At 57.2% G+C, this 57,671-nt stretch carries 53 protein-coding genes and 1 tRNA gene (2 of these 54 only partly in view); 34 read left to right on the top strand and 20 right to left on the bottom strand.

Annotated features, from left to right (window positions below):
* Window positions 1-397 carry the 3' portion of a L,D-transpeptidase family protein gene (locus K7H22_RS02970; protein WP_230799237.1) on the top strand. The gene continues 104 nt to the left of window position 1, outside the view, so 397 of the gene's 501 nt are visible here — the last part of the coding sequence; its start codon lies beyond the left edge, outside the window; it ends in the stop codon at window positions 395-397.
* A gap of 80 nt (window positions 398-477) precedes the next feature.
* On the opposite strand, the gene K7H22_RS02965 is transcribed toward K7H22_RS02970, so the two are convergent.
* Window positions 478-990 (bottom strand): CAP domain-containing protein, encoded by a 513-nt coding sequence (locus K7H22_RS02965; protein ID WP_230799236.1) that lies wholly within the window; start codon window positions 988-990, stop codon window positions 478-480.
* Window positions 991-1,154: 164 nt separating this feature from the next.
* On the opposite strand from K7H22_RS02965, the gene K7H22_RS02960 reads away from it, so the two are divergent.
* Window positions 1,155-1,757, top strand: a complete 603-nt coding sequence (locus tag K7H22_RS02960; protein WP_230799235.1) for a L,D-transpeptidase — start codon at window positions 1,155-1,157, stop codon at window positions 1,755-1,757.
* Between the two features lie 142 nt (window positions 1,758-1,899).
* Window positions 1,900-2,082, top strand: a complete 183-nt coding sequence (locus K7H22_RS02955; protein WP_230799234.1) for a hypothetical protein — start codon at window positions 1,900-1,902, stop codon at window positions 2,080-2,082.
* A 116-nt stretch (window positions 2,083-2,198) separates the two neighbouring features.
* On the opposite strand, the gene hemH is transcribed toward K7H22_RS02955, so the two are convergent.
* Together hemH and K7H22_RS02945 are read right to left on the bottom strand one after the other, a co-directional pair.
* Entirely contained in the window at window positions 2,199-3,281 is a 1,083-nt protein-coding gene (hemH, locus tag K7H22_RS02950) for a ferrochelatase (protein WP_230799233.1), read from the bottom strand.
* Between the two features lie 66 nt (window positions 3,282-3,347).
* On the bottom strand, window positions 3,348-4,169 hold the full coding sequence (locus tag K7H22_RS02945) for an SAM-dependent methyltransferase (RefSeq protein WP_230799232.1): 822 nt from the start codon (window positions 4,167-4,169) through the stop codon (window positions 3,348-3,350).
* 17 nt (window positions 4,170-4,186) lie between these two features.
* Between K7H22_RS02945 and K7H22_RS02940 the strand changes: the two genes are divergently transcribed.
* Genes K7H22_RS02940 through K7H22_RS02925 form a run of 4 tightly spaced genes read left to right on the top strand, consistent with a single transcriptional unit; the run spans window position 4,187 to window position 6,493 of the window.
* On the top strand, window positions 4,187-4,918 hold the full coding sequence (locus K7H22_RS02940; RefSeq protein ID WP_230799231.1) for a ComF family protein: 732 nt from the start codon (window positions 4,187-4,189) through the stop codon (window positions 4,916-4,918).
* Window positions 4,919-4,959: 41 nt separating this feature from the next.
* A complete protein-coding gene (gene grxC / locus K7H22_RS02935) occupies window positions 4,960-5,217 on the top strand; it encodes a glutaredoxin 3 (RefSeq protein ID WP_230799230.1) in 258 nt (85 codons plus the stop codon).
* A 6-nt stretch (window positions 5,218-5,223) separates the two neighbouring features.
* Window positions 5,224-6,060: a carbon-nitrogen hydrolase family protein gene (locus K7H22_RS02930; RefSeq protein WP_230799229.1), complete on the top strand. Its 837-nt coding sequence runs from the start codon at window positions 5,224-5,226 to the stop codon at window positions 6,058-6,060.
* The gene (locus K7H22_RS02925) at window positions 6,053-6,493 is read left to right on the top strand and encodes a MarR family winged helix-turn-helix transcriptional regulator (RefSeq protein ID WP_230799228.1); all 441 of its coding nucleotides are present in this window, start codon (window positions 6,053-6,055) and stop codon (window positions 6,491-6,493) included. The genes K7H22_RS02930 and K7H22_RS02925 overlap by 8 nt, the downstream gene beginning before the upstream one ends.
* 77 nt (window positions 6,494-6,570) lie before the next feature.
* Here the strand turns inward: K7H22_RS02925 and ubiG are convergent, their stop codons facing one another.
* Window positions 6,571-7,317 carry a bifunctional 2-polyprenyl-6-hydroxyphenol methylase/3-demethylubiquinol 3-O-methyltransferase UbiG gene (ubiG, locus tag K7H22_RS02920; RefSeq protein WP_230799227.1) on the bottom strand — a complete coding sequence of 249 codons (747 nt, stop codon included), beginning with the start codon at window positions 7,315-7,317 and terminating at the stop codon, window positions 6,571-6,573.
* Between the two features lie 48 nt (window positions 7,318-7,365).
* Between ubiG and pip the strand changes: the two genes are divergently transcribed.
* From pip to infB, 5 genes are all read left to right on the top strand, one after another.
* A complete protein-coding gene (pip, locus tag K7H22_RS02915) occupies window positions 7,366-8,337 on the top strand; it encodes a prolyl aminopeptidase (RefSeq protein ID WP_230799226.1) in 972 nt (323 codons plus the stop codon).
* Window positions 8,338-8,493: 156 nt separating this feature from the next.
* Window positions 8,494-9,075, top strand: a complete 582-nt coding sequence (rimP, locus tag K7H22_RS02910) for a ribosome maturation factor RimP (protein ID WP_230799225.1) — start codon at window positions 8,494-8,496, stop codon at window positions 9,073-9,075.
* Window positions 9,076-9,079: 4 nt separating this feature from the next.
* Window positions 9,080-10,687, top strand: a complete 1,608-nt coding sequence (gene nusA, locus K7H22_RS02905; protein WP_230799224.1) for a transcription termination factor NusA — start codon at window positions 9,080-9,082, stop codon at window positions 10,685-10,687.
* A 22-nt stretch (window positions 10,688-10,709) separates the two neighbouring features.
* Window positions 10,710-11,342, top strand: a complete 633-nt coding sequence (locus K7H22_RS02900) for an RNA-binding protein (protein ID WP_230799223.1) — start codon at window positions 10,710-10,712, stop codon at window positions 11,340-11,342.
* On the top strand, window positions 11,339-13,843 hold the full coding sequence (gene infB / locus K7H22_RS02895) for a translation initiation factor IF-2 (RefSeq protein ID WP_230799222.1): 2,505 nt from the start codon (window positions 11,339-11,341) through the stop codon (window positions 13,841-13,843). Before K7H22_RS02900 ends, infB begins: the two co-directional genes overlap by 4 nt.
* A 377-nt stretch (window positions 13,844-14,220) precedes the next feature.
* Here the strand turns inward: infB and K7H22_RS02890 are convergent, their stop codons facing one another.
* The 3 genes from K7H22_RS02890 to K7H22_RS02880 are packed head-to-tail and all read right to left on the bottom strand — an operon-like array spanning window position 14,221 to window position 16,725.
* Entirely contained in the window at window positions 14,221-14,619 is a 399-nt protein-coding gene (locus K7H22_RS02890) for a (deoxy)nucleoside triphosphate pyrophosphohydrolase (RefSeq protein WP_330165825.1), read from the bottom strand.
* Window positions 14,620-14,631: 12 nt separating this feature from the next.
* Entirely contained in the window at window positions 14,632-15,861 is a 1,230-nt protein-coding gene (argJ, locus tag K7H22_RS02885; protein WP_230799221.1) for a bifunctional glutamate N-acetyltransferase/amino-acid acetyltransferase ArgJ, read from the bottom strand.
* 3 nt (window positions 15,862-15,864) lie between these two features.
* Window positions 15,865-16,725, bottom strand: coding sequence for a peptidylprolyl isomerase (locus K7H22_RS02880; protein WP_230799220.1), 861 nt, complete (start codon window positions 16,723-16,725; stop codon window positions 15,865-15,867).
* A gap of 178 nt (window positions 16,726-16,903) precedes the next feature.
* Between K7H22_RS02880 and secA the strand changes: the two genes are divergently transcribed.
* From secA to K7H22_RS02865, 3 genes are all read left to right on the top strand, one after another.
* Window positions 16,904-19,612: a preprotein translocase subunit SecA gene (secA, locus tag K7H22_RS02875; RefSeq protein ID WP_230799219.1), complete on the top strand. Its 2,709-nt coding sequence runs from the start codon at window positions 16,904-16,906 to the stop codon at window positions 19,610-19,612.
* Window positions 19,613-19,774: 162 nt separating this feature from the next.
* Window positions 19,775-20,833 carry a hypothetical protein gene (locus tag K7H22_RS02870; RefSeq protein WP_230799218.1) on the top strand — a complete coding sequence of 353 codons (1,059 nt, stop codon included), beginning with the start codon at window positions 19,775-19,777 and terminating at the stop codon, window positions 20,831-20,833.
* 90 nt (window positions 20,834-20,923) lie between these two features.
* Window positions 20,924-22,453 (top strand): substrate-binding domain-containing protein, encoded by a 1,530-nt coding sequence (locus K7H22_RS02865; RefSeq protein ID WP_230799217.1) that lies wholly within the window; start codon window positions 20,924-20,926, stop codon window positions 22,451-22,453.
* 15 nt (window positions 22,454-22,468) lie between these two features.
* Here K7H22_RS02865 and radC read toward each other — a convergent pair whose 3' ends face one another.
* The 3 genes from radC to dnaK all read right to left on the bottom strand — a co-directional run bounded on the left by radC (window position 22,469) and on the right by dnaK (window position 26,492).
* Window positions 22,469-23,233 carry a RadC family protein gene (gene radC / locus K7H22_RS02860; RefSeq protein WP_230799216.1) on the bottom strand — a complete coding sequence of 255 codons (765 nt, stop codon included), beginning with the start codon at window positions 23,231-23,233 and terminating at the stop codon, window positions 22,469-22,471.
* 126 nt (window positions 23,234-23,359) lie between these two features.
* A complete protein-coding gene (dnaJ, locus tag K7H22_RS02855; RefSeq protein WP_230799215.1) occupies window positions 23,360-24,502 on the bottom strand; it encodes a molecular chaperone DnaJ in 1,143 nt (380 codons plus the stop codon).
* Between the two features lie 73 nt (window positions 24,503-24,575).
* On the bottom strand, window positions 24,576-26,492 hold the full coding sequence (gene dnaK / locus K7H22_RS02850) for a molecular chaperone DnaK (protein WP_230799214.1): 1,917 nt from the start codon (window positions 26,490-26,492) through the stop codon (window positions 24,576-24,578).
* A 250-nt stretch (window positions 26,493-26,742) separates the two neighbouring features.
* On the opposite strand from dnaK, the gene K7H22_RS02845 reads away from it, so the two are divergent.
* Window positions 26,743-27,330, top strand: coding sequence for an alpha-ketoglutarate-dependent dioxygenase AlkB family protein (locus tag K7H22_RS02845; RefSeq protein WP_419248141.1), 588 nt, complete (start codon window positions 26,743-26,745; stop codon window positions 27,328-27,330).
* Here K7H22_RS02845 and K7H22_RS02840 read toward each other — a convergent pair whose 3' ends face one another.
* On the bottom strand, window positions 27,331-28,155 hold the full coding sequence (locus K7H22_RS02840; RefSeq protein WP_230799212.1) for an ABC transporter permease: 825 nt from the start codon (window positions 28,153-28,155) through the stop codon (window positions 27,331-27,333).
* A gap of 146 nt (window positions 28,156-28,301) precedes the next feature.
* Here K7H22_RS02840 and cysQ point away from each other — a divergent pair, with 146 nt between their 5' ends.
* The 9 genes from cysQ (at window position 28,302) to K7H22_RS02795 (ending at window position 38,587) form a co-directional block, all read left to right on the top strand.
* Window positions 28,302-29,099: a 3'(2'),5'-bisphosphate nucleotidase CysQ gene (cysQ, locus tag K7H22_RS02835; RefSeq protein WP_230799211.1), complete on the top strand. Its 798-nt coding sequence runs from the start codon at window positions 28,302-28,304 to the stop codon at window positions 29,097-29,099.
* The gene (locus K7H22_RS02830) at window positions 29,099-29,899 is read left to right on the top strand and encodes a 3-deoxy-manno-octulosonate cytidylyltransferase (RefSeq protein ID WP_230799210.1); all 801 of its coding nucleotides are present in this window, start codon (window positions 29,099-29,101) and stop codon (window positions 29,897-29,899) included. The genes cysQ and K7H22_RS02830 overlap by 1 nt, the downstream gene beginning before the upstream one ends.
* A complete protein-coding gene (locus K7H22_RS02825; protein ID WP_230799209.1) occupies window positions 29,896-31,122 on the top strand; it encodes a glycosyltransferase family 2 protein in 1,227 nt (408 codons plus the stop codon). Before K7H22_RS02830 ends, K7H22_RS02825 begins: the two co-directional genes overlap by 4 nt.
* Before the next feature lie 148 nt (window positions 31,123-31,270).
* Window positions 31,271-32,164: a UTP--glucose-1-phosphate uridylyltransferase GalU gene (gene galU, locus K7H22_RS02820; RefSeq protein WP_230799208.1), complete on the top strand. Its 894-nt coding sequence runs from the start codon at window positions 31,271-31,273 to the stop codon at window positions 32,162-32,164.
* 20 nt (window positions 32,165-32,184) lie between these two features.
* Window positions 32,185-33,168, top strand: coding sequence for a UDP-glucose 4-epimerase GalE (gene galE, locus K7H22_RS02815; RefSeq protein ID WP_230799207.1), 984 nt, complete (start codon window positions 32,185-32,187; stop codon window positions 33,166-33,168).
* Window positions 33,128-34,393, top strand: coding sequence for a glycosyltransferase (locus K7H22_RS02810; RefSeq protein WP_230799206.1), 1,266 nt, complete (start codon window positions 33,128-33,130; stop codon window positions 34,391-34,393). Before galE ends, K7H22_RS02810 begins: the two co-directional genes overlap by 41 nt.
* 50 nt (window positions 34,394-34,443) lie before the next feature.
* Window positions 34,444-35,454: a glycosyltransferase family 2 protein gene (locus K7H22_RS02805; RefSeq protein WP_230799205.1), complete on the top strand. Its 1,011-nt coding sequence runs from the start codon at window positions 34,444-34,446 to the stop codon at window positions 35,452-35,454.
* Window positions 35,451-37,148 carry a beta-1,6-N-acetylglucosaminyltransferase gene (locus tag K7H22_RS02800; protein WP_230799204.1) on the top strand — a complete coding sequence of 566 codons (1,698 nt, stop codon included), beginning with the start codon at window positions 35,451-35,453 and terminating at the stop codon, window positions 37,146-37,148. The genes K7H22_RS02805 and K7H22_RS02800 overlap by 4 nt, the downstream gene beginning before the upstream one ends.
* Before the next feature lie 2 nt (window positions 37,149-37,150).
* Window positions 37,151-38,587, top strand: coding sequence for a sulfotransferase domain-containing protein (locus tag K7H22_RS02795; RefSeq protein WP_230799203.1), 1,437 nt, complete (start codon window positions 37,151-37,153; stop codon window positions 38,585-38,587).
* 7 nt (window positions 38,588-38,594) lie between these two features.
* Here the strand turns inward: K7H22_RS02795 and K7H22_RS02790 are convergent, their stop codons facing one another.
* The 8 genes from K7H22_RS02790 to K7H22_RS02755 all read right to left on the bottom strand — a co-directional run bounded on the left by K7H22_RS02790 (window position 38,595) and on the right by K7H22_RS02755 (window position 43,507).
* Complete coding sequence (locus K7H22_RS02790) at window positions 38,595-39,059, bottom strand: PTS sugar transporter subunit IIA (protein WP_230799202.1); 465 nt, start codon at window positions 39,057-39,059, stop codon at window positions 38,595-38,597.
* Between the two features lie 39 nt (window positions 39,060-39,098).
* Entirely contained in the window at window positions 39,099-39,665 is a 567-nt protein-coding gene (hpf, locus tag K7H22_RS02785) for a ribosome hibernation-promoting factor, HPF/YfiA family (protein ID WP_230799360.1), read from the bottom strand.
* A 257-nt stretch (window positions 39,666-39,922) separates the two neighbouring features.
* Entirely contained in the window at window positions 39,923-40,681 is a 759-nt protein-coding gene (lptB, locus tag K7H22_RS02780; protein ID WP_230799201.1) for an LPS export ABC transporter ATP-binding protein, read from the bottom strand.
* 2 nt (window positions 40,682-40,683) lie between these two features.
* A complete protein-coding gene (locus tag K7H22_RS02775; RefSeq protein ID WP_419248137.1) occupies window positions 40,684-41,196 on the bottom strand; it encodes an LptA/OstA family protein in 513 nt (170 codons plus the stop codon).
* 13 nt (window positions 41,197-41,209) lie between these two features.
* Window positions 41,210-41,815: an LPS export ABC transporter periplasmic protein LptC gene (gene lptC / locus K7H22_RS02770; protein ID WP_230799199.1), complete on the bottom strand. Its 606-nt coding sequence runs from the start codon at window positions 41,813-41,815 to the stop codon at window positions 41,210-41,212.
* A 3-nt stretch (window positions 41,816-41,818) separates the two neighbouring features.
* Window positions 41,819-42,787 carry a KpsF/GutQ family sugar-phosphate isomerase gene (locus tag K7H22_RS02765; RefSeq protein ID WP_230799359.1) on the bottom strand — a complete coding sequence of 323 codons (969 nt, stop codon included), beginning with the start codon at window positions 42,785-42,787 and terminating at the stop codon, window positions 41,819-41,821.
* Window positions 42,787-43,398, bottom strand: coding sequence for a ribonuclease D (locus K7H22_RS02760; protein ID WP_230799198.1), 612 nt, complete (start codon window positions 43,396-43,398; stop codon window positions 42,787-42,789). The genes K7H22_RS02765 and K7H22_RS02760 overlap by 1 nt, the downstream gene beginning before the upstream one ends.
* Window positions 43,399-43,421: 23 nt before the next feature.
* A tRNA-Leu gene (locus K7H22_RS02755) sits at window positions 43,422-43,507 on the bottom strand.
* A 182-nt stretch (window positions 43,508-43,689) separates the two neighbouring features.
* On the opposite strand from K7H22_RS02755, the gene K7H22_RS02750 reads away from it, so the two are divergent.
* Complete coding sequence (locus K7H22_RS02750) at window positions 43,690-44,673, top strand: complex I NDUFA9 subunit family protein (RefSeq protein ID WP_230799197.1); 984 nt, start codon at window positions 43,690-43,692, stop codon at window positions 44,671-44,673.
* A gap of 6 nt (window positions 44,674-44,679) precedes the next feature.
* Here the strand turns inward: K7H22_RS02750 and K7H22_RS02745 are convergent, their stop codons facing one another.
* Window positions 44,680-45,483, bottom strand: a complete 804-nt coding sequence (locus K7H22_RS02745) for an undecaprenyl-diphosphate phosphatase (RefSeq protein ID WP_230799196.1) — start codon at window positions 45,481-45,483, stop codon at window positions 44,680-44,682.
* 216 nt (window positions 45,484-45,699) lie between these two features.
* On the opposite strand from K7H22_RS02745, the gene K7H22_RS02740 reads away from it, so the two are divergent.
* The 8 genes from K7H22_RS02740 to K7H22_RS02705 all read left to right on the top strand — a co-directional run.
* Window positions 45,700-47,136 carry an NAD(P)-dependent oxidoreductase gene (locus K7H22_RS02740; RefSeq protein ID WP_230799195.1) on the top strand — a complete coding sequence of 479 codons (1,437 nt, stop codon included), beginning with the start codon at window positions 45,700-45,702 and terminating at the stop codon, window positions 47,134-47,136.
* A 97-nt stretch (window positions 47,137-47,233) separates the two neighbouring features.
* A complete protein-coding gene (gene gltB, locus K7H22_RS02735; RefSeq protein ID WP_230799194.1) occupies window positions 47,234-51,772 on the top strand; it encodes a glutamate synthase large subunit in 4,539 nt (1,512 codons plus the stop codon).
* A 143-nt stretch (window positions 51,773-51,915) separates the two neighbouring features.
* Entirely contained in the window at window positions 51,916-52,824 is a 909-nt protein-coding gene (locus tag K7H22_RS02730) for a Hint domain-containing protein (RefSeq protein ID WP_230799193.1), read from the top strand.
* 42 nt (window positions 52,825-52,866) lie between these two features.
* Window positions 52,867-53,595 carry a monofunctional biosynthetic peptidoglycan transglycosylase gene (gene mtgA, locus K7H22_RS02725; protein ID WP_419248136.1) on the top strand — a complete coding sequence of 243 codons (729 nt, stop codon included), beginning with the start codon at window positions 52,867-52,869 and terminating at the stop codon, window positions 53,593-53,595.
* A 62-nt stretch (window positions 53,596-53,657) separates the two neighbouring features.
* Window positions 53,658-54,323 carry a glutathione S-transferase family protein gene (locus K7H22_RS02720; RefSeq protein WP_230799192.1) on the top strand — a complete coding sequence of 222 codons (666 nt, stop codon included), beginning with the start codon at window positions 53,658-53,660 and terminating at the stop codon, window positions 54,321-54,323.
* A gap of 87 nt (window positions 54,324-54,410) precedes the next feature.
* Entirely contained in the window at window positions 54,411-55,460 is a 1,050-nt protein-coding gene (gene queG, locus K7H22_RS02715; protein ID WP_230799191.1) for a tRNA epoxyqueuosine(34) reductase QueG, read from the top strand.
* Between the two features lie 49 nt (window positions 55,461-55,509).
* Window positions 55,510-57,519, top strand: a complete 2,010-nt coding sequence (locus tag K7H22_RS02710) for a hydantoinase/oxoprolinase family protein (RefSeq protein WP_230799190.1) — start codon at window positions 55,510-55,512, stop codon at window positions 57,517-57,519.
* A gap of 79 nt (window positions 57,520-57,598) precedes the next feature.
* Window positions 57,599-57,671: the start of a glycine C-acetyltransferase gene (locus K7H22_RS02705; RefSeq protein ID WP_230799189.1), read on the top strand. It continues 1,124 nt past the right edge of the window; the window shows 73 of its 1,197 coding nt (coding positions 1-73); its start codon is at window positions 57,599-57,601; its stop codon lies beyond the right edge, outside the window.

The following is a 57,671-nucleotide window of genomic DNA, read 5'->3' as shown; positions in this document are numbered from 1 at the left end:
TATTCTTGTATTCAAAGAGACACGGAAAATGCACCTGATGCATTTCGACCGTGTCTTGGCATCATTCGATATAGATCTGGGGTTCAACCCTCAGGGTCACAAGGGTCAGGAAGGCGATGGGCGGACACCCGAAGGCGAATATATGATAGACAGACGCAACCCCAATAGCCGGTTCCACCTGTCGCTGGGCATATCCTATCCGAACGAAGCCGATATCACGCGCGCCAAAGAAGCAGGCGTGAAACCCGGTGGTGATATCTTCATCCACGGTCGCCCCCGCCCTTTCCAGAACGGCGCGCGCGACTGGACGTGGGGCTGTATCGCAGTCACGGACGAGGAGATCGAGATCATCTATTTCATGGTGCAGGATGGTACGCCCATCTCTATCTTTCCATGACAGGCTTCTTCCGGAAATGAAAAACCCCAGTCAAGGAATGACCGGGGTTTCTGGTGTCTCGGAAGATTTGTAGCGTTGGTTCAGTTGCCCATCACCAAGGTCCACCACAGCTTTCCGTTCGCTTCCTGATGCCATGCAAAACCCATGTTTCGCGCGGCAGGCTCAAGAATGACGCGGCGTGTATCGGGCTGATCCATCCAGGCGGCCAATGTCTCAAGCTCTGTCTCGTATGTCTCCGAGATCGTCTCGCCCAGCATCTGGCCAGTGTAGCCTGTGCGCTGTACGCGCTCGATCGGAGAGGACCCGTCTGATCCGAAATGCCACGGGCGGTTCTGCACCGACATGTCACGCGCATGCGTGGCTGCCGCAGCGGTCAACTGCGCGTTCAGTTCTACTGCTCCCGAACCTGCCGCCTGACGCAGAGCATTGACAGAATCAAGCATGCGGAACTGGACGTCATCCGCGTCATTCGCCGAAATTCTGTATACTCTAGGCAGCGGACGCCCGTCAGGACCAAGAGTCGGAGTCGGCGGCGCAGCACAGGCGGCCAGAAAGATAGCAATTGCTGCGAATGCGGCAGAAAGTCGTAACATCTTGAGACATCCTCGAAAATCAAACCCTGCTTTATCCCGACGAGGCCTTATATTAAACCCACATTGGTGTGTCTGCGCAAAATGACGCCGGTTTGATTTGCGACTGCGTCTTTCCCGCAATAAATTGGGGCTAATTGGCAGAATATCCGTCTTGGAGTGATAGAATGACTAAAAAATATGACAACGCCTTCAATCGGCGTGCCTTTCTGGCCGGAACCGCTGCAACACTTGCCACGCCAGCTTTCGCGCAAGACTTGAACGGCGCTGATACCGTCGAGGTAGAGCGTGACCTGTCGCAGGTCGTGCGCCGCAACGCGTCAAGCTTCCGTACTCTGGATTGGAGACCCTACTTCTCGGACCTGCGCAACGGGGCCGTTCTTGTGGATATCGATTCGCGGGCGCTGCATTACTGGTCCGACGATCAGGTGACCTATAAACTTTACCCTTCCAGCGTGCCATTGTCCGAAGATCTGACGCGGCGCGGGCGGACGTCCGTGATTCGCAAAGTGGAAGGCCCAAGCTGGGCGCCGACCCCTTCCATGAAGAAGCGCAACCCCGAATGGCCTGATTTCGTGCCGCCGGGTCCGGACAATCCGCTTGGTACACATGCGCTCTATCTCAGCTGGACCTACTACCGCATCCACGGAACACACGATACGCGCAAAATTGGCCGCAGATCGTCAAACGGATGTATTGGTCTTTATAACGAGCATATTGCCGAGCTGTTCGCGCTGACTAATGTTGGCACGCAAGTGTTGCTAATTTGACGACATTCTCCGGGAGGTGGAGAGAATGAATGTGTGTGGATTTGCAATTGCTTCGGTTTGCTGCTTTAGACAATAATACGAGGTACGTCTTGGGTGCTTGACGTGCTTACAACACACGTCGGCCGAATATCTGGAGGTTAACATGAAGAAAATTGTACTCGCAGCCGCTCTGACAGCTGCCGCTTCGACCGCTTATGCTGGCAACATGGCTGAGCCGGTTATGGAAGCTCCTGTGATCGTTGAAGAGACCGCTGGTTCGTCCGGTGGCGGTGTCCTGGTTCCCCTGCTGATCCTGGCAGTGGTTGCAGCAGCCGTCGCAAGCTGATTACCACGGTATTTTAATAGAAAAGGCGGTGATTTATCACCGCCTTTTTTATTGTCCGCTCTTCCTGTTTGCCGTTCATCGGCGCAGCCTGTGACTGCGCCGGTTTCGACCGGTCCTTAGTCTAGCCAACCTTTCAGATTGTCCTCGATCAGCGCAGAAAGCGCCGCGATATGGGCGTCGTCATCGTTAAGGCAGGGAATATAGGTGAAGTGATCACCACCGGCCTCCTCGAAGCTTTCCTTGATCTCTTCGTTGATCTCTTCCAGCGTTTCGATGCAATCCGCCGAAAAAGCAGGAGCAATCACTGCGATCCGTTTCTTTCCGTCCTCTTTGGCAAGCCGCGCCACTTCTTCGACGGTGTAGGGCTTCAGCCACTCTTCGGGGCCAAAGCGCGACTGGAAGGTCGTGACGATCTGCGTCTTGTCCCAACCCAACCGCTCCATCAGCAGGCGGGTCGTTTTCTGACACTGGCAATGGTAGGGATCACCTTCCAGCAGATAGCGTTTCGGAACGCCATGATACGAGCAGACAAGAACCTCCGGTTTGTGCTCTTCCGCTGCATAGGCGCGTTCTACCGACTGGGCTAAGGCTTCGATGTAGAGAGGATGCTCGTAATAGGGATCAACGACACGCGCCGTAGGTTGCCACTTTTCTTCCATCAGAACGCGAAAGAACTGGTCGTTTGCTGTGGCTGATGTCGCCCCCGCGTAATGCGGATAAAGGGGAAAAAACAGAATTTTGCGACAGCCTGCATCGACCATGGCGCGCACTTTCGACTTGGTCGAGGGATTACCGTAGCGCATGCAGAAATCCACCATCACCTGATCGCCGTAGCGGACTTTCATCGCGTCGGTGATCTTGGCGGTCTGATCCTTGGTGATGGTCATCAAGGGGCTTTCACCCTTGTCGTGATTCCAGATCGATTCATAGTTTTTTCCGCTGCTAAACGGGCGTTTGGTTAGAATGATCAGTTGCAATAACGGCTGCCAGAGCCACGGGCTGTAGTCGATGACACGACGATCCGACAGAAACTCGTTCAAGTAGCGGCGCATCGACCAATAATCGTAATTATCCGGTGTCCCCAAATTGGCCAGCAGAATGCCAACCTTTCCCATTGTCACCTTGGGATGGTCGGCATCCGACATGGGCGGCCTTACGGCATTCACATGGGTTGTATCTGTCGCGGTGGCATCCAGCATGCGGGCCCTCGTTCATAGGGTTTTTTGAATAGGTCACGTGGGGACATAAAGGTTCTGACCAGATCGTCAATCTTGCAGCTTCGATTCGACGCTCCCCAACACATCTGCAAGCCGCGTTTTGGCTGAACCCGGGCGAAGTGCTTGCGGTTGCGAGGCATCCGGCGCCCAACCGCTGAGAAATATCATCTCGAACGTTGCAGCTACGCGCCCGTTTGAATCTGCATATCTGTCCGAATAAAGCCGTGCTGCCTCGTCCAGAACGGCGCGGCGCGTGGGTTTGCGTAGCCGTGCTGCCAGTGCATTGCCTTCGCCCATTGCCCGCAGATCGCGCATCAGGGCAAACGGATCGGCATAGCTGACTTTCAGGCTGATATTGTCCGCGACAGGAAGGGCAAGCCCCGCACGCTGAAGAAGACCACCCAGATCGCGTATCTCGGCCATCGGCAGAATGCGTGGCGACAACCCGCCTGTCACGCGCACTTCGGCCTCGGCCAATGCGCTGCGAAGTTCGTGTAAAGTCTGACCCCCGAACATGGAAACAAGACATAGCCCGTCAGGTTTCAGCGCCCTTCGCATCTGAATTAGCTGTCCGACAGGATCGGTGGACCAGTGCAGGCCAAGGGCATGGATAGCTAGATCATGGGCCTGTTTTTCCAGCGGTAGAACGTCGTCATCGGGCACCAGTTTCGCGTTCGGCATAAGTGATTGCCAGAGCGAGGGAAAACCTGTCACCACCGCGGCATGTGTAAAGGTCCTGTTAACCAGTTCCAGACGATCCTTGATTTCGCTTGCGGCTTCCCGCTGCAAGAACATCGCTGGCGCACGGGCCGCGCGCATGCGGTTGCGGAGCAAGGCCTTGCGGTCGGTTAAACTGGGCGTCTGGGTCATGGGCGGGATATAGTCAGATGATAGGCAGGTTTCAAACGGTCTTGCGGCTGATCTATCCGCCCGCCTGTCTGTCTTGCGGCGGATTGGTCGAAACCGAGCTTGGGCTGTGTGCCGCGTGCTGGCGCGAGACCGGATTTATCGGTGGCCTTGTCTGCGACCTGTGCGGCACCCCTTTGCCGGGACAGGAAGCATCGCAAGATATGGTTCACTGCGATGATTGCATGACAATTGCACGCCCTTGGACACGCGGGCGGGCGGCTCTTTTGTACAAGGGAACAGGTCGCAAACTTGTCCTCGCGCTGAAACATGGGGACCGTCAGGATATTGTCGTGCCGGCTGCGGGATGGATGGCACAGGCGGCGCGGCCGATACTGAAATCAGGTATGCTGATAGCACCCGTGCCCTTACATTGGACCCGCATGCTGAACCGCCGCTACAACCAGTCGGCGCTGCTGTCCTCAAGGTTGGCACGGAATACCGGCTTGGACCATTGCCCCGATCTGTTGGTCCGGAAAAAGCACACCGCTTCTCTGGACGGCGCAGGGCGTGATGCCCGTTTCAGAATGTTGAACGCGGCCATCACTGTCGCACCTTCACGGCGTCAGAAGTTGCACGGGCGTTCGATCCTGATCGTGGATGATGTAATGACATCCGGCGCGACCCTGGCCGCCTGCGCCGATGCCTGCTTGATCGCCGGTGCCGCGCAAGTTTTCGTGCTTACACTGGCGCGCGTTGCAAAGGATGCCTAAATCACGGAAGAGTTAAACGTGGCTAAAGGAATACGCGCGATATGCAACCTGTCGAGATTTATACCTCCCCTCTCTGCGGCTATTGTCACGCTGCGAAACGTCTGTTGTCCCAGAAAGGCGTCAGCTTTTCCGAGGTCGATGTGCTCAGCAATCCGGACCGCAAGCCGGAGATGATCCAACGCGCTAGTGGTGGGCGGACGGTGCCACAGATATTCATCGGCGACACACATGTTGGCGGTTGCGATGATCTTTTTGCACTGGAAAATGCGGGCAAGCTTGATGCGATGATCAATGGCTGACGTCCGATGAAAGCTGCGCTGCTGCAACTGACGTCCGGTGATGATCCTGCCGCCAACCTTGAAACGGTTGCGCAGATGGTCCGGCAGGCAGCGGCAGATGGTGCAGGCTTCATCTTGACGCCAGAGGTGACCAATTGCATCTCGAATAGCAGAGCCCATCAGAAGGCCGTGCTTTCATCACAGGATGATGACCCAACCCTTGCGGGATTGCGGAACGAGGCGAAGCGGGCCGGTATCTGGCTTCTGATCGGCTCACTTGCCCTCAAAACGGACGATCCCGAGGGGCGGTTCGCCAACCGGTCCTTTCTTGTCGGACCTGACGGCGCGATCTGCGCGGCATATGACAAGATCCACATGTTCGATGTGCAGGTGTCGGAAACCGAAACCTATCGGGAATCAGCCGGATTCCGCCCTGGTGACCGCGCTGTTCTGGCAGATGCAGGTTTTGCGCAGATCGGTATGACGGTATGCTACGACATCCGTTTCCCGCATTTGCACCGCGCTTTGGCGCATGCGGGGGCGCAGATATTAACTGTCCCTGCCGCCTTTTCCCCCGTCACCGGTGCCGCCCATTGGGAACCACTTTTGCGCGCGCGCGCTATCGAAACAGGTTGCTATGTACTGGCACCGGCGCAGACTGGCTTGCACCCTTCTTCGACAGGCGGAATGCGCCGAACCCATGGGCACAGTATGGCCATCTCGCCTTGGGGTGAGGTTTTGGTCGATGCGGGCACCGATCCGGGGATCACGTTCGTTGATTTGCAGATAGACGCTGTGGCACAAGCAAGAACACGCGTGCCCGCGTTGACGCATGATCGAAAGTTTGCCCCGCCCGATGTCTGACAACAGCAATTCCCTTGCGGTCGCCCTGTTCAGCGAAATCCTGACCGCTGACCAACTGGTCCGCAACCGGCTGTCCAAAGTGCTGCCGAAAGGCATGGAGATTTCCCATTTCTCGGTCTTGAACCATCTGGCGCGGTCGGGCGCTGAAAGAAGTCCTGCACAATTGGCCAAAAGCTTTCATGTCACGCGAGGCGCGATGACCAACACATTGGGCAAGCTGGAATGGGCCGGCTACATCCATATCCGGCCCGATTGGGACGACGCCCGCCGCAAGATGGTAGCGATCAGCCCTGCGGGGCGCCGCGCCCGCGATGCAGCGCTTGACGCGATTTCACCGATGATTGCGGAACTGATTACAGAGCTTGGCGATGAAAAAGTCCGCGCCGCTATTCCGATCCTGCGCGAACTGCGCTTGAAGCTGGAAGCCGACTGAAACTGTCCTCAGGATATCGCCGAATCAGTTGACGTGTAGGTCTTGAGTTCCCGAGTTGAGCCCAAAAGCTTCTTGTTTCAATCAGGTTTCAGGCTGGCAGTCACATAGTTGACGCTCAGATCGCGGTCAGACAAGGACCAGACCCAAGTGAGCGGGTTAAACACAAACCCCTTGCGGTCGACAGGCTCCAGACCCGCATTGCGGAGAAGTTCGAACAATTCGTCGGGCGTGATAAACTTGGCCCATTCATGCGTGCCCTTGGGCAGCCAGCGCATCACATATTCCGCGCCGACAATCGCCATCGCAAAACTTTTTGGATTGCGGTTTATCGTCGAACAGATGTGCAATCCGCCGGGTTTCAGCAATTGGCGGCAGGCGGTCAGATAGGCCAGTGGATCGGCTACATGCTCGACCACTTCCATATTCAACACGACGTCGAACTGCTCGCCGGCTGCTGCCATGTCCTCGGCTGTCGTGTTGCGGTAGTCGATGGTCAGACCGGACTGCTCTGCGTGAAGCTGCGCCACAGGGATATTGCGCGGTGCTGCATCCGCACCGACCACATCTGCGCCAAGTCTGGCCATAGGCTCGGACAACAATCCCCCGCCGCAGCCGATATCCAGAATCCGCAAGCCCTTGAAAGGCGCACCACCTGACAAAACACGCGCATATTCGCCCGCGATCTGGCGTGTGATATAGTCAAGACGACAGGGATTCAGCATATGTAGCGGCTTGAATTTGCCATTCGGGTCCCACCATTCTGCGGCCATCGCCTCGAACTTGGCGACCTCTGCGGGATCAACTGTGGTCTGACCGGCTTGCATTCTGCTCTCCATGTGCTCTTTTACGTCCATTCGTCATATAGGTTCACCATGGACAAATACTTGGGCCAAAAAAGCGCAGTCCACTATCTGCACCCGCCGGTTGACCCGTTCGACCAGCGGATGATCGACGTGGGCGATGGCCATACCGTGTATATGGAGCAATCCGGCAATCCTCAAGGAATGCCGGTTGTTGTGCTGCATGGCGGGCCCGGCGGTGGATGCAGCCCCGCGATGCGACGCTATTTCGACCCCAAGGTGTTCCGTGTGATCCTGTTCGATCAACGCGGCTGCGGACGTTCGCGCCCGCATGCCTCGGTCAGGGACAATACGACGTGGCATCTGGTGCGCGATATCGAACTGATCCGGACCCATCTGGCGATTGATCAATGGATCGTCTTTGGCGGTAGCTGGGGGGCGACACTGGGGCTAATCTATGCGCAAGCTCATCCTGAACGCGTGTCGGGACTTGTCTTACGCGGTGTCTTTCTGGCCACCAAGGCCGAGCTTGACTGGTTTTACGGCGGCGGTGCCGGAAAATTCTGGCCCGAAACATGGGCCCGTTTTGTCGACCTGATTCCCGAAAACGAACATGACGACCTGATTGCCGCCTATAACAAACGGTTGTTTTCGGGCGATCTGATGGTTGAAACAAAATACGCCCGTGCATGGTCTTCATGGGAGAATGCATTAGCGTCGTTCCATTCCAACGGTGTCGGCGGCGAAAGCCCCAGCGAATATGCACGCGCCTTTGCTCGATTAGAGAACCATTACTTTACCAATGGCGCCTTTCTGAAATATGACGGCCAGATTCTGGATCAGCTTGACCGGATAGCACATATTCCGGGGGCCATCGTGCAGGGCCGATACGATATGATCTGCCCGCCGCAAGCCGCATGGAAACTGGCTGCAGGCTGGCCCAATGTCGAATTGCATATGGTCCGCAATGCCGGTCACGCCTTGTCCGAACCCGGAATCAGCGCCGAGCTGGTGCGTGTGATGGATCGAATCGCCGAAGGCTAGGTGTCGGGGAATCCTGTTTGCCCTCTTGCAGACTCAGGCCATGCGGCGTATATCCCCTTCAACAGCGGCGCGCTGGGGTCCACTCCCACCGTACCACCGGGAAATATCAACGGGCCGCGCGCCCGTTTTTTTGTGCCTGAAAGGCAAGCCTGACCTATGACCAACGACCTGATCGCCAAAGCCGCCATTGATCGCCGACTGGCCGAGATCATTACCCCCGTGATCGAAGATCTGGGTTACGAGCTGGTGCGCGTCCGGCTGATGGGTGGCAAGACTTCGATCCTGCAGATCATGGCCGAGCGTCCCGAAGGCGGTATCTCTGTCGACCAATGCGCCGAGATCAGCACAGCCGTCAGCGCCACGCTGGATGTGGAAGACCCTATCGTTGATGAATATACGCTGGAAGTATCCAGCCCCGGCATCGACCGGCCACTGACCCGCCTCAAGGATTTCGAGACTTTCGAGGGTTACGATGCTCGGGTTGAGACCGACGAACTGATCGACGGACGCCGCCGCTTCAAAGGTGTGCTGGCCGGCGTCGAGGGCGACGAGGTTCTGATCAATATCGACGAAGGCACTGTCGGGTTGAAATTCGACTGGCTATCCGATGCCAAACTGATCCTGACCGATGAACTGATCCGCGAGATGCTGCGCCAGCGGAAAGCGGCAGGTTTTGTCGACGAAGAGCAATTTGACGAAATAGTAACAGACACTGACACCGGTTCCGAGGAGGACTGAGACCATGGCAATCACTTCCGCCAACCAGCTGGAGCTTTTGCAGACCGCAGAGGCCGTCGCCCGTGAAAAGATGATCGACCCCGGTCTGGTCGTCGAAGCGATGGAGGAATCCCTCGCCCGTGCGGCCAAGTCGCGCTACGGCTCGGAAATGGATATCCGCGTCAAGATCGACCGCAAGACAGGTCGTGCGGCCTTTACCCGTGTGCGCACCGTGGTCGCCGATGATGAGCTTGAGAATTATCAGGCGCAGTTCACCGTAGAACAGGCCAAGCAATACATGGCCGACCCCCAGATCGGGCAGGAATTCATCGAAGAAGTACCGCCCGTCGACATGGGCCGGATCGCGGCGCAGTCGGCCAAGCAGGTCATTCTGCAGAAGGTCCGCGAAGCGGAGCGCGATCGCCAGTACGAGGAATTCAAGGACCGTCAAGGCACCATCATCAATGGCGTGGTCAAGCGCGAGGAATATGGCAACGTCATCGTCGATGTGGGCCGTGGCGAAGCCATCCTGCGCCGCAACGAGAAAATCGGCCGCGAATCCTATCGTCCGAATGATCGTATCCGCTGCTACATCAAGGATGTGCGCCGCGAACAGCGCGGTCCGCAGATCTTCCTCAGCCGGACCGATCCGCAGTTCATGGCCGAGCTGTTCAAGATGGAAGTTCCCGAGATCTACGACAACATTATCGAGATCAAAGCCGTCGCCCGCGACCCCGGCAGCCGCGCGAAGATCGCAGTTATTTCCTATGACAACTCGATCGACCCTGTGGGTGCCTGCGTCGGTATGCGCGGCAGCCGCGTGCAGGCGGTGGTGAACGAACTTCAGGGCGAGAAAATCGACATCATTCCGTGGAACGAGGATCAGGCGACGTTCCTTGTGAATGCGCTTCAGCCTGCCGAGGTGTCCAAAGTCGTGATCGACGAGGAAGCTGGCAAGATCGAAGTTGTCGTTCCGGACGAGCAACTGAGCCTTGCAATCGGTCGTCGCGGTCAGAACGTGCGTCTGGCCAGCCAGTTGACAGGTCTGGATATCGACATTCTGACAGAAGCCGAGGAATCCTCGCGTCGTCAGAAAGAGTTTGAAGAGCGGACCAAGCTGTTCATGGACACGCTGGATCTGGATGAGTTCTTTGCCCAGCTTCTGGTTGCCGAAGGCTTCACCAATCTGGAAGAAGTGGCCTATGTCGATTTGGACGAACTTCTTGTCATTGACGGTGTCGATGAAAGCACCGCAAGCGAGCTTCAGATGCGTGCCCGCGACACGCTTGAGGCGGCTGCCAAAGCCGCGATGGATCACGCTCGCGAACTGGGAGTCGAGGACAGTCTGGTTGAATTTGAAGGCCTGACACCCCAGATGATCGAGGCATTGGCCGAAGATGGCGTGAAAACGCTGGAAGACTTTGCCACCTGTGCTGACTGGGAACTGGCCGGCGGCTGGACCACTGTAAACGGTGAGCGTATCAAAGACGAAGGCTTGCTGGAAAAATTCGATATGTCTCTGGCCGAGGCGCAGTCCATGATCATGACTGCGCGTGTCATGCTGGGTTGGGTAGACCCTGCTGAACTGGCGGGCGAAGAAGACGACACCGAAGAAGAGGAGGCGGAGGCCTGATATAGGGCCTCTGATTAACCGGATGACACGTGGCGGACACAGCAAGGACCGGGACGACGGACCTGAACGGAAATGTATCGCCACGGGCGAGGTACAGCCGAAATTCGGGCTGATCCGCTTTGTTGTGGGGCCTGAAGGTCAGGTTTTTCCCGATATCATGGGAAAGCTGCCGGGTCGCGGCATCTATGTATCGGCTGAACGGTCGGCACTTGATAAGGCGGTCAAGAAGAACCTCTTTGCACGCGCCGCCAAGCAGGTCGTCACCGTGCCGGAAGATCTGATTGATCAGGTCGAGGTACAGCTTGTCCGGCGCGTGGTTGACCTGATCAGCCTTGCCCGCAAGGGGGGCGAAGCGGTCAGCGGCTACGAGAAAGTGAAAGATTGGCTGGTCAAGGATTACGCGCAAGTGCTGATTCAGGCCAGCGACGGGTCAGAGCGCGGCAAGTCGAAATTGAGCACCCCATCCGATGGTACGTTTATCGGTTGGCTGACAGCAGACGAGCTGGGCATGGCCTTTGGGCGACAAACTGTAATACACGTTGTGCTTGCCGCTGGAGGTTTGGCCCCGCGTGTTGTAGAGGAGGCGGCAAGACTGAAAGGTCTGCGCGCCCCGGATGGCGGCAAGACCGTCAAAAAGGATAGAAGAGCCATATGAACGACAACGACGGTAAAAAGACATTGGGCGTAGGTGGTCTGGGCGCACGCCCGGGTAACGTGAAGCAAAGCTTCAGCCATGGACGTACAAAGAATGTCGTCGTGGAAACCAAGCGCAAGCGCGTTGTGGTACCGAAACCGGGTGCGGGCAAGTCAGCCGCAGGCGGTGCGGTTCCTAACCCGGCGCTGGGCGATCCCGCAAAACGCCCTGCCGGAATCTCGGATGCCGAGATGGAGCGCCGCCTGAAGGCGCTTCAAGCCGCCAAGGCGCGTGAGGGCGAGGAAGCCATCCAGCGCGAGGCTGACGAAAAAGCCCGCGAGGAAGAGCGCGCCCGTCGCCGTGAGGAAGCGGAAGCCAAGGAACGCGAAGAGCGTGAGCGCGAGGAAGCGCTGAAAGCCAAGGCCGAAGAAGAGCAGCGCAAAGCCCGCGAGACCGAAGATGCGGCTAAACGTGCCGCCGCTGCTGCTGCGGCACCTGCCGAAGACGCACCTGTCAGCCGTGCCGCTGCCAAGGCTCCGCCGGTTGCTGCGCGCAAGAAAGAACGCGAGCCTGATCCGACCGATCGCGATGCGCGTGCCGCAAAGGCGCGCGAGGATAGCCGTCGTTCCGGCAAGTTGACACTGAATCAGGCTTTGTCGGGTGGCGAAGGTGGCCGGACCAAATCCATGGCCGCGATGAAACGCAAGCAAGAGCGTGCCCGCCAGAAGGCAATGGGCGGCAATGTCGAGCGCGAGAAAATTGTCCGCGAGGTCCAGTTGCCCGAAGCCATCATGGTGTCGGAACTTGCGAACCGTATGGCCGAACGGGTTGGTGCCGTCGTCAAAGCGCTGATGCAGAACGGCATGATGGTCACCCAGAACCAGACCATTGACGCGGATACAGCGGAACTGATCATCGAGGAGTTCGGCCACCGTTCTGTGCGCGTGTCTGATTCCGATGTGGAAGACGTAATTGCCTCGGTCGAAGATCGCGCCGAGGATCTGAAGCCGCGTCCGCCGGTTGTCACCATCATGGGTCACGTTGACCACGGCAAGACCAGCCTTCTGGATGCTATCCGGAATGCGAAGGTTGTTGCTTCGGAAGCAGGCGGGATCACGCAGCATATCGGCGCTTACCAGGTGCAAACCGACAAGGGCGCTCTGCTGACCTTCCTTGACACACCCGGGCACGCGGCTTTCACCTCGATGCGGGCACGCGGCGCGCACGTGACGGATATCGTCGTGCTGGTTGTAGCCGCTGACGATGCTGTTATGCCGCAAACGGTCGAGGCGATTGCCCACGCCAAAGCGGCCAAAGTGCCGATGATCGTGGCGATCAACAAGATCGACAAGCCCGAAGCGAATCCCACGAAAGTGCGGACTGATCTGCTACAGCACGAAGTCGTTGTCGAAGCGATGTCGGGCGATGTGCAGGACGTCGAGGTTTCGGCCCTGACAGGTCTGGGTCTTGACGATCTGCTTGAAGCCATCGCGCTGCAGGCAGAAATTCTTGAACTCAAGGCCAACCCGAACCGCTTTGCAGAAGGCGCCGTGATCGAGGCCAAACTGGATGTGGGCCGTGGCCCCGTCGCGACGGTTCTGGTCCAGAAAGGCACGCTGCGTCAGGGCGATATCTTCGTGGTCGGCGAGCAGTGGGGCAAAGTCCGTGCGCTGATCGACGACAAAGGCGAGCGTATCACCGAGGCTGGACCCTCCGTTCCGGTCGAGGTTCTGGGCCTGAACGGGACACCGGAAGCAGGCGATGTGCTGAACGTGGTCGAAACCGAAGCACAGGCGCGGGAAATCGCAGAGTATCGTGCGAATGCTGCCAAGGAAAAGCGTGCGGCTGTTGGTGCCGCAACAACGCTGGACCAGCTGATGGCCAAGGCCAAAGCGGATCAGTCCGTAGCCGAACTGCCAATTCTGGTGAAGGCCGATGTGCAAGGCTCTGCCGAAGCGATCGTGCAGGCGATGGAGAAAATCGGCAACGACGAGGTGCGCGTCCGCGTGTTGCACTCGGGTGTTGGTGCCATCACCGAAACCGATGTGGGTCTGGCCGAAGCGTCAGGCGCGCCGATCATGGGCTTCAACGTCCGTGCAAACGCCTCTGCCCGCAACACGGCAAACCAGAAGGGCGTCGAAATCCGGTATTATTCGGTGATTTACGATCTTGTTGATGATGTTAAAAAGGCCGCAAGCGGTCTGCTGAGCAATGAAATCCGCGAGAAGTTCATCGGTTACGCCCAGATCAAGGAAGTCTTCAAAGTGTCCGGCGTCGGCAAAGTGGCTGGCTGCCTTGTCACAGAAGGCGTTGCCCGCCGGTCCGCCGGTGTGCGCCTGCTGCGTGATGATGTTGTGATCCACGAAGGCAACCTAAAGACGCTCAAACGCTTCAAGGACGAGGTCAAAGAAGTCACTTCGGGTCAGGAATGCGGTATGGCATTCGAGAATTACGAGGATGTCCGTCCCGGCGACGTCATCGAGATTTTCGAGCGTGAGGAAGTTGTCCGCAATCTGACCTGATTGTCGGGACCAATGGATGAAAGCAAAAAGGGGCAGCTTTGGCTGCCCCTTTTTCGTTCAAATCAAGATGTCAGGCGGCCTGTTTAAGAACAGGAAGGCCGACGAATTCACGCGATCCTACACGGACCTGTACACGACCATCTGAAAGGGTCCTGACATAGGTCCCCTGAACAGAAACACACGTTCCTAGAATAATGGTTCGTAGCATTCACATCCTCCCAAGAATGCCCAACGAAAAATTACCTCAAAAAAGATTACAAAGTGTATCTAAATATGAAGATTGTATCCGGTAATCGTCAATTTTCTGTCTGATCTATCCGAAAGCTGTTTCAAACCCTGACGTCTTCGACAAAGCCGAAGCCTGAAAGGGCGCTAGATCACAGCCAGTCGCGCAAAATGGGAATCAGCGGAATATCCGCCGGCGGCATCGGATACAACTTCAGGTCGATTGCCCGCACCCATTTCAGGGATTGACCCTCGCGTGGTGTGACGATTCCTTCCCACTTGCGGCAGGCAAACAGCGGCATCAGAAGGTGGAAATCATCGTAGCTGTGGCTGGCAAAAGTCAGTGGCGCAAGACAGCTTGACCAGGTGTTGATTCCCAGCTCTTCATGTAGCTCGCGGATCAAGGCCGCTTCGGGTGTCTCGCCCTGTTCGACCTTTCCGCCCGGAAACTCCCATAGACCAGCCATGGATTTTCCTTCAGGGCGCTGCGCCAGCAGCACCCGACCATCCGCATCAATCAGCGCAACTGCCGAGACCAGAACAAGCTTCACAGGGGACACCCTTCAGGACCGGTAATCGGCATTGATGTCGATATACCCATGCGTCAGGTCACAGGTCCAGACAGTGCTTTTACCCTGCCCTAGACCAAGATCGACACTAATACGCAGATATTGGCCTTTCATATGCGCCGCAGCCTCGGCTTCGCTATAGCTTGGTGACACCCACCCATCCTCCGCAACCAGCACATCGCCAAATCGGATCTTGAGAAGATCACGGTCAGCCGCAGCGCCTGATTTGCCGATTGCCATGACAACCCGACCCCAATTCGGGTCTTCACCGGCAATGGCTGTCTTGATCAAAGGAGAGTTGGCAATTGCCATCGCATGCGTCTTCGCATCTGCATCTGAGACTGCACCCGTTACCGCGATCTCGACAAACTTCGTCGCGCCTTCGCCGTCGCGCACAACCTGATGCGCCAGATCAAGCATGACCCCGTGCAGCGCGTCGCGGAATGCCGCTGTATCACGGTTGACGATCACGCCCGATGTGCCGGTGGCAGCAAGTAATAGCGTGTCGGAGGTTGAGGTATCGCTATCAACCGTGATGCAGTTGAAAGTCACGTCCGTCAATTCGCCCAGCATTTCCTGAAGTTCGGACCGGCCCACCGTCGCATCGGTAAACAAATAGACCAGCATCGTCGCCATATCCGGCGCGATCATGCCAGACCCTTTCGCGATACCGGCGATCTTCACGGTTTTTCCGCCGATACTGACCTCGGCAGAGGCACCTTTGGCAAATGTGTCTGTCGTCATGATGGCCCGCGCGGCAGCAGCAATCGCGCCTTCGTCCAGCGTTTCCGAAAGCTCGGACAGTTTCGCTGTGATCCGTTCATGCGGCAGCGGCTCTCCGATCACACCGGTCGAGGAGGAGAAAACACGCGCTTCGGGTAATCCCAGAACCTTGGCCACGGCAAAGGTAACGGCACGGGTCGACTCGACGCCGTTCTTGCCCGTGAAGGCGTTGGAATTGCCCGAATTCACGATGATTGCGGCGCCATCTGTGCTATCCGCACCGATCTTGGCCTGACAATCCAGCACCGGAGCCGAGCGTGTCGCAGAGCGTGTGAACACGCCAGCCATCGTCGTGCCCGGTGCCAGACGCACAAGCATGACATCGGTTCGTCCCTGATACCTGACACCCGCCTGTGCCGCAGAAAACTCAACCCCGTCGATGACCGGAAGTGCCGGAAAAGACTTTGGTGCCAGCGGAGAGACCACCGTAATCTTGCCCATCGCTCAATTCTCCAGAAGATCGAGGTTTTTTATCAACGCGGGGTCAAAGCCTTCATCCTGCCGCTCGACAGTTGCGGCCGCAGTCAGGGCATCCAGTTCGGCCTGTACGGCGGCACGCTCGACCTGCGGACGCAGTTCCTCGGTGACCTGCTCCAGCGTTGGAACATCACGCTCGCGGGTCTCGTTCAGCGTGATCACATGCCAGCCGAATTGCGTCTGCACAGGGTCGGACACCTCTCCCACCTCAAGCGCAATCACAGCGGCCTCGAAATCGGGGACCATCATGCCCGATTCAAACCAACCCAACTGTCCTCCGCTGGAGGCTGATGAATCACTGGACGCCTCGCGCGCCAGTGCCTCGAATTCCTCGCCGTCGGCGATCCGTTGGATCAAGGCGGTTGCTGCCTCTTCCGTTTCGACCAGTATATGTGAAGCATTCCATTCCTGTGTCGGCTCTGCATTGGCATAAAGCTCGTCATAGGCTGTCTGCAGGGCTTCATCAGTGACGGCGCCGGCAAGGATGTCATCCACCACAGCAGCGGCCAGAAGCGCGCGCCGCTCGTTCTCGAGCGAGATCGTCACGCGGCGCGGCATCTCGTCGCCCAAGGTCTGCGCGAGAACGGTTTGCTGGATCAGCTGGTCCAGAATTCCATTGAACAGTACATCATCCGGCAAAGATAAATACTGCTGCGGCAAAGTCGTGCGCGCCATGATCATCTGACCCAGCGTGATCTCGGTTCCGTTGACTGTGGCGATCACACTGTCAGCATCGGGCGCGTCCTGCGCCATGGCGGGGACAGTCGCCCAAGCCATCAAAATGGCGGCTGACAAGGAAGTGAAGGCGTTTCGGGTCGGTTTTTGCATGGATTCGTCCTTTGTAACGGGCGCATCCAGCCCCCGGCGTTGACAGTTATGAAGCCGCCCCTTACATCGCCCTGAGGCCAGGTTTGGCTGTCTTTTCCCGCCTCTTCATATGTGTTGCGGAAAGAGCGGGCAAGCAGATGGCTTGCACAACTCTGTCAATGAGCGGAACGGAACTGATATGTTGGGACTCGGAACTCTTGCCAAGAAGGTGTTCGGCACACCCAATGACCGCAAGATTAAATCGGTGCGTCCGCTGATTGACAAAATCAACGCGTTGGAATCCGAGTTTCAGGCACTTTCCGATCAGGGTCTGATCGACAAGACAGCTGAATTCAAAGCACGTATCGCGGAAGGCGAAGCACTGGATGCCATCCTTCCCGAAGCCTTCGCAAACTGTCGTGAGGGTGCGCGTCGCGCATTGGGTCTGCGTGGTTTCGATACGCAGTTGATGGGCGGCATTTTCCTGCATCAGGGCAACATCGCGGAGATGAAGACCGGTGAAGGTAAAACCCTTGTTGCAACATTCCCTGCCTATCTGAACGCGCTGTCCGGCAAGGGCGTGCACATCGTTACCGTCAACGACTACCTTGCACGACGCGATGCCGACTGGATGGGCAAGGTATATGCCGCTTTGGGTATGACAACCGGTGTGGTCTATCCCCAGCAGCCGGAATCCGAGAAGAAGATCGCCTATGGTGCAGATATCACCTATGCCACCAATAACGAACTTGGGTTCGACTATCTGCGCGACAACATGAAATCCAGTCTCGACCAGATCAACCAGCGCTACCACTATTTCGCGATCGTCGACGAGGTGGACAGCATCCTGATCGACGAGGCGCGCACGCCGCTGATCATTTCCGGGCCTTCGCAGGACCGGTCGGACTTGTATCAGGCTATTGATAAACTGATCCCCGAACTGAACGAGGATCATTTCACGCTGGACGAAAAGACACGCAACGTAACCTTCACCGACGAGGGCAACGAGGCGCTGGAACAGATGCTACATGATCGCGACCTTCTGGCGCCGGATCAGTCGCTCTATGATCCGGAAAGCACCACCATCGTGCATCACGTAAATCAGGGCCTTCGCGCCCATAAGCTGTTCACGAAGGACAAGGATTACATCGTCCGCGACAACGAGGTCGTGCTGATCGACGAGTTCACCGGACGGATGATGTCGGGGCGTCGCTTGTCAGACGGTCTGCATCAGGCGATCGAGGCGAAAGAAGGCTGCAAGATCCAGCCCGAGAACGTGACCCTCGCGCAGGTGACGTTCCAGAACTATTTCCGCCTCTACGACAAGTTGGCAGGTATGACCGGTACCGCCCTGACCGAAGCCGACGAATTCGCCGAGATTTACGGTCTGGGTGTTGTCGAGGTGCCGACCAACCGCCCCATTGCACGCTTGGACGAGGATGACGCGGTCTATCGCACGGCACGCGAGAAATACGATGCGATCGTCGAAACAATCCGCGAAGCGAATGCCAAGGGCCAGCCCGTTCTGGTGGGCACGACTTCCATCGAAAAGTCGGAATCCCTGTCCCAGTTGCTGAGTGACGCCAATATCCCGCACAACGTTCTAAATGCCCGTCAGCATGAGAAGGAAGCGCAGATTGTCGCCGATGCAGGCAAGTTCGGGTCTGTAACCATCGCGACCAACATGGCCGGACGAGGCACCGACATCAAACTTGGCGGCAATGTCGACTTCAAGGTGATGGAAGCAATGTCCGCCGATCCGCAAGCGCATCCAGACGAATTGCGCGCCCGTATCGAAGCCGAACATGCCGAAGAAGAGGCGCGCGTGAAAGAAGCGGGTGGCCTGTTTGTTCTGGCGACAGAACGACACGAAAGCCGCCGGATTGATAACCAGCTGCGCGGCCGCTCTGGTCGGCAGGGTGACCCGGGCCGGTCGTCGTTTTTTCTAAGCCTAGAAGACGACCTGATGCGGATTTTCGGATCTGAACGTCTGGACAAGGTGCTTTCAAGCCTTGGGATGAAGGAAGGCGAAGCGATTGTGCATCCCTGGGTGAACAAGTCACTCGAGCGGGCGCAAGCCAAGGTGGAAGGCCGCAACTTTGATATCCGCAAGCAGCTTCTGAAATTCGACGACGTCATGAACGAGCAGCGAAAGGTCATCTTTGGCCAGCGCCGCGAGATCATGGAAGCCAAAGATCTGTCCGAAACGATCAACGATATGCGCAGCCAGGTGATCGACGATCTGGTCGAGCAGTATATGCCGCCCAAGACCTATGCCGACCAATGGGATGTCGAGGGTTTGCACGCCGCATGCGTCGAGAACCTTGGTATCGACGTTCCGGTGATCGACTGGGCTTCCGAAGAGGGCGTGGATGATGAACAGATCACCGAGCGTCTGGAAGAAGCGGCCGCGAAATATATTGCTGAAAAGGTTGCTGCTTTCGGGGCCGATAATATGCGGCAGATCGAAAAGCAGATCCTGCTGCAAACCATCGACGCGAAATGGCGTGAACATCTTTTGATGCTCGAGCATCTGCGGTCTGTGGTCAGTTTCCGCGGCTACGCGCAGCGTGATCCGCTGAACGAGTACAAGAACGAAGCGTTCCAACTGTTCGAGTCGATGCTCGACAGCCTTCGCGAGGATGTGACTCGCAAGCTGGCACAGATTCGCCCGCTGACAGAAGAGGAACAGCAGGAGATGGTCCGCCAATACGCGGCGCAACAGGCTGCCTTGGCGGCGAAAGCCAAGGCCGATCAAGAGCCGCAGCCTGACCCCGATGCCACTGGCGTTGCCTTGGAAGGCTTCGACGAGAGCGAACCGACAACCTGGGGTAATCCTGGCCGGAACGATTCGTGTCCTTGTGGGTCGGGTAAGAAATTCAAGCATTGTCATGGGCGTCTGGCCTGAGGCGACACAGAGTCGCCTCATTTGAGGGCCGTTTACCCCTGTAATTCGGCGGATTTAACGCCAAAGTGTCGTTACGCCCGAAACTGACCTGATATCGGACACAGTGATGCCCGCTTGATTTGGCATGTATTCCGCAATCCCGACGTGATTGTGGAGACGCTAATGGCTAGAATTCAGAATGCTATCCTTGCTTGCGCAACGTTTTTCGCGGCACTGGGTATCGGTTTCATGATGCAATCCTCGCCTGTCGCCGAGATGCGGTATGGTCATCAAGCCTCGTTGGGTAAACCCCCGATGTCGCTGGTGGTTGATCAAAAGCTTGCCGAGGACGGGCCGTTTTCCGAGATATCGCCCAGCGAACTTACGTCGATTGCCTACACTTCGGCGTCTTCCGAGTTTGTAACCTCTGGCCGCGATGCACGAAACACGTCAAGAATTGCGCCCGAACGGCCAACCGTCGCCAGCATGGGGCGGGATGATCTTCCCGAAAGCGTTATTCTGGCCGCAGCAGATGGTGGTGCGGTTCACTCTGGTGCTTTGACTTGCGTCGCGACCCTTGAGGCGCGTTCTGTAGCGGCTGCTATGGTTGATCTGACTCTGGACGTGCCCTGCGAACCGAATGCCCGTGTGACCTTGCACCACAACGGGATGATGGTGTCCGAGTCCACAGATATGAACGGACGTCTGGCTGTCCAAATGCCTGCGCTGTCACAAGCGGCAGTCTATATGGCCTCTTTCGCAAGTGGCCGCTCAGCTATGGCCAAGGCAGAAGTCACGTCACTTGATGTTTATGATCGTGTGGTTGTGCAGTGGCAGGGTCCGGGTGAGTTGCAGATACATGCCCTTGAATTCGGTGCAGACTATGGCGATGAAGGTCATATCTGGATCGGAGCGCCGCGCGACATTGCCGATGCCGCATTGGGCAAAGGTGGCTTTGTGACCCGACATGGGCGGATCATGCCTGATCTGGAATTGCAGGCGCAGGTCTATACATTCCCCTCCGGCACCTCGGCTACACTAGGCAATGTTGCTCTGACCGTCGAAACGGAGGTGTCTGCCGACACCTGCGGACGGCAATTGGAGGGGCAAGCCCTGCAAATAACCGGCGGCGGCGCATTAGGAGTCACGGACCTGACCGTCGACATGCCCGGATGCGAGGCGATTGGCGACTTTCTTGTGTTGAAAAACCTGTTGCAAGACCTGAAGATTGCCCGCAACTAGCGTGCAACGAACTGGGGCAGCACCATGTATCAGGTATGTGCGGCAATAAGGGCCGCACTTTTTTCATTTTTTACCTGCAAGCCGGGTGTGATGTGGCTAGCACTGATGCTTGCGACACCATCGGCAGCGCAGGACATAACCCTTACGTCACGCGACGGTGCCGTTGAACTAACCGGAACGCTTCTGGGATTTGACGGCGAATTCTACCGGATCGAAACCACTTATGGCGAATTGACAGTCGACGGAAGCGGGGTCCTTTGCGACGGTCCGGCATGTCCAAGCCTTGAAGGCTATGTTGCGCGTTTGTCAATTTCCGGCGCGGCGACGATGGCCGAGTTGCTCTTGCCTGCCTTGGTCGAGGGGTTTGCCCTGCGCGAAGGTTATGGCGTGCGTCGGGAAACGCTCGATGATCGGCATTTCGAATATTTGATTCTGGATCGGGAAACCGGTCGCGATCTGGGGCGTTTCCTTTTCAGGGCAACGTCATCAGACGAAGGTTTCGCGGACCTTCTGGCCAACGAGGCGGACATCGTGATGTCCCTGCGCGAGATACGGCGGGAAGAAGCGTTGCTGGCGCGCGAGGCCGGATTGGGCGATTTGCGGGCACGCGGGCGGTTCCGTGTGCTGGCGCTGGATGCACTTGTGCCTGTTGTTGCCGGTACCCTGCCGCTGGACCGGATTCCTACTGCCGATCTTGCACGAGTCTTTGCTGGCCAGATCGACAACTGGTCCGCGCTTGGCGGGCCTGACGCACCGATCAGTTTGCATTTGCGGAATGCTGACTCGGGTTTGGCACAGGCAGCGGTTGAAAAGCTGCTGCGTCCCCTCGGTTCCGAACTATCTGACAAGATTGAACGCCATGACAGCGATATCGCACTTGCGCTGGCGGTCTCTTCAGACCCTTTCGGGCTTGGTCTTGCCAGTGCCGCTGAAACAGGACCTGCTCGCCGGTTGGGGCTGTCGGGCGCATGCGGCTTTGCGTTGCGCGCCACCCGTCACACAGTCAAAACCGAGGATTATCCACTGACAACACCGATGTTTCTGTATGTGCCTGCCCGCCGCCTGCCCCGTTTGGCGCGGGAGTTTCTGTTCTACACGCAAAGCGCACCGGCACAGTTGGTCATCCGGCGGGCGGGTTTTGTTGATCTGGCGCCCGAAGCTATTCCCGTTGCGGCACAAGGCGACCGTTTTGTGAACGCGATCAATCAAGCCGGTTCGGAAATTAAACTGGAAGAGTTGCAACGCATGGCGGGTGTTCTGGGCAAGATGACACGGCTCAGTACAACCTTCCGTTTCGAGGCGGGTTCGACGCGGCTGGATGCCCAGTCCCGCGCCAATGTAGGGCAACTGGCAAGCAGGCTGGAAGACGGCAGCTATGATGGCCGCGGCTTGGTCTTTGTCGGGTTCAGTGATGGAGAAGGCCCCGCAAGGGCCAATCAGGCGATTTCCCAAAGCCGAGCAGATGCTGTGAGGCAAGCTGTGATGATCGCGGCCGAGACTGCGGATCTTGCACAGGTAGAGTTGACAACTGAAGCCTTTGGAGAAGCCCTGCCGATGGCCTGCGATGACGGCGCATGGGGCAGGCAGGTGAACCGCCGCGTCGAAGTCTGGCTGCGTTGAACAGATAGCGTGGGTCTACAGCAAACCCACCGATCGAAAGCTGAGTTCACGAGACCGGCCAATAACCAGATGATCATGAAGCGTAAGGCCCAACGCTTCGGCAGCGGCCTGTATCTGTCGCGTCATGGCGATGTCCGCTTCGGATGGAGTGGGATCACCGGATGGGTGGTTATGCACCAGTATCAAGGCCGACGCGTTCAGTTCCAGCGCGCGTTTGACCACTTCCCGAGGATAGACAGGCACGTGATCAACAGTGCCTTGTGCCTGGGCTTCGTCGGCAAGAAGCGCGTTCTTCCGGTCCAGATACAGCACGCGAAACTGCTCTGTATCCCGATGGGCCATCGTTGTGTGGCAGTAATCCAACACGGCGTCCCAGCTTGATATGACATGCTGTTTCAGGATACGGGAGCGCGCCAGTCTTTGCGCTGCGGCTTCGATAATCTTGAGTTCCGTAATCACCGCGTCGCCGACGCCTTTTACCTCGGCCAGTCGCGATAGCGGTGCGGACAATACGCGGTTGAAATCACCAAAGACTTCCAAAAGCTTATGCGCCAAAGGCTTGACGTCCTGACGGGGAATCGCCCGGAACAGAACCAGTTCCAGCATCTCATAATCCGCAAGTGACGCAGCGCCACAGGTCAGGAAACGATCGCGCAACCGCCTTCTGTGGTCGGCAATATAGGAGGGCAGTCTACCCTGTGACAAAGCACAAGTGTCCTGTGTTTCGTCACACAGGAACAGGGGCAGCGGCGATTCGGAAAAGGCAGTTTTTGTGCTCATCCTGCAAGGATTGCATAAATTGATTGACCGTTTCCTAAAGCATGTCATGGCACCCAGCCTATCAAACGAAAAGGGCGCGCAGCACCGATGCTGCACGCCCTTGACCCCTGGCCGCCTTAGTTTGGCTTAGCCCTTCATGCTGTCCCAGAAGTGTTTGACAGATGAAAAGAAGCTTTTGCTTTCGGGATTATTATCCTCGGACAGGTCCTCGAATTCCTGCAAAAGTTCCTTCTGGCGACTTGTCAGATTGACCGGTGTTTCCACGGCGAGTTCTATAAACATATCTCCAGCAGGGCCACCGCGCAAAGCTGGCATCCCTTTGGAGCGTAGGCGCATCTGGCGGCCTGATTGGCTGCCTGCAGGTATCTTTACGCGGCTGCGGCCACCGTCGATTGTCGGCACCTCAATATCGCCGCCCAGTGCTGCCGTGGCCATCGAAACAGGGACGCGGCAGAATAGGTTGATATTCTCGCGCTCGAAAAGATCGTGCTTCGTGACCTCGATAAAAATATAAAGATCGCCGGTTGGTCCGCCACGCATTCCCGCCTCGCCCTCGCCAGCCAGACGGATACGGGTGCCTGTTTCGACACCAGCCGGAATATTGACCGAAAGCGCGCGGTCCTTATGCACCCTACCCTGACCAGAACACACCTTGCAGGGGTTCTTGATGATCTGGCCCAAACCGCCACAAGTCGGGCATGTCCGCTCGACTGTGAAAAAGCCCTGTTGCGCGCGAACCTTGCCCATACCGGAACAAGTCGGACAGGTCTGTGGTTCAGCGCCCCCTTCGGCGCCTGACCCGCTACAGGACGAGCATGCGACAGACGTCGGAACATTGATCGTTTTTTGTAGACCTGAATATGCTTCTTCCAGCGTGATACGCAGGTTGTAGCGCAAATCGGCCCCACGAGCGGCACGGCCACGTCCGCCGCCACGCCCACCCATGAAGTCGCCGAACAGATCGTCGAAAACATCCGAGAACGCGCTGGCGAAATCACCTTGACCACCGCCAGCACCGGGTCGCCCGCCACCACCCATGCCACCCTCAAAGGCAGCATGACCATAGCGGTCATAGGCGGCTTTCTTCTCGGCGTCTTTCAGGATCTCGTAGGCTTCGTTGGCCTCCTTGAACTGCGACTCCGCATCGGGATTGTCAGAATTTCGGTCGGGATGAAGCTCTTTGGCCTTCGTACGATAAGCTTTTTTGATCTCGTCAGGCGAGGCCCCGCGCGCCAGGCCAAGCACGTCATAGTAGTCACGTTTTGCCATTGGGGATCCCCCTCATGTGGAACGTCAGGAGCCGGTCTGATTCGGACCGGCTCCTGATTGTTCCGCGAGACGCTTACGCGCGCTTGTCGTTGTCCAGATCTTCGAAATCGGCATCAACGATATCATCGTCATCGTTGCTGCGCGGTCCTTGTGCCGACATCGAGTCGTCCTCGTCAGCGTCCTGACTGGCCTTGTAGATAGCCTCGCCCAATTTCATCGCCGCTTCGGTTACGTTCTGGATGCCGGATTTGATCTTGGAGGTGTTGTCAGTCTCAAGCTCGTCTTTCAGCGCAGCGATCGCAAGTTCGATGGCTTCCACGGTCGTTGGGTCAACCTTGTCACCATGCTCTTCAACCGACTTTTCGGTCGAATGGATCAGGCTTTCAGCCTGGTTCCTGGCTTCCACCAACTCGCGGCGCTTCTTGTCAGCCTCGGCGTTTTCCTCAGCGTCCTTGACCATTTTTTCGATATCATCGTCAGACAGGCCGCCCGAAGCCTGAATCGTGATCTTCTGTTCCTTGTTGGTGCCCTTGTCGCGGGCCGAAACCGACACGATGCCGTTGGCGTCGATGTCGAATGTCACTTCGATCTGGGGCATGCCGCGCGGTGCGGGTGGGATGTTTTCCAGATTGAACTGGCCCAGCATCTTGTTGTCCGATGCCATTTCACGCTCGCCTTGGAACACGCGGATTGTCACCGCGTTCTGATTATCCTCGGCGGTCGAGAAGACCTGACTTTTCTTGGTTGGAATTGTGGTATTGCGATCAATGAGGCGGGTGAAAACACCGCCCAATGTCTCAATACCCAGCGACAACGGCGTTACGTCCAGAAGAACAACGTCTTTGACGTCGCCTTGCAGAACACCGGCCTGAATCGCAGCACCCAGCGCCACGACTTCGTCGGGGTTCACGCCTTTATGTGGCTCTTTCCCGAAGAACTTGGTCACTTCCTCGACCACTTTCGGCATACGGGTCATGCCGCCAACCAGAACCACTTCGTCGATATCCGCTGTGGTCAGGCCCGCATCTTTCAACGCAGCCTGACAAGGCTTCATCGACGCTTTGATCAGGTCGTTGACAAGGCTTTCCAGCTTAGCGCGGGTCAGCTTCATCACAAGGTGCAAAGGCTGGCCCGTTGCGCTGTTCATCGAGATGAACGGCTGGTTGATTTCGGTCTGGCTGGACGATGACAGCTCGATCTTTGCTTTCTCGGCAGCTTCCTTCAGACGCTGCAGCGCCATCTTGTCTTGCGTCAGGTCGACGCCGTGCTCTTTTTTGAACTCGTCCGCCAGATAGTTGACAATACGCATGTCAAAGTCTTCACCGCCAAGGAATGTGTCACCATTGGTCGATTTCACTTCGAACAGGCCATCGTCGATCTCAAGGATGGTCACGTCGAATGTACCGCCGCCAAGGTCATAGACCGCGATGATCTGGCTGTCTTTCTTGTCCAGACCGTAGGCAAGAGCCGCAGCAGTCGGTTCGTTGATGATGCGAAGCACCTCAAGACCGGCGATCTTGCCTGCATCTTTGGTTGCCTGACGCTGAGCATCGTTGAAATAGGCAGGAACAGTGATAACGGCCTGCGTCACCTCTTCACCAAGATAGGACTCGGCGGTTTCCTTCATCTTGCCAAGGATGAAAGCAGAGATCTGCGAGGGACTGTATTTCTCGCCACGGGCCTTCACCCATGCGTCGCCATTGCCACCGTCGATCACGGTGAATGGCAGGTTTTTCTTGTCCTTCGCCAGATCCGCATCATCGTTGCGACGGCCGATCAGGCGCTTTACACCAAAAATGGTGTTGTCGGGGTTTGTCACCGCCTGACGCTTGGCGGGCTGGCCGACAAGACGCTCATTCTCGGTGAATGCGACGATGGAGGGCGTTGTACGCGCACCTTCGGCGTTTTCGATCACGCGCGGCTGGCTACCATCCATGATGGCGATGCAGCTGTTAGTGGTTCCCAGGTCAATACCAATGACTTTGGCCATGTTCTTCGATCCCTTCTGACTTCAAGGCGATTGCACGAGATGCGGACCCGTTTCGGCATCCACGCCCCGATCCTGTTTTGTGTAGAACGCCCCGCTTTCCAAGGGTCGTCCAACACGCTTCCGAGCGTATATAAGGAGGGGTCACAGACGCTGCAAGCGCCGGACCAAAGACCTTTTTGCAATTCTAGGCTAATTTTTTCGACCTTCACCCCCTCAAGCCGGAGAAAAGATGATCCAGCCATCCCTTAGAATGAATGGAATCGATGTTTTTCAGGCGCTGCTGCCACCACGTGAGCAGGAAGCACTGCTTGCGGATCTGCGTTTTGTCATCCGTCAGGCGCCGCTGTTTCGCCCTGTCACGGCGCGCGGCACGCCCATGTCTGTGCGGATGACCTCGGCGGGGCGCGTTGGCTGGGTTTCGGACAGGACAGGCTACCGGTATCAGACTATGCATCCCGATGGCATGGCGTGGCCTGCGATACCGGATCGCGTGTTGGATCTGTGGCGCGCGCTGGTCAGCGAGACACGGAAGCCGGACTGCTGCCTGATCAACTTCTATGGAGAGGGTGCGCGCATGGGCTTGCATCAGGACAGGGATGAAGCAGATTTTTCCTGGCCAGTGCTGTCTGTGTCCCTTGGCGATGATGGACTTTTCCGCGTGGGCGGCACAAGCCGTGGAGGTAAGACAGCCTCTGTCTGGCTGACATCCGGGGATGTTATCCGCATGGGTGGTGACGCGCGCCTTGCGTTTCACGGGGTTGACAGGATTCGATTCGGATCGTCCCGTTTGCTGCCGCGCGGCGGGCGTATTAACCTGACCTTGCGTGTCGTGGTGTGATCAGCGCCGCGCACCCCAGCTGACCGAGGCGTTGCGGCGCGTATAAAACTCGCCCATGAGGCCGATCATCAGCAGAACAAGTCCGACGATGATGGCATACTCATACGAACTGTAGCGGGGCACGTAGTTTATAAAGATAAAACCGCGGGCTTGGTCGATTGCATGGAACAGGGGGTTCCAATCAAACAGGCTCAGCATGAAAGCAGGCAAAGTATTTGCCACGAACATCTTGCCCGAGGCGATCATGTTTGCCCGTTGATAGATAGTCGAGAAGATTTTGACAAAAGTTGGAAACCAAGGCTTCAGCGCCAACAAGACTATGCCGACCGCCACGCCGGTAAACCATGCAATTAAAAGCATTCCGAATGCAGGGATAGGTTGATCGATCGAGATCGGCGTAAGGGCCGCATGGTAGAGGAACAGGATCACGACCAGCGAAAGGACTTGTATATAAAGCGTTCCAAGTGCCGCTGAGGCGATCACGATGATGGTATTGAGCGGCGCGTGTTGCATCATGGGTGATGCGGGCCCCTCGGATCCGACGACAGCGCCCATGGTTTTCGTGTGTGTCATGTATAGGAACACGCCTGACATGATATAAAGCAGAAAGTCACCGCGCAGGGCGGCACCACGCAATCCTAGCACCGTGAACATGACATAGAACACAATCACAAAGATCGCGGCTTGCAGCATGTTCATCAGAATTGCCATCATGGCATTGCCGTGGGTCTTCCGGATACTGCGGACAATACTGTGATACACCAGCTCTGCGATAGTGATCGCTGCGCCGAGGCCTGTTTGCCTGAATGTGGACTGCTGAAACATTACCGCGCTACTGCCTGTTTGATCCGGATTGCGAAGCGCGCCTATGGCGGAACACTTGCCGTTTACTGCGCCTTTCACCATAAAGACGATGGATTAAGAGAACAACAATCCAGCCTCCAAAGAGCCAAGATTGTGGGAGAATGTGTTTGGATTACCAGAAGCTGACCGACGTGATGCGACGCCTGTCCATAGAAGCAGGCAAAAGGATCATGGAAATTTACAATGCTGACGATTTTGAAGTGAAGACCAAATCCGATGCAAGTCCGGTCACAGAAGCAGATGAAGCAGCGGATGCGCTGATTTCCGAAGGATTGCGCGCCGCTTTTCCCGAGATAGCCTTGGTTACGGAGGAACAGGCCGCATCGCATGCCGTCCGCGCCGACAGGTTCCTGATTGTCGATCCTTTGGATGGCACCAAGGAATTCATCAACCGGCGTGGGGATTTCACGGTCAATATCGCCTTGGTCGAAGCGGGAATTCCGACTCGCGGCGTGGTCTATGCCCCAGCACGCGGCCGCATGTTTTTTACGCAAGCCGATGGTAGCGCGGTCGAGGAAACAGGTGATTTTGCCCCGAACCTGGTCGGTCAGGTGAAACCGATCAAGGTCTCGTCGCCCGACAACAGTGCCCTGATGGTGGTTGCCTCGAAATCGCATCGCGATCAGGCGACCGATGACTACATCGCCAGATACGCGGTGAAAGACATGAAAAGCGCGGGTTCGTCCCTGAAATTCTGTCTTGTGGCGACTGGCGAAGCCGATCTTTACCCGCGCGTCGGACCCACAATGGAGTGGGATACTGCGGCGGGTCACGCTGTTCTGTCTGGTGCCGGCGGTCATGTCGTCCGGTTTGATGATCACAGCCAGCTTGCCTATGGCAAACAGGGATATCTCAACCCGTTTTTTATCGCCTATGCACCCGGAGTGGAGCTGAGAAAACCCTGATGTCAGTCTTGATTGTCATCCCTGCGCGCTTTGCCTCTACGCGCTATCCCGGCAAGCCGCTTGTCGCCCTGAAAGGCGCAGGCGGGCGTGAACAGAGCCTGATCGAACGGTCATGGCGCGCCGCAATGCAGGTGCAGGGCGTTGATCGCGTCGTGGTGGCAACCGATGACGACACGATAGCCGAGGCTGCCACCGCATTCGGCGCCGAGATCGTGATGACCTCAGCCGACTGCCAGAACGGAACAGAACGCTGTGCCGCGGCGCATGAAGCGTTGGGAGGTGGTTATGACATGGTCGTAAACTTGCAGGGCGACGCCCCTTTAACGCCGCACTGGTTTGTCGAGGATCTGATCGCAGGGCTTGATTGTGATCGCGGCGCACAGGTTGCGACGCCGGTTTTGCGGTGCGACGGCCGCGCGCTGAACGGCTTTCTGACGGATCGCAAACATGGGCGTGTCGGCGGGACTACCGCAGTATTCAGCAATAACAGACACGCTTTGTATTTCTCGAAAGAGGTTGTTCCCTTCACTTCGCGCAGCTACGCGGAGACCGAGGAAACACCAGTTTTCCATCATGTCGGTGTCTATGCCTACCGTCCTGACGCCTTGGCGGAGTATGGAAACTGGCAGACAGGTCCGCTTGAGATACTCGAGGGGCTGGAGCAACTTCGTTTTCTCGAGAATGGCCGCAAGATTCTCTGCGTTGAGGTTGAGGCAAAAGGGCGTCAGTTCTGGGAGTTGAACAATCCTGAGGATGTCGGAAGAATCGAGACCATGATGGCGGAAATGGGCATGGAATGACGCAGCTACAGGTCAGTGTTGTCATCGTCAGCCGGCAACGGCCTGAAGAGCTGACCCTCTGCCTGAAGGCGCTCGCACGTCTGTCATATCCGACCTATGAGTTGATTGTTGTTGCTGATCCCGCCGGTTTGAAAGCGGTCGAGCAGCTACCGTTTTCCCCGATGATCAAGTCAGTGCCTTTCGACGAAGCCAATATTGCAGCCGCGCGCAATCGCGGTGCGAGCCAGGCGGCTGGTGAGATTGTGGCCTTTATCGACGATGACGCCCAGCCAGAGACACGCTGGCTTGATCATCTGACTGCACCCTTTGCCGACCCTGCCGTTGCCGCTGCCGGTGGCCATGTTCTGGGACGCAACGGTATCTCGCTGCAATGGGGCGGACGAATCATAGACCATCGTGGTCACGAACAGGATCTTCCACTGACTGGTGAGAACGCGACGATCCTGACACCCCCATCAGGCACCGCCGTCAAGACAGAAGGCACCAATATGGCGGTAAGACGCAGTGTTCTGGCGCAAATGGGTGGATTTGACCCTGCCTTCAAATTCTATCTGGATGAAACCGATCTCAATATGCGGCTGGGCAATATGGGGGTTTCGACAGCCATAGTTCCATTGGCGCAGGTGCATCACGGCTATGCCGCCAGCAATACGCGCCGCAAGGATCGCGCGGTGCGCGATTTGCACCAGATCGCTGCATCCCGCGCCGTTTTCTTGAGGAAACATTGTCCCGAACTGGATCACAGTCCACTTCTGGATGCCGATTTCGACGAGCAACGCACAAGGGTCATCTCGCAACTTGTGAAGGGCCTGCTAGAGCCGCGCGATATCCGCCGTCTTGTCAAAAGCTGGCAGACCGGAATCGAGGATGGCAGGATGCGTCCGTTGACCCATCCCTGGCCGTTGCCCGCAGCACAAAGCGACTTCTTGCCGTTTCAGCCACTTTCCAGCGGCGGGGTACGAATCATCAAGGGGTTTTTGGCAAATGCCGCGAAGCTGCGAGCGCAAGCCGCAGCAGCTGTCGCCGAGGAGTGCAGTGTCTCTCTGTTCCTCTTCTCGCGGACCACTTTGTATCAAACTGTCCGGTTTCATCCGGACGGTTATTGGGAGCAGGCAGGCGGCCTCTGGGGAAAAAGTGCGCGTACTGATTCCCTGTTTTCTCCGTGGCGCCTTGCCAGCCGCGTAAATCGCGAGATGGACCGCATCGGGCGCAGCCGTTTCTGACCGTTCTGCGCGCAGATTCCGACACGCTTTGCAGCGGATTCTTGCCTTGGTCCTGTTATTGATCTTTTGTCGTGATTAGATGAGCCAAAGAGTGGTAACACTAAGGTAAATCACGACCGCTGAATCGCGGGTCTTCCAAGGAATAGAAATGCGTAAAAAAGTTACAAAAGCCATTTTCCCTGTCGCCGGGCTTGGAACCCGCTTCCTGCCAGCGACGAAGTCGGTTCCAAAGGAAATCATGACCTTGGTGGACCGTCCGTTGATCCAGTACGCCATTGATGAGGCGCGCGCTGCCGGTATCAAGGAATTCATCTTTGTCACCTCGCGGGGCAAAGGCGCGCTTGAGGATTATTTCGATCACGCGCCTCAACTGGAATCCGAGCTTCGCAAGAAGGGTAAAACCGATCTTCTGGATATCCTTAAGTCAACCAACATGGATAGCGGCGCGATCGCCTATATCCGGCAGCACAAAGCATTGGGCTTGGGGCATGCTGTCTGGTGTGCAAGACGTCTGATTGGGGATGAACCCTTTGCCGTGATCCTGCCAGATGACGTCATCGCGGCAGAGAAGCCTTGCCTGCAACAGATGGTCGAGGCTTATGCCGAAACAGGCGGCAACATCGTGGCCGCTATGGATGTGGCACCTGAAAAGGCGTCGTCCTACGGTATTCTGGACATCAAGGAAGACATGGGCGCAGTTGTGTCTATCAAGGGCATGGTTGAAAAACCCGCTGCAGGAACGCAGCCATCGAACCTTGCGGTGATCGGTCGCTATATCCTGAATCCGCAGGTTCTGAACAATTTGAACCGGATGAAGACCGGTGCCGGCGGTGAGATCCAACTGACCGATGCCATCGCTCAAGAGATCGAAGCAGGTCGTAACGTGTACGGCTACCGCTTCCGTGGGCAGCGTTTTGATTGCGGATCTAAAGCAGGTTTCTTGCAGGCCACAGTGTCTTTCGGTCTGTCGCGCGAGGATCTCCGCGAGGATCTTGCACGCTACTTGCGCGAAATAGTGGCGCAAGATCTCGCGGCTGAATAACCCTGCCGGGAGGCTGAATCGTGAAGTCTGTTTTGGTAACCGGTGGTGCGGGCTATATCGGCTCGCACGCGTGTAAGGCTCTTCTGGCTGCAGGGTATTTGCCAGTAACATTTGACAATCTGACCACGGGTTGGCGGGACGCGGTCAAGTTCGGGCCGTTCGAACAGGGCGACCTGCGCGACCGCGGCCGTCTGGATCAGGTTTTTGCCGCCCATCAGCCCGTTGCGGTTATGCATTTTGCCGCGCTGAGCCAGGTGGGCGAAAGCATGTCCGATCCCGGAAAGTACTGGAACAACAACGTATCAGGCTCGATTTGCTTGTTGGAAGCGGCGGTTGCAGCGGGTTGCATGGAGTTCGTGTTCTCCTCTACCTGCGCGACCTATGGCGATCAGGATAATGTGGTCTTGGATGAAAATAGCGCGCAATATCCGATCAACGCCTATGGTGCCAGCAAGCGCGCGATCGAGGATATGCTGCACGATTTCGGCGCTGCCTTTGGCCTCAATCATGTGATTTTTCGCTACTTCAACGTCGCTGGCGCGGATCAGGATGCAGAGATCGGTGAGTTCCACCAGCCCGAGACCCATTTGATCCCCCTGATGCTGGATGCGATAGATGGAAAACGGGCGGCACTGACCATTTTTGGCACCGATTATCCGACGCCGGATGGAACCTGCATTCGAGATTATGTCCATGTTTGTGATCTGGTCGATGCGCATGTTTTGGGTCTGAAATGGCTGGAACAGGGTCGCGGAAATCGCATTTTCAACCTGGGTACTGGCAGCGGCTTTTCGGTCCGTGAGGTGATCGAGCAATCCCGTGCCGTGACCAACCGCGAGGTTCCCTTTGTTGAAGGGCCGCGCAGGGCAGGTGATTGCACTAAGCTTGTCTCGGGCTCGACCCGCGCAGAGCAGGAACTGGGTTGGGCTCCAACACGGTCAACACTGGATAAAATGATTGCCGATGCTTGGCGCTGGCATCAAACTGGGCATTACAGTGACTGATACAGTTCCGGCGCGGCTATTGGATCTGTCGCGTATTGTCAGCCGCGCAGGCCGTATACCAACTGGAATAGACAGGGTCGAACTTGCCTATCTCAGGGCATTTCTGACCGAAACAGTGCCTGTTTTCGCACTGGTCCGTACTGCTTGGGGCTTTGTCCTACTTGACAGACAGGGTTGCCGCGCCTTGCTGGACCGGTTGGAGGGCCACGTTCCTTGGGGTAAGGTGGACAGGCTATCATCCATGCGGCGCAACTTGCCTGATGCGCGCCAGCGCGCCGAGGCCGATCTGCGCCGGATCGCAGTGGCGCGCTGTCTTCCATTTCGATTGCGGCACACGCTGCGGCGCAAGTTGCCGCAGGGCACAAGCTATGTGAATGTCGGTCACGCCAATCTCAACGGGCATGGGTTGCGTGCAACCACAAATGCTTTGGGCGGGCCTGTCGCCGTTCTGATCCATGACACGATTCCTCTGGATTTCCCGCAATTCCAGCGAAGTGGTTCGGTCGACCGCTTTCGTTTGATGCTGGATCAGGTGCGGCAGCATGCATCCTTGATCTTATGCAACTCCGAGCAGACCCGCCGCGATGTGATCCGCCACATGTCTGTCAGCGGAAAGGTCCCGGAAACACTTGTGGCAGGCTTGGGAATAGAGGTGCCGGTTCCTGATCCGCATCCGGTTTTCCCTGATGATTTCGATCCGGATAAGGCGTATTTCGTCACGATAGGGACGATAGAGCCACGCAAGAACCATATGTTCCTGTTGGACCTGTGGAAAGAAATGGCAACCGCTTTGCCACCCGACCAGATTCCGCAACTTCTGATCTGCGGTGGCCGTGGATGGAACAACGCCGATGTCTTCGCGCGTCTGGACAGCGATCCGATGATGGGCCACCATGTTTTCGAAATGTCGGGCCTGACCGACGGGCAGATAGCCGCATTGCTGCGGAACGCGCGGGGCGCTCTGTTTCCTAGCCATGCCGAGGGCTTTGGCCTGCCTCCCGCCGAAGCTTTGGCACAGGGTGTGCAGGTGATCTGCAACGACCTTGAAATCTATCGGGAAATCCTGCGCGATTATCCCGTTTACGCAAGCATTCAGGACAGGTATCTTTGGCGGAAAGAAATACTAAATATGGCATCGGGCCAAAAAATCGGGCAGATCGCAGACAAAGGGTTTGAAGCGCCAAGTTGGCGCTCCCATTTCAACACTGTGTTAAGCCGGTTGTGATTGAGTGGCATACCCTTGAAGGGTCTGTGCGCAGGTAAGAAGGGCAGGGTTTGGGCGTCTGGCAATCATATCGCCTGCGGTTGCAGCGTAAGCGCTGGCTTTTGCGTGCATGGCGCAAAAGACGCGAATTGCGCTGCGTGTCGGACCGCACCGGAAAGATTACTCCGGGCGATATCCTGCTATTCTCGACCTTGCGGAACGAGCAGATACGCTTGCCATACTTCCTCCAGTATTACCGCGATATGGGTGTAAACCATTTTCTATTGGTCGATAACGACAGCACCGACGGGTCGATAGGATATCTGGCGGACCAACCCGATGTCTCGCTCTGGCACACGCGTCACAGCTATAAACGCGCACGTTTCGGTGTCGATTGGCTCAACCGGTTGCAGTCCCGATATGCAGATGGCCATTGGTCCTTGGTGGTCGACTGTGATGAGTTCCTGATTTACCCGTTCTGCGACACGCGCCCTTTGCGGGCACTGACAGACTGGCTTGATGCGTCCTCGATCAAATCTTTCTCGGCGATGCTGCTGGATATGTACCCCAAAGGTCCATTGGACGCGCAACCCTATAAGCCGGGACAAGACCCTATCGAGATTGCCAACTGGTTTGACGCCGGAAACTACACGATCTCGCGCAACAAGCGGTTCGGCAATCTGTGGATACAAGGGGGACCGCGCAGCCGTGTCTTCTTTCCCGACAGGCCCGAGAAAGCCCCTGCGCTGAACAAGATACCTCTGGTCAAATGGGACAAGCGATACACCTATGTCAGCTCGACCCATTCACTTTTGCCGCGCGGTTTGAATCTGGTCTACGATGAATGGGGTGGAGAAAAAGCAAGCGGCGTGCTCCTCCATGCCAAATTTCTGGATACTTTTTCAGCCAAAGCAGCCGAGGAACTGACCCGCAAACAGCATTATGCGGCGTCCGTGGAATACAAGGCCTATGCAGAGAACCTGAAATCCAATCCCGATCTGTGGTGCAAGTGGTCCGAGAAATACATCAACTGGCGCCAGCTTGAGATTCTTGGTCTGATGTCCAAGGGTAACTGGGCATGAGCGTCGGGATCGTGATGCTGGTGCACACGGCGCTTGGCCGTGCGGAACAGGTCGCGCGCCATTGGGCAGCGGCCGGTTGTCCTGTGGTTATCCATGTCGACAAATCAGTGTCCAAAAAGACCTACGACGCCTTTGTTACGTCCATGTCCGATCTGAAAGCGGTCCGCTTCTGCAAGCGGCATCGGTGTGAATGGGGAACATGGGGCATTGTGGCCGCGTCCCAAGCCGCATCTGAAATGATGCTGGAAGAGTTTCCGATCGTACGACACGTCTATCTTGCCTCGGGGTCATGCCTCCCTTTGAGGCCGGTGCAGGAACTGATCGACTATCTTGCAGCACGTCCGCGTACGGATTTCATCGAAAGCGCCACAACAGCCGATGTGCCCTGGACAGTGGGTGGCCTTGATCAGGAGCGGTTTACGCTGCGCTTTCCGTTTTCATGGAAACGCCACCGCTACCTGTTCGACAGTTTCGTCAAATTTCAGCGCAAGTTTGGCCTGACGCGCAAGATGCCTAACGGGCTGGTTCCCCATATGGGAAGCCAATGGTGGTGTCTGTCCCGTCAAACCCTGTCGGCAATTCTGCAAGACCCTGAAAGGGCGGCGTATGACAGGTTCTTCCGGCATGTCTGGATACCCGATGAAAGCTATTTCCAGTCGCTTGCAAGGCTCTATTCCAGCCAGATCGAAAGCCGCTCGCTGACGCTGAGTAAGTTCGACTTCCAGGGCAAGCCGCACATCTTTTATGATGATCACCTGCAGTTGCTGCGCCGGTCGGACTGTTTCGTTGCGCGCAAGATCTGGCCCCATGCCAATCGCCTCTACGAGGTGTTTCTGACTGACGCTGCAGGCGCTATGAAACGGACAGAGCCCAACCCTGGCAAGATCGACCGGATTTTTGCCAAAGCCGTCGAACGCCGGACACGTGGGCGCGCGGGACTCTATATGCAAAGCCGCTTTCCGAACGAAGGGTGGGAGAACGGCGTTACCTCCAGCCCCTATTCGGTGTTCGAGGGGTTCTCGGACCTGTTCGAGGATTTCGAGGAATGGCTCGGGCGCGCCACCGGTGCGCGCGTGCACGGCCATCTGTTCGGCCCCGACCGTGTCGCGTTTGCCGGAGGGAACCGTGTGATGAATGGCGCGCTTTGCGACAGCGCGAAGCTGCGCGATTACAACCCGCGCGCTTTTCTGTGCAACCTGATCTGGAACACGCGGGGCGAGCGGCAGTGTTTCCAGTTCGGACCGTCGGACTCCCAGCAGATCAGTTGGCAAATTGTGAAAGACCCGAACGCGCAGATTTCTGTCATTTCAGGTGCATGGGCGGTTCCACTTTTCAAATCCAATCGCAACTTTGCGGATATCCGCAAGGATGCCGCTCTGCTCCAGCGGATCGAAAGCGATCATCTGGATATTCTGCGCACGCCCTATGCCAAGGCACGGGTACGGATCTGGACCATGGCTGAGTTTATCGAGGCACCGATGGAACCCTTGCAGACCATTCTTGACGAGATCGGCAATCGCAGCCTGCGCCGCCTGTCGGAGGTGCCGAAGATGGCGGATCTGGAGGGTTTCGGACAATTCCTGCAAAACCTGAAAAACCAAGGGATGCACCCCTATCTGATGGGTGACTTTCCTGTGGCGCGCGACTTGCAAACTGCGCCGGAATCGCCGCGCAGACCCTATCTGGTGCGTTGAACATGGTCCAAGAATTTGACTACTTCATCGTTTTTGCGGAAATGCGGACAGGTTCGAATTTCCTTGAGACGAATATCAACGCCTATCCTGAACTGACCTGCCACGGCGAGGCATTCAATCCGCATTTCATCGGCTATCCGAACAAGACCGAGATCCTCGGCATCACCCAGCCGATGCGTGATGCGAACCCCGCCCGTTTGATCGAAGCTGTCAAGCATGGCACCGAAGGGCTGGGCGGTTTCCGGTTCTTTCATGACCATGACCCGCGGGTTCTGGATATCGCCCTGCCCGACCCGCGCTGCGCCAAGATTATTCTGACCCGCAATCCGGTAGACAGCTATGTCTCGTGGAAGATCGCGCAGGCGACAGGCCAGTGGAAACTGACCAATGTGAAAAAACGCAAAGAAGGGATTGCGGTATTTGATCGAGACGAGTTCGAGACGCATCTGACCGCGTTGCAGGCGTTTCAAACCCGACTGCTGAATGCCTTGCAGATTACAGGACAGACGGCGTTCTATGTCGCCTATGAAGACCTGCAGGACGTTGCCGTCATGAACGGGCTGGCACGGTTCCTTGGTGTGGATCATCAACTGGAAAGTCTGGACGAAAGCCTTAAGAAACAGAACCCGCAGCCTCTGTCCGAAAAAGTCAGCAACTTCGAACAGATGGCCGAGGCTTTGGCGCGGCTGGATCGTTTCAATCTGTCCCGAACCCCGAATTTTGAACCGCGTCGCGGTGCTGCCGTGCCAGGTTATGTGGCCGCAGCGCGGGCGCCGCTTTTGTATTTGCCAATCCGGTCCGGGCCTGAGGATCAGGTGACCGGGTGGATGGCATGTCTGGACAACGTGCAGACCGACGCGTTGCAAACCAAATTCACTCAGAAGTCGCTTCGCCAATGGATGCGCCAGAATCCCGGCCATCGCAGCTTTACCGTTTTGCGCCATCCCGTTGCGCGTGCCCATGCTGTTTTCTGCAAGCGAATCCTGATGACTGGTCCGGGCCATTTTTCCGAAATCCGCAAAATTCTCCGCAAATCCTATGGTCTGGACATCCCCGAGAATGGTCCCGATGCCGCATATGGTATTGACCAGCACCGCAAGGCATTCATCGCGTTTCTAGAGTTCCTGAAGGTCAATCTTGCCGGTCAGACGATGGTGCGGGTGGATGCATCATGGGCGACGCAGATGCAGGTTTTGCAAGGATACGCGCAATTTTTGATGCCTGACATGATCCTGCGCGAGGATGAGATCGAGGTGTATCTGCCAGCGCTTGCCCAGCAGTTGGGACATCCCGATATGCCCGCGCCGCAAGAGGCACCGGCGGACACGCCCGTTGCACTTTCGGAAATCTACGATGGCAAGATCGAGGATCTGGCCAGCACGGTGTATCAACGCGATTATATCACGTTTGGCTTCGGTCCTTGGAGGACGAAGGGATAACAGCCTTTCAGACAGTCTGGAACGTCTGCGCCTCGGTCAGGATCGTGTAAAGCGTGCTTGTATCACTATTCGCCCTGAGCTTTGTGCAAATGGTGGCTTCGCGCAGTGTCCGTGACACAAGGGCCAGCGCCTTAAGATGCTCGACTCCTGCATCCTCAGGGGCGAACAGGCCAAAGATGATATCTACAGGCGCGCGGTCCACCGCATCAAAGTCGATCGGCTTTTCAAGAAGAATGAAGGCTCCCTGGACAGATTCCAGCCCCGGTATCCGCGCATGTGGCAAGGCCACCCCGTGTCCCACACCGGTGGGGCCCAGTGTCTCACGTTCCATCAAGGCTTCGACAGCGGTGGCGGCATCAATCTTGTAGACAGATGCCGCCATTTCTCCAAGATCATGAAGAAGACGTTTCTTGCTCGTGGTCGAGGATATGACTTTCACTGCCTCGGGCCTGAGGATGGACGAAATCTTCATGCGTGTTCACTGCTCCGGTTGCAGGGTGCCTTACACCCCCTAGCGCGGGTCAATCCAGCCGATATTGCCGTCATCCCGACGGTATACAACATTGACACCGTCTTTTCCTTCATTCCGGAATACCAGAACCGGTGCGCCAGCAAGCTCCATCTGCATCACCGCCTGACCCACCGACAAAGACGGAATTTTCGTCTCCATTTCGGCGATGATCATTGGCTGCAGCGTGTCAGGCTCCGAATCCTCATCATTCCCCTCAGCCGCGAGGATATACGAGGACGCGCCCATGAGTTCAACTGGCTCGGTCCATTCGCGATGATGATCCTTCAGGCGCCGTTTGTAACGCCGCAACTGCTTGTCCATTTTCTCGTTGCAGGCATCAAAAGCGGCATAGATTTCGGTGGCATGCGCCTTTGCCGCAGCAGTCAGACCGCTGGACAGATGGACAGTCGCCTCGCATACAAATTCATGTGCTGATTTAGAGAATATGATCGTCGCATCGGTCGGGCGCTGCGAATATTTCGTCATTACGACGCCCATCTCGTCTTTTACATGGGATTGTAGGGCCTCGCCGATATCGATCTGCTTGCCACTGATTTGATAGCGCATCATGTCTCCTTTGCACGACATGCCGGAGGCCGTTCCGGAGCACATGGCTCCGGTCCGGTCATACCCGACTGATGGAACCTGACGGTTGCGAAATCTGCCTCGTGCCTCGTCGCTTTGACAAGGCAAGGATAAGGAACGAGGTGCCATGTACAACTGTCATCCTTCCATTGGAGTGGATTGTATGGGGGTCTGTCAATCAGAAGAAATCTGCCGGGACATGCACTGGCTGTGCGGACCGTCGCCAATCCGTCAAAACATCAGGAAATGCGGAAGCCCTCGCCAAGATAGACGCGACGGACATTTTCGTTATGGACGACTTCTTCAGGTGTTCCCGACATCAGCACCATGCCATCATGCAGAATATAGGCGCGATCGACGATCTCGAGCGTTTCACGCACGTTATGATCTGTGATCAGAACGCCGATTCCGCGCGTTTTCAAATCCGACACAAGATGACGGATATCGCCCACACTGATCGGGTCTACACCTGCGAAGGGTTCATCAAGCAGCAGGTACCGCGGATTTGCTGCAAGGCAGCGCGCGATTTCGACACGGCGGCGTTCCCCGCCGGAAAGCGCAAGCGCAGGGGCGCGCCTCAGATGTTCGATCGAGAATTCGGACAGCAGCTCTTCCAGTCGCTCGCGCCGCTTGTGTCTGTCCTTTTCGGTTATGTCGAGGATCGCTGCGATATTGTCTTCCACAGACAGCCCGCGGAAAATCGACATTTCCTGTGGCAGATATCCGATCCCCAGATTGGCGCGCCGGTACATTGGCAGGTTGGTCACATCCCGTCCGTCGATCGTGACCTCGCCGCCTTCGGGATAGACCAGACCGGCGATCGCATAGAAAGTTGTCGATTTGCCTGATCCGTTCGGTCCGAGCAACGCAACCACCTCACCGCGGTTCAGCTCCATGCTGAAATCGCGGATCACCACGCGTTTTTTATAGCTTTTCCGAAGGTGGTTGACCCGCAGGCCCGATGTTCCCTGCGTGACAGTCAAATGTGGTTTGGTCATGTTCAATCCGCCCCGCGCAGGATCGTCTTCACCCGCCCGTCCATCTGCGCGGTTCCGCCAGCTAGATCCACTGTCATCAGGTCCGAGGTAAGCGCACTGGCACCTTGCGTCAGCAGAACATTGCCCCGCATGACCACCTCGCCATCATCGACGTTGTAATCAGCCCGCTCTGCCTCGGCGGCGTCCGGGCCGCTGATCAGGATTACGCCGCCTGTCGCTTCAAGCCGCGCGATCCGAGCCTCCTGTGCATCGGTCGCCTGCCCATAGACAACAAGAACCCGAGGGGCGGCCAGACGCATCTCGCCCTGAATGATCACCACATTACCAGTAAAGATCGCAGTTCCATCCGTCTGGCTGACAGACAGACTTTCGGCCGTAACCTCGACCGGCAGCGATGTGTCCTGCTGAATGGTTCCGAAAGCCAGATTTGTGGTTTGTGCCAAAATCACCGCTGGCAGGCCAGTAATGGCAAGAACGAGGGCAGGGATGAACAATAGCTGACGACGAAGCTGCACGACTGGAAATTCCTTAGTTTGAAGGATCATATATCAGCTTGACGCCATTTGTGAAAAGCAAATGGATATCGCCCGTCTGTGCATCGGATGTCATCGTCATTTTTCCGGCGTCAATCTGGCCGGGGGGCCCGTTTCCCGTGATGGCACCACCTGATTCCGCCGCGATTTCCCGCATCCGCGTTGTCAGAAGTTCTGTCTCGATCCGGTAACCGGTTGAACTGGTCAGCACGACATCGCCCTCAAGAATGGCCAGACCTGCCAGATCCTCGACGGTTCCCGTATCCGATGTGATATTGATCCGTCCCCCGTCAACCATGTCGATCTGCGCCGCCATCGTGTCGGCGATGACCCTGTCCGATTGATCGGGGTCCACACTTGCCTTGGTTGCAACAAAGGCAACCAGATGGCCCTCGTCGGTTTTGCCTGCAAAGGAAGGGCTTGAAATCTGCTGATTGCCGGTGCGCGATTCCAGATCGGCGCGACTTGTGGGAATGGAATTGGTAGGGTCCAATGTGCGCGACAGGAGAAAAACGGTCGACAGCAGGCCAAGTGCTGCCAAGGGCAGAAGTATCTTCAGCCAGTTGATGATGCGGGACCGCAGATCATCGCGCTGGGCCATGGCTTAGCCCAGACCCACGCGCAGACAGTCATGGATATGGATCAAACCGACCGCCTTGCCAGCCTCTGCCGGATCAATCACGAAAAGACATGTGATCTTGCGCTCGTTCATCACGCCCACTGCTGCCTCGGCCAGTGCATCAGGGCTGATGGTGCGTGGCGAGGGGGTCATCACATCTGCAGCGGTCAAAGCTAAAAGACCATCCATGTGGCGCCGCAGGTCGCCGTCGGTGATGATACCGGACAATAGGCCCGCACTGTCTGTAACGCCAACAACACCGAAACCTTTGCGGCTGATCTCGAGCAGAGTTTCCCCCATCGGCGTGTCGCCAGAGACAAGCGGAAGGGCAGAGTCACGGTGCATGAGGTCGCTGACACGGCTGAGTTGTGCACCCAGCTTGCCGCCCGGATGGAAATTCCGGAAATCCTCGGGCTGGAACTGGCGATGCTCCATCAGGGCCACGGCAAGGGCATCACCCAGCGCCAGCGTCATTGTCGTCGAGGTCGTGGGCACGACACCAGTGCCGCAAGCCTCGGCGGCGCGGGGCAGGGTGATTGCCACGTCGGATTGCTTTAGCAGCGTAGAATCTGCATGGCTCGCGACCCCGATCATCGGAATATTGAAGCGGCGAGAATAGGAGATCATATCCGCCAGTTCCGGCGTTTCACCCGAATTCGACAGCATCAGCAAGACATCACTGGCTGTCAGCATCCCCAGATCGCCATGGCTTGCCTCGGCAGGATGGACGAATTGCGCCGGCGTTCCGGTACTGGCCAGCGTTGCCGCGATCTTGCGCGCGACATGGCCGGATTTGCCCATGCCCGATACGATAACCCGCCCGCGCGCGCCCAGCATCAGCTCGACCGCTTGGGCAAACTCGTTGCCAAGACCATCGGACAGTTGTGCAAGCCCTTCGGCCTCGGTGCGGATCACGCGGCGTGCGGTGTCCAGAAATATCTGTGCTTTGTCCATCAATGTGCGAAAATGTCCATATCCGGCCAGCCTGCTAGATCCAGTTTCGCGCGTATCGGCAGGAATTCAAAACAGGCTTTTGCCATCTCGTCCCGCCCCTCGCGCACCAGCATCTTGTCCAGAGCATCCTTGAGGCGATGCAGATAAAGCACGTCGGATGCAGCGTAATCCAACTGTGCATTCGACAGATCGACCGACCCCCAATCGCTTTGTTGCTGCTGCTTTGACACGTCGACGCCCACCAGATCCTGCAACAGGTATTTTAGCCCGTGACGGTCTGTGAATGTCCTGACCAGCTTGCTGGCGATCTTTGTGCAATAGACAGGCTGCGCCAGCGCACCGAAGGCATTGTACATCGCGGCAATATCGAAACGACCGAAATGGAACAGTTTGAGAATATCGGGGTTTTGCAAAAGCGCCGCCAGATTAGGCGCTTCTGTCTGGCCAATCCCGATCTGCACGATATGCGCGTGGCCGTCACCGCCCGAAAGCTGCACAACACATAGTCTGTCACGATGCGGGTTAAGCCCCATCGTTTCGCAGTCGATAGCTACGATTGGACCAAGATCCAGATTGTTGGGCAGATCGTTCTTGTAAAGATGGTTCGTCATTATCATTCCCTTCGCGGAGGGAATGGTGCCCAGGAGAGGACTCGAACCTCCACGTCCTTGCGAACACTAGCACCTGAAGCTAGCGCGTCTACCATTCCGCCACCTGGGCACAGGTGTCGTGAAACCGGCGTTTATCTGTGCCGCAAATCGGTGTCAACGAGGATTCGTCGGATTTTTCCGACAACCGGCGAAAGCGTCGCAAGTGTCAGCAGGCCGCGACCCTGTAACGCCTTGTCCAAAGCGCAGACTGGGGGTAGGAACAGGCAGGATTTCAGGGCCGGAGGCTGCATCATGTCGAAACTCGTCACCATTTATGGCGGATCAGGTTTTGTAGGCCGCTACATTGCGCGCCGTCTGGCGAAAGAAGGCTGGCGCGTGCGTGTCGCGGTTCGTCGCCCGAACGAGGCGATGCATGTGAAACCCTATGGCACTCCGGGTCAGGTCGAGCCCGTTCTGTGCAACATCCGTGACGAAGCCAGTGTGCGCGCCGTGATGCAGGGATCCGATGCCGTAGTCAATTGCGTGGGCATTCTGGCCGAAGCTGGTAAAAACCGCTTTGATGCAGTTCAGGCCGAAGGTCCTGGCCGTGTGGCCCGGATCGCAGCCGAAACGGGAATCACCCGTATGGTGCATATCTCGGCCATCGGCGCTGATGTCGGTTCCAACAGTGCTTATGCCCGCACAAAAGCGCTGGGCGAGCAGGCCGTGCTGAAGCATATGCCGGATGCGGTCATCTTGCGCCCTTCGATCATTTTCGGCGCGGAAGACCAGTTCTTCAACCGCTTTGCCCGTATGGCGCAATTGGGCCCTATTCTGCCCGTGGTCGGTGCAGAAACGCTGTTCCAGCCGGTTTATGTAGATGATGTTGCACGCGCCGCTGCATTGGCGGTGCAGGGTAAAGCCGCCCCCGGAATATACGAGTTGGGCGGGCCGGACGTATCGACATTCCGCGCACTGATGGGCCAGATGCTGGAGGTGATCCAGCGGCGCCGTATGATCATCAACATCCCGTTTCCGGTTGCCCGCCTGATGGGTTTCGGCTTTGACATGTTGAACAAGATCACACTCGGTTTGGTGCCCGCACAGATCACCCGTGATCAGGTTCGCAATCTTGCGCGTGACAATGTGGTCGGGGAGGGTGCGAAAGGCTTTGCCGATCTTGGCATAGAACCGGTGTCGCTGGAGGCGGTCCTGCCGGATTACCTCTGGCCCTATCGCCCTTCTGGACAATACGCGGCGATCAAGGCTTCTGCCAAGAACTTGCGGCAGTCCTGACAACTGTCAGCGATAGGCATAAACCAGCAGCACGATACCCAGCGCAACGCGGTAGATCACGTATGGCGTGAAACTGACTGTCCGCAGCAAGCGCATCATCAGGCTGAGTGCCAGAAGGGCTGCAAAGAATGCGAACGCTGCGGCAATGGCACCGTCGCGCGCGGCAGCCACATCTGCGCTGACCGCAACTTTCGCGCCAAGCAGTACACCAGATGCCATGATCGTCGGAATCGACATCAGCATGGACAACCGTGCCGCATCATGTCGGGCATAGCCCAATAAACGCCCGCCTGTGATCGTGATACCAGAGCGCGACGTGCCCGGTATCAGCGCGATCACCTGCCACAGACCCATGATCACTGCATCTCGGATCGACCATTGCGCGGCAGTCTTGTGACTGGTTCCGCTTTGGTCTGCCCAATATAACACCAACCCGAAAATCAGCATCGTCCAGCCGATGACAGCCACCCCGCGCATCATCTCGTCCAGCCCCGTTAGGTTGAGGATAAGGCCCACGATCACCACAGGAACTGTCGCAATCGCCAGACACATGGCCAGCCATGCACCTTGGGTATCGACCTTGCCACGCATCAGGCGGGGAATGCCGGACAGGGCCATCCGGACATCACTCCAGAAGTAGAGAATCACAGCCAGCAGCGTTCCGACATGAACGGCGACATCTATAACCTGACCCTGATCCTGCATTCCGGTGAGCGCCGGTAGAAGAATCAGGTGACCAGATGAAGAAACCGGTAGAAACTCGGTCAGGCCCTGGATCACGGCAACAAGGAAGAGATGGAAGAGAGGCATTGAACGTCCTTCGAGACTTGAACCGCTATTCTATAAGGTCTTGTGAGAAAGGGGAAACAGATGCTTTAGGTCCGATACGGACTTAAAATGAGTGAAAAAAACGTTATCAATTCGCGCTCACGTCAATAAATCGTAATAAAGGTCAGTATTGCTGACTTTTAATCGTTTCAGACCTCGTTTACAAGGTCGCGACCCAGACCTGATCGGAGTTTCGTCGTGGCCAAGCAACCTATGCTGAAATTCATCTCTGTAGACCGTGACATGCCGCAGAAGCGTGAAGCGGCTGCACGGCGTGAGGATTTCAACGAGATCTACGCCGAATACGCCGATACAAAGGCAAAAGAGCAGGCCAGTCGCTGCAGTCAATGCGGTGTGCCCTACTGCCAGACCCATTGCCCGCTGCACAACAACATACCCGACTGGTTGCGTCTGACAGCCGAGGGGCGTTTGCAGGAAGCCTACGAGATCAGTCAGGCGACAAACACATTCCCCGAGATCTGCGGACGGATCTGCCCGCAGGACCGCCTGTGCGAAGGCAATTGCGTGATCGAGCAATCTGGGCACGGCACAGTTACCATCGGCGCAGTCGAGAAATACATTACCGACACGGCCTGGGAAGAGGGCTGGGTCAAACCGATTGTTCCTGCGATGGAGCGGGATCAATCGGTCGGCATTATCGGTGCCGGTCCCGGCGGTCTGGCCGCAGCAGATGTGCTGCGCCGCGCCGGTGTGCAGGTGACAATCTATGACCGCTACGACCGTGCGGGCGGATTGCTGACTTATGGCATTCCCGGTTTCAAGCTTGAGAAAGACGTTGTGACGCGTCGCAATGACCAGCTTGAACAAGGTGGCGTGGAATTCGTGCTGAACTGCAATGTCGGTGAAGATATCAGCTTTGACGCCATTCGCGGAAAGCATGACGCTGTTGTGATCGCAACCGGTGTCTATAAGACACGCGATCTGGAAGGTCCGGGTTCTGAATCCGACGGGATCGTGCGCGCCATTGATTATCTGACCGCCAGTAACCGCAAAAGCTTTGGCGATGATGTGCCTGAATTCGACAGTGGCGAATTGAACGCCACAGGCAAGCGCGTCGTTGTGATTGGCGGCGGCGATACGGCAATGGACTGCGTGCGGACAGCGATCCGTCAGGGTGCAACATCGGTGAAGTGTCTCTACCGTCGTGACCGCGCGAATATGCCCGGCAGCCAGCGCGAGGTGCAGAACGCCGAGGAAGAAGGCGTTGTTTTTGAATGGCTGAGCGCGCCCAAAGGCTTTGTCGGTGATCCGGTGACGGGTGTTATGGTGCAAAAGATGCGTCTGGGCGCGCCTGATGCGTCCGGTCGCCAGTCACCCGAGGTGATCGAGGGCGCCGACTATGTCGAGCAGGCCGATCTGGTGATCAAGGCGCTTGGATTCGAACCCGAGGATTTGCCCAAGCTTTGGGGTGTGGACGGTCTTGATGTGACCCGCTGGGGCACGATCCGCGCCGAATACACAAGCGGCAAAACTAGCCTTGATGGTGTCTATGCCGTGGGCGACATCGTGCGCGGTGCCAGTCTGGTTGTTTGGGCGATCCGCGACGGGCGCGACTCGGCGCAGGCGGTTCTGGATTACCTCAACACCGGCGCCCGCGCAGTCGCGGCAGAGTAATCGGCTTTCGCAAGGACGAAGTGCCCTTGCACAGCAAAGAATTTGATCTCCGACAGGGCCAGACGCCCGACCCGGCACAGGATGAAAGGTTGAACCTATGACCAAGTATGATGAAAGCTGGGCCGCCGCTGAAGAAGCCAAGCGCAAGTGGATGGCTGAAAACGGTCTTTATGCCGAGGAAGAAGAGCATTCTTCCTGCGGTGTGGGGCTTGTCGTGTCGATTGACGGCAAGCCGTCGCGCAAAGTGGTCGAGAACGGGATCAACGCTCTGAAAGCGATCTGGCATCGCGGTGCCGTGGATGCGGACGGTAAAACCGGCGATGGCGCGGGTATCCACGTGCAAATCCCCGTTCCCTTCTTTTACGACCAGATCCGCCGCACAGGCCACGAACCCAAAACCGATAACCTGATGGCTGTCGGTCAGGTCTTTCTGCCGCGCACAAATTTCGGCGCACAGGAAACTTGCCGGACCATCGTGGAAACCGAGGTTCTGCGGATGGGATATTACATCTATGGCTGGCGCCATGTGCCGGTCGATGTCACCTGCCTGGGCGAGAAAGCCAACGCGACACGCCCCGAAATCGAGCAAATCCTGATTTCGAATATCAAAGGTGTCGACGAGGAGACTTTTGAACGCGAGCTATACGTGATCCGCCGCCGGATCGAGAAAGCCGCCATCGCTGCCGGTATCCAGGGCATGTATATCTGCTCCCTTTCCTGTCGGTCGATCATCTACAAAGGCATGATGCTGGCCGAACAAGTTGCGGAATTCTATCCCGACCTTCTGGACCCGCGTTTCGAATCCGCCTTTGCGATCTATCATCAGCGCTATTCCACCAATACTTTCCCGCAATGGTGGCTGGCACAACCGTTCCGCATGCTGGCCCATAACGGCGAGATCAACACTCTGCGCGGCAACGTCAACTGGATGAAATCGCACGAAATCCGGATGGCATCGGGCGCGTTCGGGGATCTTGCGGAAGACATCAAGCCGATCGTTCAGTCAGGGTCCTCGGATTCCGCCGCACTCGACTCCGTGTTCGAGGTGCTGGTGCGCGCTGGCCGCTCTGCGCCGATGGCGAAAACCATGCTGGTGCCCGAGTCGTGGTCCAAGCAGGCGGTTGAACTGCCTGAAAGCTGGCGCGACATGTATTCCTATTGCAACTCGGTGATGGAACCGTGGGACGGTCCTGCCGCACTTGCGATGACCGACGGTCGCTGGGTCTGCGCGGGTCTTGACCGGAACGGCCTGCGCCCGATGCGCTATGTCGTGACGGGCGATGGCCTGCTGATTGCTGGGTCCGAGGCTGGAATGGTGCCGATCAAGGAAGCGACCGTGCGCGAAAAAGGTGCGCTTGGGCCGGGTCAGCTGATTGCCGTGGACATGAAAGAAGGAAAGCTGTTCCACGATACCGAGATCAAGGACCGTCTGGCGGCAGCCCAGCCATTTGGCGAATGGGTCGGCAAGATCAACGAGCTGGACGAGGCTCTTGCCGGAGTCACCGAGACAGCGATGTTCAGCGGTGCGGAACTTCGCAAGCGCCAGATCGCGGCAGGCTACACCATCGAAGAGCTTGAGCAGATCCTTGCGCCAATGGCCGAGGATGGCAAGGAAACGCTGGCCTCGATGGGGGATGATACACCTGCGGCTGTCCTGTCGTCGAAATACCGCCCACTGTCGCATTTCTTTCGCCAGAACTTCAGCCAGGTAACAAACCCGCCCATCGACTCTTTGCGCGAATTCCGTGTGATGAGCCTGAAGACTCGTTTCGGCAACCTCAAGAACGTGCTCGACGAAAGCTCAGCACAGACCGAGATTCTCGTGCTGGACAGCCCCTTTGTCGGCAATGCCCAATGGGATGAGGTGACGCGCAACTTCAATGCGCCGCTTGTCGAGATCGACTGCACCTTCTCTGCCGGCGATGACCATGACGCTCTGCGCAAGGGCTTGGAGCGTATTCGCGCCGAGGCCGAAGATGCCGTGCGCTCGGGTGCGGGGCATCTGGTCTTGACCGATCACAAGCAGGGAGCCGACCGCGTTGCGATGCCGATGATCCTTGCGACCAGTGCGGTGCATTCGCACCTGACACGCAAGGGTCTCAGAACCTTCTGCTCTCTGAATGTTCGTTCTGCTGAATGTATAGACCCCCATTATTTTGCGGTCCTGATCGGTTGCGGTGCGACTGTCGTGAACCCCTATCTGGCCGAAGACAGCATCGCCGACCGTATCGCGCGCGGATTGGTTGATGGCACGCTGACGCAGGCAATGCGCCGTTACCGCGAGGCGATTGATCAGGGTCTTCTCAAGATCATGGCCAAGATGGGAATCTCGGTTCTGTCCTCATATCGCGGCGGTCTTAACTTTGAGGCAGTCGGCCTGTCGCGCGCCATGTGCGCCGAGTATTTCCCCGGAATGACCAGCCGGATCAGCGGCATCGGGGTAACCGGTATCCAGCGCAAAGCCGAAGAAGTGCATGTTAAAGGCTGGCGCGGTGGACAGGACGTTCTGCCGATCGGCGGCTTCTACAAAGCGCGCAAATCCGGCGAGACGCACGCTTGGGAAGCGACCTCGATGCATCTGCTGCAAACGGCCTGCAACAAGGCCAGCTTTGAGATATGGAAGCAGTATTCCGCCAAGATGCAGGCGATGCCGCCGATCCATCTGCGCGATCTGCTGGCGATCAAGCCGTTGGGGTCTGCGATCCCGATTGAAGAGGTGGAAAGCATCACGTCCATCCGCAAGCGTTTTGTCACGCCAGGCATGTCGCTTGGCGCGTTGTCGCCTGAGGCGCATAAAACCCTGAACGTTGCGATGAACCGCATCGGGGCCAAATCCGACAGCGGCGAAGGTGGCGAAGATCCGGCACATTTCCTACCCGAGCCCAATGGCGACAACCCCAGCGCCAAGATCAAGCAGGTGGCATCGGGTCGTTTCGGTGTGACCGCCGAATACCTGAACCAGTGCGAGGAACTTGAGATCAAGGTTGCCCAAGGTGCCAAGCCCGGTGAGGGTGGGCAGTTGCCCGGCATGAAGGTCACCGACCTGATCGCGCGTCTGCGGCACTCGACCAAGGGCGTGACCCTGATCAGCCCACCGCCGCATCACGACATCTATTCGATCGAGGATCTGGCGCAGTTGATCTATGACCTCAAGCAGATCAACCCACGCGCAAAGGTCACCGTAAAGCTGGTGGCACAGTCGGGCGTAGGTACAATTGCTGCAGGTGTGGCTAAGGCCAAGGCCGATATCATCCTGATTTCGGGTCACAACGGCGGCACAGGTGCATCGCCCGCCACGTCGATCAAATACGCCGGCCTGCCGTGGGAAATGGGTCTGACAGAGGCGCATCAAGTTCTGTCGATGAACAACCTGCGCGACCGGATCACGCTGCGGACCGATGGTGGTTTGCGGACGGGACGCGATATTGTCATGGCGGCGATGATGGGGGCCGAGGAATACGGCATTGGTACTGCTGCCCTGATTGCTATGGGCTGCATCATGGTGCGCCAGTGCCAGAGCAATACCTGTCCCGTGGGTGTTTGCACACAGGACGAAGCGCTGCGCGCCAAGTTTACCGGCAATGCTGATAAAGTGGTCAACCTGATCACCTTCTACGCGCAGGAAGTGCGCGAGATTCTGGCCAGTATCGGTGCGCGCAGCATGGATGACGTGATCGGTCGCGCCGATCTGCTGTCGCAGGTCAGCCGTGGTTCCGCGCATCTGGACGATCTGGACCTGAACCCGTTGCTGATCACCGTCGATGGTGCGGGTGATATCGTCTATGACCGCGCCAAGCCACGTAACGTCGTGCCTGACACGCTGGATGCTGAGATCGTGCGTGATGCTGCGCGTTTCCTTGAGGAAGGCGAGAAGATGCAACTCTCCTACGCGGTGCAGAATACGGACCGTACTGTGGGAACGCGCGTTTCGAGCCATATCGTCAAGCGGTTCGGAATGCGTAACGCGCTGCAGCCAAATCACCTGACCGTCAAACTGACGGGATCGGCGGGGCAGAGTCTTGGTGCTTTTGCAGCGCCCGGTTTGAAGCTGGAAGTGTCGGGCGACGCGAATGACTATGTCGGCAAAGGCCTTTCGGGTGGCACGATTGTTGTGCGTCCGCCAATGGCCAGCCCTCTGATCGCGTCCGAGAACACGATCATCGGCAACACCGTGCTTTATGGCGCGACAGATGGTTTTCTGTTCGCGGCTGGGCGCGCTGGCGAACGTTTCGCGGTCCGTAACTCTGGTGCGAAAGTCGTGATCGAAGGCTGTGGTAGCAATGGTTGTGAATACATGACCGGCGGTGTCGCGGTGATCCTTGGCGGGATTGGCGCCAACTTCGGGGCAGGTATGACCGGCGGCATGGCTTATCTGTATGATCCCGATGGCCTCGCCGCTAAGATGATGAACCTTGAAACCCTGGTGACCTGTCCTGTGACGGTGCCCTACTGGGTTGACCAGTTGAAATCTCTGGTCGAGAGACACCTGAGCGAGACCGGCAGCCGCCGTGCTGCCGACATCCTGCAGCATTGGGAAGCCGAGCTTGGGCACTTCATCCAAGTCTGCCCGAAAGAGATGTTGGTTCATATTCCACACCCTCTGACCGTCAGCGAAAAGTCAGTGCCTGCGGAATAAGTCGTCTTTAGGGCGAGAAAATTTAAGTAATTGAAAGTCCGGCGTTAATACGCTGGGCTTTTTCTTTTTTGGCCATAATTGCGATGTAATTGAAACAAATACTCTCGTTAAAGGTGATTATACCAGACACGTGGAGTGGCCGAATGCCCCTGAACTACAGTTTCGCTTTCTTTGTGATGGACCCCGGCAATCCTCCGGGGCGCGGAACAATATTGAACCCTGTGAACCTGGCCGCGACAGACCAGAATGACAACGGATCCATTGGAACAGGACAAGGCGATACTATCGGTGGTTTCGCCGTCACCAGCGTCTGGATGGGAGATACGATTACCGTGCGTATCAACAACCAGAATGTGACCATCAGAGGTGTCACTTTCTACCGTGCAGGCGCGTCTGCGGTGTTCATGCCAACAGACGGTTCTGTGCTGGTTTCTTCCAACTTCCGCTCATCGACTTTTGTGAACACGTCAACACAATACGAATTGCCGCCCGTACCCTGCTTTGTTGCGGGAACGATGATCTTTACCTCGAAAGGCCCGAAACCTGTTGAAACCCTGACAGAAGGTGATCTGCTTTTAACGCGCGACAGCGGCATGCGTCCGGTGCGTTGGGTCGGGCGGGTGACGGTAGACGGGCGCGGGCGTCTCGCGCCGATCCGCTTTATGCCGGAAGTGCATGGAAATACGCGCGCCCTGCTTGTGTCACCCAATCACAGGATTCTGGTAACCGGTTGGCGGGCAGAGATGTATTTTGCCGAACCAGAGGTGCTTGTGCCAGCCAAGCATCTTGTCAACGGCGATACCATCTGCGCTGCCCCCTGCGAAAAAGTAACCTATGTCCATGTTCTGATGGATCGCCATGAGGTAATTTTTGCCGAAGGCGCTGCAACTGAAAGCCTTCATCCCGGTGATTACCTGATTTCCGGTGCCAACGACACAAGGACGGAGATACTCAATCTCTTCCCTGAACTGGCTACACAGACCCGTCAGGATCATTGGAAATCTGTCCGCAGTATTGCCAAGTCATACGAAGCGATGCTGCTGGTTGCATGAGCGGGCTTTTACAACGGCTCTGCCTTGCCTATAGCTGACGCTGTGGCACGCAAGAAAACAACATCCCGCACGAAAAAGTCCCCCTCCCTCTGGCGGGTTGCTCCTCTGCGCGCGCTGCGTCGGGGTCTCTTACGTGGCATTCTGGTTGCGTTTGCCCTGATTTTGCTTTGGGTCGTCTCCTACCGCGTGATCAATCCTCTCACTACGCTCTATATGCAGTCCGAGAAACGATATCTCGGCGAGATAGAGCGTGAATGGGTCGATGCCGACGATATCGCGCCGGTCATGTTGCGATCAGTCGTTGCTGCGGAAGACGCGAACTTCTGTCTCCATATGGGTTTCGATCTTGACGCGATAAAGACCGCGATCGATTCCGGGGCAACGAGGGGCGCATCCACGATCAGCCAGCAAGTTGTCAAAAATGCGTTTCTCTGGCATGGCCGATCATGGAGCCGGAAAATGCTGGAGGCGTTGTTGACGCCGGTTGTCGAACTGACATGGCCCAAGCGCCGCATTCTGGAAGTCTATCTGAATATTGCGGAATTCGACGAAGGCGTTTTCGGTGTCCACGCGGCATCGTACCAATACTTCAATACTGGACCGGAAAGTCTGACGGCTGATCAGGCCGCACGCCTTGCCATGGTACTGCCTGCGCCCAAGGCACGATCGGCTGCTGTGCCGACCGCGGCCCAACGCAGGCGCATCGCAGTCATTCAGGACGGGGCGCAACTGATTGCCAACGATGGGCGTGCTTCCTGTTTCGAGGATTGAAAATCCCTTCGCGGCAAGGCATGCAGGGGGGGCAACCCTAGAATTGAAGGCAACAACTTCTCATGGCGCGGCTTTTCCATGTTCCTCTCTCTCCGTTCTGCCGGAAAGTCCGGCTAAGCCTTGCGGAAAAGCGTATCGAATGCGAACTGGTCGAAGAGCGTTACTGGGAACCCTCGCCGGACTTCCTGCGCCGCAATCCGGCAGCGAAAGTGCCGGTTCTCAAGATCGACGGCAAAACCCTGTCGGAAAGTGCTGCGATATGCGAATATCTCGAAGAGGCTTATCCCGAACCGGCCTTGATGCCCCGCGGACGTGACGAGCGCTACGAAGTGCGCCGTCTGGTGGCATGGTTCGACGACAAATTTCATAACGAAGTGACCTCCAAACTTCTTTACGAGCGTGTGAACAAGAAAATCATGTCGCGCGGATTCCCTGACAGCCGTAACGTCAAAGACGGTGCCAAGGCGATCAAGTTCCACCTTGATTACATGGCATGGCTGCTGGACCATAGACGCTGGCTGGCTGGCGGCTCCCTGTCGCTGGCTGACTTCGCCGCCGCCGCTCATCTGTCGGCACTGGATTACATCAGCGACGTCGATTGGAACCGCTCGCAATCCGTCAAGGACTGGTACGCAACCATCAAGTCACGGCCTGCTTTCCGCTCGATCCTTGCGGATCAGGTTCCGGGCTTCCCGCCTCCAGCACATTATGCCGATCTCGATTTCTGAGATATCCAGTGTAGAAAGGTGGCTTTCCGCCTCCTGGCCTGCGGCCTACCCTCGAGGATATTTCGTGCAAAAAGAAGCGACTGCCCGATGGAGGATGTGAAGGCCCGCTTGATCGCGCGGGCCCGCCTTGAAGGGTTTGACGCCTGCCATATCTGCCGGCCTTGGGATGTACCGGAAGTGCCGCCGCGTCTGACGGCCTTCCTTGAAGCCGGTTACCACGGGCAGATGGAATGGTTGGCCGACCGCAGCCATTGGCGGGGTAATCCTGCAGCACTGTGGCCGGAAGCGCGATCCGTGATCGTGTTGGGCGAAAGCTACACGCCAGACGTTGATCCGATGGAAACGCTTTTACAAAATAACGCCGGAACAGTGTCTGTTTATGCCAAGAACCGGGACTATCACGATCTGGTCAAGAAGCGCCTGAAACGATTGGCGCGCTGGCTGATCGGGCAATCAGGCGGTGAGGTTAAAGTGTTTGTGGACACGGCCCCCGTTCCTGAAAAGCCCTTGGGGCAAGCTGCCGGGCTGGGCTGGCAGGGCAAACATACAAATCTGGTCAGCCGGAATTTGGGAAGCTGGTTCTTTATCGGATCGGTCTTCACCACCCTCAATCTACCCGCCGATCAAGCCGAGGTGGATCACTGCGGCTCCTGCCGCGCCTGTCTGGATATCTGTCCGACGGACGCTTTTCCCAAGCCCTACCAACTGGACGCAAGGCGCTGCATTTCCTATCTGACAATCGAGCATAAAGGCCCGGTCGACGAAGTCTTGCGGCCCTTGATGGGCAATCGCATCTATGGTTGTGATGATTGCCTTGCTGTTTGTCCGTGGAACAAGTTTGCAGTCGCGGCCCGCGAAATCGGCTATCACGCGCGGCCGGAACTGGAGGCCCCGTCATTGGCGGCGTTAGTGTTGCTGGATGACGCCGGTTTCCGGTTGTTCTTTTCCGGCTCTCCGATCAAGCGCATCGGGCGGGACAGGTTTATCCGTAACGTGCTTTATGCCATTGGCAATTCGGGCAATCCGTCGCTGACTGATGCAGCGCAGAAATTGACGGAAGATCCCGCATCTGAAGTCGCTGACGCGGCGCGCTGGGCTGTGATGCGACTCAAACCTGCCGCAAACGGGATGGTATAGAGGCAGCCGGGCGCTACACCGCATCAAGGAAACATGAAAGGAGAGACCCATGGCGCTGCTGCTGGGTGTGGATACAGGCGGAACCTATACCGATGCTGTGCTGATCAAGGATGAAGCGCATGTCATCGCATCCGCCAAAGCGCTGACAACCCGCAGCGATCTTGCCCTTGGCATCGGTGAAGCCGTACGCGCCGTGCTGGCACAGGCCGATGTCCAGCCAAGCGAGATAGCAATGGCGTCGCTGTCGACTACGCTTGCGACGAATGCCTTGGTCGAAGGCCAGGGCGGGCGCGTTGGTCTGGTCTATATCGGCTTCAACGCGCGCGATCTTGAAACGCACGGACTTGCCGATGCGTTGCGTGGTGATCCGGTTCTTGTCCTGTCAGGCGGGCATTGCCACGCCGGAGTCGAGGTTGCCCCGCTGGATTTGCCCGCGTTGCAGGCTTGGTTGAATGAGGTGAGCGGTGTATCCGGTTTCGCGGTCGCGGCACAGTTCGCCACACGCAATCCTGACCATGAGAACCGCGCCGCTGCGCTGATCTCGCGCATCACGGGTCGTCCGGTCAGTTGCTCGCATCATTTGTCGGCACGCTTGAACGGACCCAAAAGGGCGCTGACCGCAGTGTTGAACGCGCGCCTGATCGGTATGACCTATCGTCTGATCGGAAGGGCCGAGGATGTGCTGGCCGAGATCGGGATCGACGCACCCTTGATGGTTGTTCGCGGCGATGGTGCGCTGATGTCGGCCGTGCAGGCCCAGGCACGGCCGATCGAAACGATTTTGAGTGGCCCTGCGGCAAGCATTGTTGGCGCGCGCTGGCTGACTGGAGCCGACGAGGCGATGGTATCCGACATTGGTGGAACAACCACTGATATCGCCGTTTTGCGCCAAGGTAGACCCGCAATTGATCCGAATGGTGCTCGTGTCGGACCCTACAGAACCATGGTAGAGGCGGTTGCCATGCGGACCTTCGGTCTGGGGGGGGACAGCGAGGTGCATTTTGTCTCGGACGGGTTGGAGGGCGGTGTGACTTTGGGGCCGCGTCGCCTGCTGCCTGTCAGTCTGATCGCCATGGATGACCCCGATACTGTCCATGATGCGCTGGACGCCCAGTTGCGCAGTGCTGTTCCAAGCGAACATGACGGCCGGTTCGTCCGTGCCATTCCGGATATTGAAAGCGGAGGATTGGGTGAACGCGATCTTGCCTTGCTGGACCGGATCGGGCGGGCGGTTCATCCGATAGGCTCGATCCTGAAGACGCGGCTTGAAGGGCAGGCACTGCAAAGACTGGTGGCGCGGGGTCTGGTCCAGATCGCCGGTGTCACACCGTCTGATGCAAGCCATGTATTGGGTGGTTTGGAGTCGTGGGATCGGAAGGCGGCGGAAAAGGCCTTGCGCCTGTTTGGTTGCCGGCGAACAGGCGCTGGCGAGATACTGGCCCGCGACGCCGTTGAAATGGCACATATGATTGTGAAACGCCTGACCCATCAAACCACTGTGGCTTTGCTAGAAACCGCTTTTACCGAGGAGCATAAGAATTTTGGCCTGCCGCCTGCCGACCTGGCAAACCATGTGCTAACCCAGCGGGGCTTGTCGGGGCATCGCGGTCTGGTTGCCCTTCACGCTGGTCTTGCCGTGAAGGTCATCGGGTTGGGTGCGTCTGCCTCAAGCTACTATCCCGCGGTCGGGGCGCGGCTGAATACCAGCATGATCCTGCCTGAACATGCCGATGTTGCGAATGCGATCGGCGCTGTCGTGGGTATGGTGACTTTTCGGAAAAGCGGCACTGTTACAGCCCCAACCGAGGGAAAGTACCGTGTGCACCTTGAATCAGGTCCAGAAGACTTCGGAGATTCCGAAGCGGCAATGGCGCGACTTGAAGACATCCTGCGGAGTGAGGCTGAAGAACAGGCGCGGTCTGCAGGTGCTGCAGATATACGAACGACCTGCTCGCGCGACATTCGCCGCGCCGAGATCGAGGCGCGCGATCTTTTCATCGAAGCGGTTCTGACTGTCGAGACCAGCGGCCGCCCACGTGTGGCAACCGGCGAAACCTGACCGGCACCAGACCGAAAGCTGCGTGAGGCCCGCCCCATCGCGTGCTAAGCTGACGGGATGAAAGAACAGGGAGATAACAATGCGTGCGGCGGATCGGTTTGACGAGGATATGGCAGAACGACTGGACGGGCTGCGCGATGAGGGTCTGTACA

The organism is Seohaeicola saemankumensis (assembly GCF_021021435.1).
GTDB lineage: Bacteria > Pseudomonadota > Alphaproteobacteria > Rhodobacterales > Rhodobacteraceae > Seohaeicola.
This window is presented reverse-complemented; position numbering and strand designations above follow the sequence as displayed.

Coding starts and splice junctions, on each gene's coding strand:
- K7H22_RS02965 (WP_230799236.1), bottom strand. CDS start 990: ATGTTACGACTTTCTGCCGCATTCGCAGCAATTGCTATCTTTCTGGCC.
- K7H22_RS02960 (WP_230799235.1), top strand. CDS start 1,155: ATGACTAAAAAATATGACAACGCCTTCAATCGGCGTGCCTTTCTGGCC.
- K7H22_RS02955 (WP_230799234.1), top strand. CDS start 1,900: ATGAAGAAAATTGTACTCGCAGCCGCTCTGACAGCTGCCGCTTCGACC.
- hemH (WP_230799233.1), bottom strand. CDS start 3,281: ATGCTGGATGCCACCGCGACAGATACAACCCATGTGAATGCCGTAAGG.
- K7H22_RS02945 (WP_230799232.1), bottom strand. CDS start 4,169: ATGACCCAGACGCCCAGTTTAACCGACCGCAAGGCCTTGCTCCGCAAC.
- K7H22_RS02940 (WP_230799231.1), top strand. CDS start 4,187: ATGATAGGCAGGTTTCAAACGGTCTTGCGGCTGATCTATCCGCCCGCC.
- grxC (WP_230799230.1), top strand. CDS start 4,960: ATGCAACCTGTCGAGATTTATACCTCCCCTCTCTGCGGCTATTGTCAC.
- K7H22_RS02930 (WP_230799229.1), top strand. CDS start 5,224: ATGAAAGCTGCGCTGCTGCAACTGACGTCCGGTGATGATCCTGCCGCC.
- K7H22_RS02925 (WP_230799228.1), top strand. CDS start 6,053: ATGTCTGACAACAGCAATTCCCTTGCGGTCGCCCTGTTCAGCGAAATC.
- ubiG (WP_230799227.1), bottom strand. CDS start 7,317: ATGCAAGCCGGTCAGACCACAGTTGATCCCGCAGAGGTCGCCAAGTTC.
- pip (WP_230799226.1), top strand. CDS start 7,366: ATGGACAAATACTTGGGCCAAAAAAGCGCAGTCCACTATCTGCACCCG.
- rimP (WP_230799225.1), top strand. CDS start 8,494: ATGACCAACGACCTGATCGCCAAAGCCGCCATTGATCGCCGACTGGCC.
- nusA (WP_230799224.1), top strand. CDS start 9,080: ATGGCAATCACTTCCGCCAACCAGCTGGAGCTTTTGCAGACCGCAGAG.
- K7H22_RS02900 (WP_230799223.1), top strand. CDS start 10,710: ATGACACGTGGCGGACACAGCAAGGACCGGGACGACGGACCTGAACGG.
- infB (WP_230799222.1), top strand. CDS start 11,339: ATGAACGACAACGACGGTAAAAAGACATTGGGCGTAGGTGGTCTGGGC.
- argJ (WP_230799221.1), bottom strand. CDS start 15,861: ATGGGCAAGATTACGGTGGTCTCTCCGCTGGCACCAAAGTCTTTTCCG.
- K7H22_RS02880 (WP_230799220.1), bottom strand. CDS start 16,725: ATGCAAAAACCGACCCGAAACGCCTTCACTTCCTTGTCAGCCGCCATT.
- secA (WP_230799219.1), top strand. CDS start 16,904: ATGTTGGGACTCGGAACTCTTGCCAAGAAGGTGTTCGGCACACCCAAT.
- K7H22_RS02870 (WP_230799218.1), top strand. CDS start 19,775: ATGGCTAGAATTCAGAATGCTATCCTTGCTTGCGCAACGTTTTTCGCG.
- K7H22_RS02865 (WP_230799217.1), top strand. CDS start 20,924: ATGTGGCTAGCACTGATGCTTGCGACACCATCGGCAGCGCAGGACATA.
- radC (WP_230799216.1), bottom strand. CDS start 23,233: ATGAGCACAAAAACTGCCTTTTCCGAATCGCCGCTGCCCCTGTTCCTG.
- dnaJ (WP_230799215.1), bottom strand. CDS start 24,502: ATGGCAAAACGTGACTACTATGACGTGCTTGGCCTGGCGCGCGGGGCC.
- dnaK (WP_230799214.1), bottom strand. CDS start 26,492: ATGGCCAAAGTCATTGGTATTGACCTGGGAACCACTAACAGCTGCATC.
- K7H22_RS02845 (WP_419248141.1), top strand. CDS start 26,743: ATGAATGGAATCGATGTTTTTCAGGCGCTGCTGCCACCACGTGAGCAG.
- K7H22_RS02840 (WP_230799212.1), bottom strand. CDS start 28,155: ATGTTTCAGCAGTCCACATTCAGGCAAACAGGCCTCGGCGCAGCGATC.
- K7H22_RS02830 (WP_230799210.1), top strand. CDS start 29,099: ATGTCAGTCTTGATTGTCATCCCTGCGCGCTTTGCCTCTACGCGCTAT.
- K7H22_RS02825 (WP_230799209.1), top strand. CDS start 29,896: ATGACGCAGCTACAGGTCAGTGTTGTCATCGTCAGCCGGCAACGGCCT.
- galU (WP_230799208.1), top strand. CDS start 31,271: ATGCGTAAAAAAGTTACAAAAGCCATTTTCCCTGTCGCCGGGCTTGGA.
- K7H22_RS02810 (WP_230799206.1), top strand. CDS start 33,128: ATGCTTGGCGCTGGCATCAAACTGGGCATTACAGTGACTGATACAGTT.
- K7H22_RS02800 (WP_230799204.1), top strand. CDS start 35,451: ATGAGCGTCGGGATCGTGATGCTGGTGCACACGGCGCTTGGCCGTGCG.
- K7H22_RS02795 (WP_230799203.1), top strand. CDS start 37,151: ATGGTCCAAGAATTTGACTACTTCATCGTTTTTGCGGAAATGCGGACA.
- K7H22_RS02790 (WP_230799202.1), bottom strand. CDS start 39,059: ATGAAGATTTCGTCCATCCTCAGGCCCGAGGCAGTGAAAGTCATATCC.
- hpf (WP_230799360.1), bottom strand. CDS start 39,665: ATGCGCTATCAAATCAGTGGCAAGCAGATCGATATCGGCGAGGCCCTA.
- lptB (WP_230799201.1), bottom strand. CDS start 40,681: ATGACCAAACCACATTTGACTGTCACGCAGGGAACATCGGGCCTGCGG.
- lptC (WP_230799199.1), bottom strand. CDS start 41,815: ATGGCCCAGCGCGATGATCTGCGGTCCCGCATCATCAACTGGCTGAAG.
- K7H22_RS02765 (WP_230799359.1), bottom strand. CDS start 42,787: ATGGACAAAGCACAGATATTTCTGGACACCGCACGCCGCGTGATCCGC.
- K7H22_RS02760 (WP_230799198.1), bottom strand. CDS start 43,398: ATGACGAACCATCTTTACAAGAACGATCTGCCCAACAATCTGGATCTT.
- K7H22_RS02750 (WP_230799197.1), top strand. CDS start 43,690: ATGTCGAAACTCGTCACCATTTATGGCGGATCAGGTTTTGTAGGCCGC.
- K7H22_RS02745 (WP_230799196.1), bottom strand. CDS start 45,483: ATGCCTCTCTTCCATCTCTTCCTTGTTGCCGTGATCCAGGGCCTGACC.
- gltB (WP_230799194.1), top strand. CDS start 47,234: ATGACCAAGTATGATGAAAGCTGGGCCGCCGCTGAAGAAGCCAAGCGC.
- K7H22_RS02730 (WP_230799193.1), top strand. CDS start 51,916: ATGCCCCTGAACTACAGTTTCGCTTTCTTTGTGATGGACCCCGGCAAT.
- K7H22_RS02720 (WP_230799192.1), top strand. CDS start 53,658: ATGGCGCGGCTTTTCCATGTTCCTCTCTCTCCGTTCTGCCGGAAAGTC.
- queG (WP_230799191.1), top strand. CDS start 54,411: ATGGAGGATGTGAAGGCCCGCTTGATCGCGCGGGCCCGCCTTGAAGGG.
- K7H22_RS02710 (WP_230799190.1), top strand. CDS start 55,510: ATGGCGCTGCTGCTGGGTGTGGATACAGGCGGAACCTATACCGATGCT.